The 56,405-nt window shown below is 73.3% G+C and carries 48 protein-coding genes (1 of these 48 running past the window's edge); 22 read left to right on the forward strand and 26 right to left on the reverse strand.

All coding sequences use genetic code 11. The features are described 5' to 3' along the window. The first annotated feature begins 563 nt into the window (after window positions 1–563). Together AB0K43_RS24345 and AB0K43_RS24350 are read left to right on the forward strand one after the other, a co-directional pair. Window positions 564–1,256, forward strand: coding sequence for a transglycosylase SLT domain-containing protein (locus AB0K43_RS24345; protein WP_363643152.1), 693 nt, complete (start codon window positions 564–566; stop codon window positions 1,254–1,256). A 422-nt stretch (window positions 1,257–1,678) separates the two neighbouring features. Continuing rightward, window positions 1,679–3,118 (forward strand): AI-2E family transporter, encoded by a 1,440-nt coding sequence (locus tag AB0K43_RS24350; RefSeq protein ID WP_363643154.1) that lies wholly within the window; start codon window positions 1,679–1,681, stop codon window positions 3,116–3,118. Between the two features lie 79 nt (window positions 3,119–3,197). Here the strand turns inward: AB0K43_RS24350 and AB0K43_RS24355 are convergent, their stop codons facing one another. Both AB0K43_RS24355 and AB0K43_RS24360 read right to left on the reverse strand, forming a co-directional pair. Next, window positions 3,198–3,734 carry an alkyl hydroperoxide reductase gene (locus AB0K43_RS24355; RefSeq protein WP_363643156.1) on the reverse strand — a complete coding sequence of 179 codons (537 nt, stop codon included), beginning with the start codon at window positions 3,732–3,734 and terminating at the stop codon, window positions 3,198–3,200. Between the two features lie 2 nt (window positions 3,735–3,736). Then, on the reverse strand, window positions 3,737–4,288 hold the full coding sequence (locus tag AB0K43_RS24360; RefSeq protein ID WP_363643158.1) for a peroxiredoxin: 552 nt from the start codon (window positions 4,286–4,288) through the stop codon (window positions 3,737–3,739). A gap of 199 nt (window positions 4,289–4,487) precedes the next feature. On the opposite strand from AB0K43_RS24360, the gene AB0K43_RS24365 reads away from it, so the two are divergent. The 3 genes from AB0K43_RS24365 to AB0K43_RS24375 are packed head-to-tail and all read left to right on the forward strand — an operon-like array spanning window position 4,488 to window position 7,268. Continuing rightward, window positions 4,488–5,438 (forward strand): LysR substrate-binding domain-containing protein, encoded by a 951-nt coding sequence (locus AB0K43_RS24365; RefSeq protein WP_363643160.1) that lies wholly within the window; start codon window positions 4,488–4,490, stop codon window positions 5,436–5,438. Window positions 5,439–5,484: 46 nt separating this feature from the next. After that, window positions 5,485–6,537: an AAA family ATPase gene (locus AB0K43_RS24370; protein ID WP_363643162.1), complete on the forward strand. Its 1,053-nt coding sequence runs from the start codon at window positions 5,485–5,487 to the stop codon at window positions 6,535–6,537. After that, window positions 6,534–7,268 (forward strand): HNH endonuclease, encoded by a 735-nt coding sequence (locus AB0K43_RS24375; RefSeq protein WP_363643164.1) that lies wholly within the window; start codon window positions 6,534–6,536, stop codon window positions 7,266–7,268. Before AB0K43_RS24370 ends, AB0K43_RS24375 begins: the two co-directional genes overlap by 4 nt. On the opposite strand, the gene AB0K43_RS24380 is transcribed toward AB0K43_RS24375, so the two are convergent. The 4 genes from AB0K43_RS24380 to AB0K43_RS24395 form a co-directional block, all read right to left on the reverse strand. After that, entirely contained in the window at window positions 7,251–7,769 is a 519-nt protein-coding gene (locus AB0K43_RS24380; protein WP_363643166.1) for a hypothetical protein, read from the reverse strand. The two genes, AB0K43_RS24375 and AB0K43_RS24380, sit on opposite strands and share 18 nt — an antisense overlap. 346 nt (window positions 7,770–8,115) lie before the next feature. Further along, window positions 8,116–9,930 carry an ATP-binding SpoIIE family protein phosphatase gene (locus AB0K43_RS24385; protein ID WP_363643168.1) on the reverse strand — a complete coding sequence of 605 codons (1,815 nt, stop codon included), beginning with the start codon at window positions 9,928–9,930 and terminating at the stop codon, window positions 8,116–8,118. Window positions 9,931–9,969: 39 nt separating this feature from the next. Further along, window positions 9,970–10,629 (reverse strand): class I SAM-dependent methyltransferase, encoded by a 660-nt coding sequence (locus AB0K43_RS24390; protein WP_363643246.1) that lies wholly within the window; start codon window positions 10,627–10,629, stop codon window positions 9,970–9,972. Window positions 10,630–11,172: 543 nt separating this feature from the next. Then, window positions 11,173–14,142, reverse strand: a complete 2,970-nt coding sequence (locus tag AB0K43_RS24395; protein ID WP_363643170.1) for a BTAD domain-containing putative transcriptional regulator — start codon at window positions 14,140–14,142, stop codon at window positions 11,173–11,175. A 218-nt stretch (window positions 14,143–14,360) separates the two neighbouring features. On the opposite strand from AB0K43_RS24395, the gene AB0K43_RS24400 reads away from it, so the two are divergent. Then, a complete protein-coding gene (locus AB0K43_RS24400; protein ID WP_363643172.1) occupies window positions 14,361–14,582 on the forward strand; it encodes a hypothetical protein in 222 nt (73 codons plus the stop codon). A gap of 127 nt (window positions 14,583–14,709) precedes the next feature. Here AB0K43_RS24400 and AB0K43_RS24405 read toward each other — a convergent pair whose 3' ends face one another. After that, window positions 14,710–16,377 carry a fumarate hydratase gene (locus AB0K43_RS24405; RefSeq protein ID WP_363643174.1) on the reverse strand — a complete coding sequence of 556 codons (1,668 nt, stop codon included), beginning with the start codon at window positions 16,375–16,377 and terminating at the stop codon, window positions 14,710–14,712. A 206-nt stretch (window positions 16,378–16,583) separates the two neighbouring features. Here AB0K43_RS24405 and AB0K43_RS24410 point away from each other — a divergent pair, with 206 nt between their 5' ends. Beyond that, window positions 16,584–17,264: a DUF1707 domain-containing protein gene (locus tag AB0K43_RS24410; RefSeq protein ID WP_363643248.1), complete on the forward strand. Its 681-nt coding sequence runs from the start codon at window positions 16,584–16,586 to the stop codon at window positions 17,262–17,264. 342 nt (window positions 17,265–17,606) lie between these two features. Continuing rightward, window positions 17,607–17,912 carry a WhiB family transcriptional regulator gene (locus AB0K43_RS24415; RefSeq protein WP_363643250.1) on the forward strand — a complete coding sequence of 102 codons (306 nt, stop codon included), beginning with the start codon at window positions 17,607–17,609 and terminating at the stop codon, window positions 17,910–17,912. A gap of 60 nt (window positions 17,913–17,972) precedes the next feature. Here the strand turns inward: AB0K43_RS24415 and glpX are convergent, their stop codons facing one another. Continuing rightward, window positions 17,973–19,013 (reverse strand): class II fructose-bisphosphatase, encoded by a 1,041-nt coding sequence (gene glpX / locus AB0K43_RS24420; protein WP_363643176.1) that lies wholly within the window; start codon window positions 19,011–19,013, stop codon window positions 17,973–17,975. Window positions 19,014–19,229: 216 nt separating this feature from the next. Between glpX and AB0K43_RS24425 the strand changes: the two genes are divergently transcribed. Further along, entirely contained in the window at window positions 19,230–19,751 is a 522-nt protein-coding gene (locus AB0K43_RS24425; RefSeq protein ID WP_363643178.1) for a DUF4245 domain-containing protein, read from the forward strand. A 91-nt stretch (window positions 19,752–19,842) separates the two neighbouring features. Here the strand turns inward: AB0K43_RS24425 and AB0K43_RS24430 are convergent, their stop codons facing one another. From AB0K43_RS24430 to xseA, 3 genes are all read right to left on the reverse strand, one after another. Then, window positions 19,843–20,436, reverse strand: a complete 594-nt coding sequence (locus tag AB0K43_RS24430) for a malonic semialdehyde reductase (protein ID WP_363643180.1) — start codon at window positions 20,434–20,436, stop codon at window positions 19,843–19,845. 157 nt (window positions 20,437–20,593) lie between these two features. Then, window positions 20,594–20,833 (reverse strand): exodeoxyribonuclease VII small subunit, encoded by a 240-nt coding sequence (locus AB0K43_RS24435; RefSeq protein ID WP_363643182.1) that lies wholly within the window; start codon window positions 20,831–20,833, stop codon window positions 20,594–20,596. Between the two features lie 77 nt (window positions 20,834–20,910). Next, the gene (gene xseA / locus AB0K43_RS24440; protein WP_363643184.1) at window positions 20,911–22,182 is read right to left on the reverse strand and encodes an exodeoxyribonuclease VII large subunit; all 1,272 of its coding nucleotides are present in this window, start codon (window positions 22,180–22,182) and stop codon (window positions 20,911–20,913) included. A 139-nt stretch (window positions 22,183–22,321) separates the two neighbouring features. Here xseA and AB0K43_RS24445 point away from each other — a divergent pair, with 139 nt between their 5' ends. Both AB0K43_RS24445 and ppgK read left to right on the forward strand, forming a co-directional pair. Continuing rightward, on the forward strand, window positions 22,322–23,296 hold the full coding sequence (locus AB0K43_RS24445; RefSeq protein WP_363643186.1) for a 4-hydroxy-3-methylbut-2-enyl diphosphate reductase: 975 nt from the start codon (window positions 22,322–22,324) through the stop codon (window positions 23,294–23,296). A gap of 134 nt (window positions 23,297–23,430) precedes the next feature. Beyond that, window positions 23,431–24,174, forward strand: a complete 744-nt coding sequence (gene ppgK / locus AB0K43_RS24450) for a polyphosphate--glucose phosphotransferase (protein ID WP_363643188.1) — start codon at window positions 23,431–23,433, stop codon at window positions 24,172–24,174. A 115-nt stretch (window positions 24,175–24,289) separates the two neighbouring features. Here ppgK and AB0K43_RS24455 read toward each other — a convergent pair whose 3' ends face one another. Further along, a complete protein-coding gene (locus AB0K43_RS24455) occupies window positions 24,290–24,850 on the reverse strand; it encodes a DUF6542 domain-containing protein (RefSeq protein ID WP_363643190.1) in 561 nt (186 codons plus the stop codon). 229 nt (window positions 24,851–25,079) lie between these two features. Between AB0K43_RS24455 and ychF the strand changes: the two genes are divergently transcribed. Continuing rightward, window positions 25,080–26,153 (forward strand): redox-regulated ATPase YchF, encoded by a 1,074-nt coding sequence (ychF, locus tag AB0K43_RS24460; protein WP_363643192.1) that lies wholly within the window; start codon window positions 25,080–25,082, stop codon window positions 26,151–26,153. 121 nt (window positions 26,154–26,274) lie between these two features. Here ychF and AB0K43_RS24465 read toward each other — a convergent pair whose 3' ends face one another. The 4 genes from AB0K43_RS24465 to AB0K43_RS24480 form a co-directional block, all read right to left on the reverse strand. Continuing rightward, on the reverse strand, window positions 26,275–27,603 hold the full coding sequence (locus AB0K43_RS24465) for a hypothetical protein (protein WP_363643194.1): 1,329 nt from the start codon (window positions 27,601–27,603) through the stop codon (window positions 26,275–26,277). Further along, window positions 27,600–29,225 carry a hypothetical protein gene (locus AB0K43_RS24470; protein ID WP_363643196.1) on the reverse strand — a complete coding sequence of 542 codons (1,626 nt, stop codon included), beginning with the start codon at window positions 29,223–29,225 and terminating at the stop codon, window positions 27,600–27,602. Before AB0K43_RS24470 ends, AB0K43_RS24465 begins: the two co-directional genes overlap by 4 nt. Window positions 29,226–29,570: 345 nt before the next feature. Next, window positions 29,571–30,365, reverse strand: coding sequence for a toll/interleukin-1 receptor domain-containing protein (locus tag AB0K43_RS24475; RefSeq protein ID WP_363643198.1), 795 nt, complete (start codon window positions 30,363–30,365; stop codon window positions 29,571–29,573). A 325-nt stretch (window positions 30,366–30,690) separates the two neighbouring features. Then, on the reverse strand, window positions 30,691–31,935 hold the full coding sequence (locus AB0K43_RS24480; protein ID WP_363643200.1) for a helix-turn-helix transcriptional regulator: 1,245 nt from the start codon (window positions 31,933–31,935) through the stop codon (window positions 30,691–30,693). Window positions 31,936–32,341: 406 nt separating this feature from the next. On the opposite strand from AB0K43_RS24480, the gene AB0K43_RS24485 reads away from it, so the two are divergent. After that, complete coding sequence (locus tag AB0K43_RS24485; protein ID WP_363643202.1) at window positions 32,342–33,760, forward strand: ATP-binding protein; 1,419 nt, start codon at window positions 32,342–32,344, stop codon at window positions 33,758–33,760. Between the two features lie 789 nt (window positions 33,761–34,549). Here AB0K43_RS24485 and AB0K43_RS24490 read toward each other — a convergent pair. The 4 genes from AB0K43_RS24490 to AB0K43_RS24505 all read right to left on the reverse strand — a co-directional run bounded on the left by AB0K43_RS24490 (window position 34,550) and on the right by AB0K43_RS24505 (window position 37,844). Continuing rightward, window positions 34,550–34,810, reverse strand: coding sequence for a Txe/YoeB family addiction module toxin (locus AB0K43_RS24490; RefSeq protein WP_363643204.1), 261 nt, complete (start codon window positions 34,808–34,810; stop codon window positions 34,550–34,552). Continuing rightward, window positions 34,807–35,064 (reverse strand): type II toxin-antitoxin system prevent-host-death family antitoxin, encoded by a 258-nt coding sequence (locus tag AB0K43_RS24495; protein ID WP_363643206.1) that lies wholly within the window; start codon window positions 35,062–35,064, stop codon window positions 34,807–34,809. The genes AB0K43_RS24490 and AB0K43_RS24495 overlap by 4 nt, the downstream gene beginning before the upstream one ends. A 66-nt stretch (window positions 35,065–35,130) precedes the next feature. Continuing rightward, on the reverse strand, window positions 35,131–37,659 hold the full coding sequence (gene lanL / locus AB0K43_RS24500; RefSeq protein WP_363643208.1) for a class IV lanthionine synthetase LanL: 2,529 nt from the start codon (window positions 37,657–37,659) through the stop codon (window positions 35,131–35,133). 2 nt (window positions 37,660–37,661) lie between these two features. Beyond that, window positions 37,662–37,844, reverse strand: a complete 183-nt coding sequence (locus AB0K43_RS24505) for an SflA family class IV lanthipeptide (RefSeq protein WP_363643210.1) — start codon at window positions 37,842–37,844, stop codon at window positions 37,662–37,664. 524 nt (window positions 37,845–38,368) lie between these two features. Here AB0K43_RS24505 and AB0K43_RS24510 point away from each other — a divergent pair. Then, entirely contained in the window at window positions 38,369–39,607 is a 1,239-nt protein-coding gene (locus AB0K43_RS24510; RefSeq protein ID WP_363643212.1) for an IS4 family transposase, read from the forward strand. 86 nt (window positions 39,608–39,693) lie between these two features. On the opposite strand, the gene AB0K43_RS24515 is transcribed toward AB0K43_RS24510, so the two are convergent. Next, entirely contained in the window at window positions 39,694–40,188 is a 495-nt protein-coding gene (locus tag AB0K43_RS24515) for a DUF4188 domain-containing protein (protein ID WP_363643214.1), read from the reverse strand. A gap of 83 nt (window positions 40,189–40,271) precedes the next feature. On the opposite strand from AB0K43_RS24515, the gene AB0K43_RS24520 reads away from it, so the two are divergent. Both AB0K43_RS24520 and AB0K43_RS24525 read left to right on the forward strand, forming a co-directional pair. Next, entirely contained in the window at window positions 40,272–40,931 is a 660-nt protein-coding gene (locus AB0K43_RS24520; RefSeq protein ID WP_363643252.1) for a MerR family transcriptional regulator, read from the forward strand. Window positions 40,932–41,081: 150 nt separating this feature from the next. After that, window positions 41,082–42,353, forward strand: a complete 1,272-nt coding sequence (locus AB0K43_RS24525; RefSeq protein WP_363643216.1) for a serine hydrolase domain-containing protein — start codon at window positions 41,082–41,084, stop codon at window positions 42,351–42,353. Window positions 42,354–42,381: 28 nt separating this feature from the next. Here the strand turns inward: AB0K43_RS24525 and AB0K43_RS24530 are convergent, their stop codons facing one another. The 3 genes from AB0K43_RS24530 to AB0K43_RS24540 are packed head-to-tail and all read right to left on the reverse strand — an operon-like array spanning window position 42,382 to window position 44,226. Further along, a complete protein-coding gene (locus AB0K43_RS24530; protein WP_363643218.1) occupies window positions 42,382–43,038 on the reverse strand; it encodes an HAD-IA family hydrolase in 657 nt (218 codons plus the stop codon). A 43-nt stretch (window positions 43,039–43,081) separates the two neighbouring features. Next, window positions 43,082–43,543 (reverse strand): dCMP deaminase, encoded by a 462-nt coding sequence (locus tag AB0K43_RS24535; protein ID WP_363643220.1) that lies wholly within the window; start codon window positions 43,541–43,543, stop codon window positions 43,082–43,084. After that, a complete protein-coding gene (locus tag AB0K43_RS24540; RefSeq protein WP_363643222.1) occupies window positions 43,540–44,226 on the reverse strand; it encodes a RibD family protein in 687 nt (228 codons plus the stop codon). Before AB0K43_RS24540 ends, AB0K43_RS24535 begins: the two co-directional genes overlap by 4 nt. Window positions 44,227–44,377: 151 nt before the next feature. Here AB0K43_RS24540 and AB0K43_RS24545 point away from each other — a divergent pair, with 151 nt between their 5' ends. Continuing rightward, window positions 44,378–45,754 carry a hypothetical protein gene (locus AB0K43_RS24545; RefSeq protein ID WP_363643224.1) on the forward strand — a complete coding sequence of 459 codons (1,377 nt, stop codon included), beginning with the start codon at window positions 44,378–44,380 and terminating at the stop codon, window positions 45,752–45,754. A 24-nt stretch (window positions 45,755–45,778) separates the two neighbouring features. On the opposite strand, the gene AB0K43_RS24550 is transcribed toward AB0K43_RS24545, so the two are convergent. Then, complete coding sequence (locus AB0K43_RS24550) at window positions 45,779–46,363, reverse strand: pyridoxamine 5'-phosphate oxidase family protein (protein ID WP_363643226.1); 585 nt, start codon at window positions 46,361–46,363, stop codon at window positions 45,779–45,781. A 291-nt stretch (window positions 46,364–46,654) separates the two neighbouring features. Here AB0K43_RS24550 and AB0K43_RS24555 point away from each other — a divergent pair, with 291 nt between their 5' ends. The 3 genes from AB0K43_RS24555 (at window position 46,655) to AB0K43_RS24565 (ending at window position 50,299) form a co-directional block, all read left to right on the forward strand. Then, a complete protein-coding gene (locus AB0K43_RS24555) occupies window positions 46,655–46,807 on the forward strand; it encodes a hypothetical protein (protein WP_363643256.1) in 153 nt (50 codons plus the stop codon). Between the two features lie 11 nt (window positions 46,808–46,818). Next, window positions 46,819–47,217: an NUDIX domain-containing protein gene (locus tag AB0K43_RS24560; protein WP_363643228.1), complete on the forward strand. Its 399-nt coding sequence runs from the start codon at window positions 46,819–46,821 to the stop codon at window positions 47,215–47,217. A 220-nt stretch (window positions 47,218–47,437) separates the two neighbouring features. Continuing rightward, a complete protein-coding gene (locus AB0K43_RS24565) occupies window positions 47,438–50,299 on the forward strand; it encodes a SpoIIE family protein phosphatase (RefSeq protein ID WP_363643230.1) in 2,862 nt (953 codons plus the stop codon). 21 nt (window positions 50,300–50,320) lie between these two features. On the opposite strand, the gene AB0K43_RS24570 is transcribed toward AB0K43_RS24565, so the two are convergent. Continuing rightward, window positions 50,321–53,086, reverse strand: a complete 2,766-nt coding sequence (locus AB0K43_RS24570; protein ID WP_363643232.1) for a PKD domain-containing protein — start codon at window positions 53,084–53,086, stop codon at window positions 50,321–50,323. A gap of 306 nt (window positions 53,087–53,392) precedes the next feature. On the opposite strand from AB0K43_RS24570, the gene AB0K43_RS24575 reads away from it, so the two are divergent. Continuing rightward, complete coding sequence (locus AB0K43_RS24575; protein ID WP_363643254.1) at window positions 53,393–55,879, forward strand: SpoIIE family protein phosphatase; 2,487 nt, start codon at window positions 53,393–53,395, stop codon at window positions 55,877–55,879. 119 nt (window positions 55,880–55,998) lie between these two features. Beyond that, a protein-coding gene (locus AB0K43_RS24580; protein ID WP_363643234.1) for an ABC transporter family substrate-binding protein crosses the window boundary here: on the forward strand, window positions 55,999–56,405 show its beginning. Its footprint extends 1,333 nt past the window's final position; the window shows 407 of its 1,740 coding nt (coding positions 1–407); its start codon is at window positions 55,999–56,001; its stop codon lies off the right edge, out of view.

Below are 56,405 nucleotides of genomic sequence, written 5' to 3' on the forward strand. Positions count from 1 at the left end.
GGAGAAGCTGAAGGGACACCCGCTGTTCGCCCACATCACGCTGACCCGCTCCGAGCGCTCCCCGATCGCCGCACTCGTCACCGAGATGCTGGAGGACGTCCAGCCCTGACCCTGCCGGGCGCCTCCGCGGGCGCCCCGCAGGCCGACAAATCGCCTGGATAAAATCGGACAATCCACCATCAAGGGGCCTGCCGCCGAGCGGCAGGCCCCTTCTGTGCCAACACATCTGACTGGCACTTGTCCATGGATCGGCCGAACTGGCTGCCCGCCAAGATTGTGAGATGCGCCACGCAGAGGGGAATTGCGTAGACACGGCCCGGTGCGGCATGGTGAGGGTTCTGTCAGGCCCCGCGTACGGCAGAACCGCGCTCGGCAACTCCGGTTGGCGGGCGGAAAACTGAACACCCGATGAGTCGTACGCCGCCCGATCTGTTCGCCGTTCCGAGTCTCTCGGGCCGGCGCCGGGCCAGCGCCTCCCGTGACCAGAGCAGGGGTGGAGGCCAGCGCCAAGGGGCAGATTGCGTCCGCACGGTCACGCGCGGGCGACGCTGGAAGGAAACCATGTGACTCGGATCTCGGTCCGGGGAGTCGCTGTGGCCTCTGCCACCGCGGTCACCGCTGTGGGTGCCGTCGTTGGTGCGGCTTCGGGTAGCGAGGGCAAGACCGTCTCGACGGTCGACGTCGCGAGCGCCACGCTGCTCGCCGACGTCCCCTCCGGTGACCAGGCGCAGACCGTCAGCGACAACTTCAGCCGCCAGGCGACCGCTCAGCAGGTGTCGGCCGACGCCGCGGCCAAGAAGGCCGCCGAGGAGGCCGCGCGCCAGAAGGCCGCTGCCGACGCACAGGCCAAGGCCGACGCGGAGAAGGCCGCCAAGGCCGCCGCCGAAGCCGCCGATGCGAAGCGCAAGGCGGACGAAGAGGCCGCCAACCGCGACAAGGCTCGCACCACGCTGGCCGCCGTCAGCCCGGGCTCCGTCCAGGAGATGGCGCTCCAGATCATCGGCGACGACGCCCAGTTCCAGTGCTTCAGCCAGATCGTGAAGCGCGAGAGCGGCTGGAACTACACGGCCACCAACGCCTCCTCCGGCGCGTACGGCCTGGTCCAGGCGCTGCCCGGGTCCAAGATGGCCTCGGCGGGTGCCGACTGGCGCACCAACCCCGCGACCCAGATCAAGTGGGGCCTGAACTACATGAACGACCGTTACGGCAGCCCTTGCGGTGCCTGGTCGTTCTGGCAGTCGCACCACTGGTACTAGGCGCTCCGCCGGCCCCTGCGGCCGGCCCGCAGCGCACCGAGAGCCCCCGACCGCCCGCGGTCGGGGGCTCTCGCCGTGCCGCGAGGCTGCGGCTGGAAGCGGGCCGCGCCGCCCGGGCGGCGCTGACCAGTGCGCTCGCGGGCGGTGCGGTCCTGGTGCGGACGCGGGGAGCACGGAGAGGGTCCTGGTGTCTCCGGCCCCGGCCGGTCCGCGGACAGTTGGTCGGTGGTACCGGTCTCCTCCCCACTCTCCTTGGTATGAAACCAGACAGTTCGTACCTGTTCGACCCGGTTTCGACGGGGCGCGCGGCCGGCGCGGAAGCCGGGCCCCGCTCACTGCGGGCGCCCCGGCCGGGTAGCGTCGTCCCGGACGATCGTGCGGGACGACGGCGCGGTGACCGAGCGGGGAGCAGGGGAGCTGGGATGGCGCGGGACTCGAAGGCGTGGAAGGCGTTGGCCAAGGCCGGTGCGGTGACCGCCGGCGTGCTAGCGGCGGTCGAGCGCCGCCGCCGGGCCGCCGCTGCGGAGGCCGCCGCGGAGGCCGCCCTGGTGGCGGCGGCCGCGCTCGGCGAACTGCGGACCCTGGAGGCGGTCCACCACCCGCTGCCGCTGGTCGAGCCGGCGGTGGACGGGGCGCGGGCCGAGCCGGCGGCGGAGGACAGCGGGCGGATCCCACCGCCCCGCCCGGCCGAGCACCGGCCCCGGGTCACGCAGGTCCGGGCCTCCCCGCCCGGGCGCCCGGCCAGCCCGGTGGAGGCGGTGCCGTGGGGGCTGCGGGTGGCGGCCGAGTCGACCTGGCGGCTGCTGCTGCTCGGGGTCGCGCTGTACGTGCTGTTCCGGGTGGTCGACATGCTCCGGCTGGTCGCCTTCGCGGTGCTCGCCGCCCTGCTGATCTCGGCGCTGCTGGAGCCCACGGTCTCCTGGCTGCGGCGGCTCGGGGTGCCGCGTTCGCTGGCGGCGGCGGGCACCTTCCTGAGCGGGCTGGCCGGCATCGGTCTGGTCGGCTGGTTCGTGGTCTGGCAGGTGAGCACCAACCTGGAGTCGGTCACCGGCAAGGTCCAGGCGGGCGTCAACCAGCTCCGGGACTGGCTGGTGGACGGGCCGCTGCACCTGACGCAGCAGCAGATCGAGGACTTCGCCCGGCAGATCTCGGCCGCCATCGGCACCAACTCGGAGCAGATCACCTCGGCCGGCTTCACCGGGGTGACGATCGCGGTCGAGGTGCTCACCGGGGTGGTGCTGGCGGCCTTCACCACCTTCTTCCTGCTCTACGACGGCGCCCGGATCTGGGGCTGGGCGCTGCGCGGCCTGCCCAGCCGCTCCCGGTACGCGATGGCGGGGGCCGGACCGAAGGCCTGGGCCACGCTGACCGCGTACGTCCGCGGCACCGTCTTCGTGGCCTTCATCGACGCGCTCTGCATCGGCATCGGCATCCAGCTGCTGGGTGTGCCGCTGGCGATGCCGCTGGCCGTGATCATCTTCCTGGGGGCCTTCGTGCCGCTGGTCGGCGCGCTGGTCACCGGGACGATCGCGGTGCTGATCGCGATGGTGACGGTGAACCCCTTCACCGCGCTGATGGTGCTGGTGGTGCTGGTCGCGGTGCAGCAGATCGAGGGGCACATCCTGCAGCCGCTGATCCTCGGCCGGGCGGTCCGGGTCCACCCGCTGGGTGTGGTGCTGGGGGTCGCGGCCGGCTCGATCGTCGGCGGGATCGCCGGGGCGATCGTGGCGGTGCCGCTGATCGCCGTCACCAACACGGTGGTCGGGCACCTGCGCCGGCGGAACGCGGCCGGCCTGGAGGTCTTCGTGGCACTGGAGGCCGCCCGTGAGGCGGCGGAGGCGGAGAGCGCCGCCACCGCCTGAGCCGGAATCCCGCTGCCCCGGCACGACGAGGGGCCCCGCCGTCGTCCGGCGGGGCCCCTCGGGTGTGACGGGGTGCGACTCAGAGCGCGGCCAGCACGGCCTCGGAGTCGAGGGTGGCGGCGACCGCCTGGAGCACGGCGGCGATCTTCATCGAGGCCTGGATGACCTCGCGCTCGACACCGGCCTTGCGCAGCACGGCCTCGTGCGAGTCGAGGCACTGGCCGCAGCCGTTGATCGCGGAGACCGCGAAGCACCACAGCTCGAAGTCGGCCTTCTCGACGCCCGGGGTGCCGATGATGTTCATCCGCAGGCCGGCCCGCATGCTGCTGTACTCCTTGTCGGAGAGCAGGTGCAGGGTCCGGTAGTAGACGTTGTTCATCCCCATGACGGCGGCGGCGCCCTTGGCGGCGTTGTACGCCTCCGGCTTGAGGTTCGCCTTGGCCTCGGGCTCCAGCTCGCGCAGCACGGCGGGGGAGCGGGTGGCCATCGCGCAGGCCAGCACGGTGCCCCAGAGCTGCTGGGCGGGGAGGTCGGAGTTGCCGATGACCGCGCTCAGGTTGAGCTTGAGGTCCTTGGCGTAGTCCGGGAGGGCGGCCTTCAGTTCGTCGAGGGCCATGGTCAGCCGGCCAGCAGGGCCTGGGCGTCGAGGGTGTCCTCGCCCTTGGTCCAGTTGCAGGGGCACAGCTCGTCGGTCTGCAGGGCGTCCAGCACCCGCAGGACCTCCTTGGGGTTACGGCCGACGGAGCCGGCGGTCACCATGACGAACTGGATCTCGTTGTTCGGGTCCACGATGAAGACGGCGCGCTGGGCGGTGCCGTCCTCGGCCTCGACGCCGCAGGCCTGCATCAGCTCGTGCTTGACGTCGGCCAGCATCGGGAAGGGCAGGTCGCGCAGGTCCTTGTGGTCCTTGCGCCAGGCGTGGTGGACGAACTCCGAGTCGCCGGAGACGCCGAGGATCTGGGCGTCACGGTCGGCGAACTCCTCGTTCAGCTTGCCGAACGCGGCGATCTCGGTCGGGCAGACGAAGGTGAAGTCCATCGGCCAGAAGAACACCACGCGCCACTTGCCCTCGTAGGACTTGTGGTTGAGGTCGGCGAAGGCGCTCGCGGGGTCGAGGTCGACGCAGGCCTTGAGGTCGAACTCGGGGAACTTGTCACCGATCGTGAGCACGTTCACTTCTCCTGGTGTGAGAAATCGAGGGAATTTCGTCCGATCTGCCTATGATTCGACGGGTTCGGACAGGGTCCAGGGTTACACAGCGGGCACTGATCAGGGAAATAGCTAGACTCGATGCATCTGATCGGAGAGAGCTATCAGTACTCATCACCCCGCCGGCCGCACGGACCGTTCCCGCAAACCTGATCCCGGTGTGTCGATCCCCACAGCGCGCCCGCCCCGCGCTCCCACCGTCGCCCAGCTGCGGTCCTTCCTGGCGGTGGCCGAGCACCGGCACTTCCGGGACGCCGCGGCGGCCATCGGCGCCAGCCAGCCGGCCCTGTCCGGCGCGGTGGCCGCGCTGGAGGAGGCTCTCGGGGCGCAGCTGGTGGAGCGTACGACACGGAGGGTCATCATCACTCCGCTGGGGGAGCGCGTTGCCGGGCATGCGCGCCTGGTGCTGTCCTCGTTGCACGCGCTGACCGAGGAGGTGGAGGCGGCCCGCCGACCGTTCACCGGGCCGCTGCAGCTCGGGGTGATCCCGACCGTCGCCCCGTACCTGCTGCCCGTGGTGCTCCGGCTGGTCCGCGACAGCTACCCCGATCTCGAACTGCACGTCCACGAGGAGCGCACCCCCTCGCTGCTCGAGGGGCTGGCCGGCGGCCGGCTGGATCTGCTGCTGCTGGCCCTGCCCGCCGGCGGCTCGGCGCCGACCCGGGACATCCCGCTCTTCGACGAGGACTTCGTCCTGGTCACCCCGCCCGACCACGAGCTGGCCGGGCAGGTGGACGTCCCCCGGGACGTGCTGCTGGACCTGGACGTGCTGCTGCTGGAGGAGGGCCACTGCCTGCGCGACCAGGCGCTGGACATCTGCCGGGAGATCGGCGCCGACCCGCGGGGCGGCTCCACCCGCGCCGCGGGGCTGTCCACCCTGGTCCAGCTGGTGGTCGGCGGCCTGGGCGTCACCCTGCTGCCGGCCACCGCGCTGGAGGTGGAGGCCGGCCGGACCGACCGGCTGGCCGCGGTCCGCTTCGCCGATCCGGCGCCCGGCCGGCGGATCGGCCTCGCCACCCGGGCGGGTTCGGCCCGCTCCGCCGAGTACGACCGCTTCGCCGACGAACTGCGACAGGTGCTGCGGGAGCTTCCGGTGCGCATCGTGGAGTGATCCACCGGGCATACCTGGAACGGTGGTTCGAGCCTGAGGGGGTGCCGTGGACGTCTCCCGGATCAAGGTGTCCGGCCTGAAGTGCTTCAGCGGTCCGCGTGAGGTCGACCTCGACCTGGCCCGGCCGGACGGCACGGCGGCCGGCTGGACGGTACTGGCCGGGCCCAACGGCTCCGGCAAGAGCACCTTGCTGCAGGCCGTCGCCCTGGCGCTCGGCGCCCACCCGGCGGTGCCGGTGGAGCGCTGGCTGGCCGTCGGCAGCCCGGCCGGCTCGGTGGAGCTCAACGGGGGAGCGGCCTGGCGGATCGTCGGGGCCGCCGGCGCCGCGCCCCGGGCCGAGCGGACCGGCCCGCCCTCGGCCCGGCACCGCTGGTTCGGCCCCGTCGCCCGCCCGGCCCCCGCCGGGATCCAGGGCGCCGCCGCCGCCCTGGTCGAGGACGGCCTGCTGCCGGACGGCTGGCGGCTCGCCGCCACGGGGCCGGACGGCCCCTGGGTGGAGCGCGCGGGCCTGGCCCTGCCGCTCGCCGAACTCGGCGACGGCGTCGCGCGGCTGGTCACCCTGGTCGCCGAGCTCTCCGCGATCACCCGCCGGACCAGGCCCGAGTACGTGGACGGCCGGCCCACCCTGCCGGTCCGCGCCACCGTGCTGATCGACGACGTCGACGCCCACCTGCACCCGGCCTGGCAGCAGCGGGTCGGTGGCTGGCTCACCGCGCACTTCCCCCAGGTTCAGTTCATCGTGGCCACCCACAGCCCGTACGTCTGCCAGGCCGCCGACCCGGGCGCGCTGATCCGGCTGGCCGGGCCCGAGGAGGAGCCCGCCCCGCCGCGGCTGCTGGGCGAGGACCTGCACCAGCGGATCCTCTACGGCAGCGGCGACGACACCGCGCTCTCCGAGCTGTTCGGCCTCGCCAGCGCCTACTCGGCGAACGCGGAGGCCGAGCGCCGGCTGCTGGTGCGCCTGGAGCGCAAGCTCTACGCCGGCGACGCCTCCGCCGCCGAGCTGGCCGAGTACCGCGAGCTCGGCGCCAAGCTGAACAGCTCGCTCACCGCGCGGGCCGACGAGGCCACCGCCCGGCTGCTCGGCCGGGACCGGTGATCCCGCTCCAGCGGCCGCCGCTTCGGCCCGCGCTGCTGGCCGAACTCACCCGCCGCACCGAGGCGATCCGCTCGACCGGGCCGAACACCGCGGTCGGCCGGGCGGCCTGGCGCGGCGCCCGCCAGCCCAAGGCCCAGCTGCGGCTGCTGCTCCGCCAGATGGCCCCCGGCCTGGAGCGGTGCATGTACTGCGGGGACAACCTCGGCACCGACATCGACCACTTCGAGCCGATCGCCCGGGCCCCGCTGCGCACCTTCGACTGGCAGAACCACCTGCTCGCCTGCGCCCACTGCAACAGCAACCACAAGCGCGACCGCTTCCCCTGCGACCCGGTCACCGGTGCCCACCTGCTGGTCGACCCGTCCCGCGAGGACCCGGCCGACCACCTGCTGCTCTACCTGGAGTCCGGCGCGTACGACCCGCTCACCGCCAAGGGCGAGGCGACCATCGACGTGTTCGCGCTCAACGCCAGGGCGGAGCTGGTGCGCGGGCGGCGGATGATGTTCACCGTGGTGAAGGCGGTGCTCCAGGCCTGGCACCGCAGCCACCTGGAGGGGGCCCCGGCCCGGGCCGGTGAGTACCTGGACGCGCTCCGGCTGCTCCACCACGCCGATGTGCTCCGCGCGGTGCTGCGGCTGCGGGGCCGGCCCGAGCTGGCCGAGGCCGTGCTCGGGCCCGAGGTGCTCCTCGCCCTGGAGCAGCTGGCCAAGGTGTCACGGGAGTTCGGCTGAGTCGTGGCCGGGCACCGGCGCGACCGCGGTGTCCTCCAGCGGGGCGGGCGGCATCGGGACCGTCCCGGCCGCCCGCAGGGTGTTGCGGGTGAGCAGCCAGGCGGCGCCCAGCCCGGCCGCCCCGGCGAGCAGGCAGAGGTAGTCCGGGGCGCCCGCCCAGACGGCGGCCGCCGCCATCCCCACCCCGAGGCACAGGTGCGCGAGGCTGACCACCAGGACGGCGAAGGCCGCCGGCAGCAGCGGCCCGCTCGGTGCGGCTGTGTGCATCTCGGCCTCGATGCTCAGGCCGGTGGTGAGGCCGAGGTGGACGGCGACCTTCGCCGCGTCGGCGTCGGCCCGCTCCGGGTGGTCGGGGTGATCGGTGTGGTCCGGGTGACCCGAGTGACCCGGATGACCCGGGTGACCGGAGTGACCCAAGTGACCCGGGTGACCGTAGTGGCAGGGGTGCTCCGCGTGCTCCGCGTGCGCCGTGGGTCGGGCGTGCTCGGCCTGCTCGGGCACGGGGTGGTGCTCCGGGCACGGCCGGTGGGGGCAGGGGGCGTCCGGCTCGCCGGATCCGGCCCCGTCGGCTGCGTCGGCTGCTCGGCTCACGCTGGCTCCAGTCCTCGGCGCTCCACGTTCCCGTCGGTACGGCAGGGTGGACCGTCATGCCGGCGTCGGTTCGTACCGGATCGTTGCCTGGTGGATACCCCTCGGAGGGCGAATCGTGCACCGCGCCGGGCAGGAAACGCGCGCCGTCGGGCGCCGGATCGCGAGGGGCCGCCGACACACCGCCGGTGTGACGCCTCGTCAGGCCGGCGCACTCCGGCGCGCGACCGGCCTTGCGCGCCCCCGCACGCCCCGGCCGCTACGGCAGCCGCTGCTCGAACCAGACGACCTTGCCCGCGCCCAGCCGGGTCGCACCCCAGCGGTCCGCGCACCGGGCCACGATCTGCAGCCCGCGCCCGCGCTCGTCCTGCGGGCCGGCCCGGCGCGGACGCGGCAGGGCCGCGTTGTCGTCGCCGACCTCGCAGCGCAGCAGCGAGGTGCGCACCAGCCGGAGCGTCACCGGCCGGGTGGCGTGCTGGATCGCATTGGTCACCAGCTCGCTGACCATCAGTTCGGTGCTCTCCGCCAGCCCCTCCAGCCCCCAGCGCCGCAGCGCGTGCGAGGCCAGCCGGCGGGCCCGGCTGGGCGTCTCGTGCCGTGGCTGGAGGAACCAGTAGGCCACGTCCTCGGCCGGGATGCCGTCGAAGGCGGCGGCCAGCAGCGCGATGTCGTCGCCGCGGTCGCCCGCCGGCAGGATCCGCAGCGCCTCCTGGCACAGGTGCTCGGGGGAGTGCCGGTGGGCGCCGGCCAGCCGGCTGCGCAGCAGCTCCAGCCCGGTGCTCAACGGGCGCCGCCGGGTCTCCACCAGGCCGTCGGTGAACAGCAGCAGGGCCGAGCCGGGCGGGGCCGGCAGCTCCACCGAGGAGAAGTCCACCCCGCCGACGCCGATCGGCGCCCCCGGCGGCAGGTCCAGCAGTTCGCTGCGGCCGTCCGGCTGGACCAGCACCGGCGGCACGTGGCCGGCGTTGGCCAGCACCACCCGGTTGGCGATCGGGTCGTAGACCGCGTACACGCAGGTGGCCAGGTGCTGCTCCTGGCCGAGCCGTTGGGCCTGCTCGTCCAGGTGGTACAGCACCTCGTGCGGCGGCAGGTCGAGGCCGGCCAGGGTCTGGGCGCTGGTGCGCAGCTGGCCCATGATCGCCGCGGAGGTGAGCGAGTGGCCCATCACGTCACCGACGATCAGCGCCACCCGGTTGCCGGGCAGCGGGATCGAGTCGTACCAGTCACCGCCGACCTGCGCGCCGCTCTCGCCGGGCAGGTAGCGGTGCGCCAGCCGGACCCCGTGCGGCTGGGGCAGGTGGGTGGGCAGCATCGAGCGCTGCAGCTCGTCGGCGATCTCCCACTCCCGGGAGTACCGCAGCGCGGTGTCCACCGCCAGCCCGCCCTGGGTGGCCAGGTGGCTCGCGGTGGCGGTGTCGGCGGCGTCGTAATCGGCCGGCAGGTCCTGCGCAGGGCGGCGGATCAGCAGCAGCATGCCGAGGACGGCCTGACGGCCCCGCAGCGGCAGCGCCAGCAGCGCCGTCCCGGGGCGCAGCCGCCCCAGCGCGCGGGCGCCCAGCAGCTCGGCCAGCAGCGGGTGCTGACGGGTGGCGTCCGGGGCGCCCAGCACCACCGGGCCGGCCGTCGCGGGGCGGGCCAGCGCCTGCGCGAGCGGGCCCTGCGGGCCGACCGGGCGCGGCCCGCCGCCGCGGCCGAGCCGGGTGCCCGAGGTGTGGTGGACCAGCAGCGCGGCCGGCACCCCGGGGTCGCGCTCCACGTCGGGCAGCGGATCGCGCAGCAGCACCACGGCGGCGTCCGCCAGCGCGGGCACCAGCACCCGGCCGAGGTCGCGCAGGGTGGCGGGCAGGTCGAGCGAGCTGTTGATCCGGCGGGCGGCGCCGTCCAGGTAGGCGAGCCGCTCGGCCAGCCGGAGGCGGTCGGCCGGGCCCTGCGGAGGTTCGGGCGGAGCCTGCGGAGGTTCGGGCGGGCCGTCCGGGTGCCCGGGTGGGCCGTCGGGATGGCCGGGTGGCGGTGGGTGCCGCTGGACGGGAACGGCCGGCGGCTGCGCCGCCCTGGGGGTGAGATGGTCGCGCACGGGCCGCCCGTTCTTGAGGTGTCGAGGAGGAGGGACTGGTCAGCTGACTCGCCGGCAGCGCAGGAACAGCTGCTCCTCGGGAGGCAGGGTGGTGCTGGCCGGCGCGTACGGATGGCCGGAACCGGACTCCACCGAGAAGCCGGCCCCGGCGAGGGTGCGGGCGAGGTCCTCCCGCAGGTAGCCGCTGATCCTCAACTCGTGCCCGAGGAAGGGGAGCGGGGCGTTGTCCAGGTCCGCCTCCACCATGCCGAGCGCCAGCAGCCCGCCGGGGCGGAGCAGGTCGCGGATCCGGCCGAGCACCACCGGTATCTCGTCCTGCGGGAGCAGGATCAGCGAGAAGAACGCGGTGGCCGCGGCGAAGCTCCTGGCCGCGGCGGGGCCGAGCTCCGGCACGCCCCAGGCCCGGACGGCCTGCGGGGTGGCCAGATCGTACATGTCGACCTGGTGGAACCGGGCCTGCGGGACGGCCTGCCGGGCCAGGGCCAGCATCCCGTCGGAGAGGTCGGCGGCGGTCATGCTCAGCCCGCCGTCGGCCAGTTGGCGCAGGGTCGGCTCTCCGGTGCCGCAGCCGATGTCCAGCACCCGGGCGCCCGGCTCGAGTTCGCCCAGCAGCCACTCGCCGCACGCCAGCTGGCCGGACCTGGCCGGGAAGGCCTCGTTGTAGCGGGCGCCGATGGCGTCGAAGGCCAGGGCCTGCAGGGCGCGCTCGGCGCGGCGCCGGCAGAGCCGTGCGTGCGCACGGGCCTCGGGGGTCGTGGAGGAGGGGCCGCGGCCCTGGGCGGGGTCGGATATCTGTCCGGTCGTCACGATTCGCAAGGCACCTTTCCACCCTGGCCGCCGACCGGCCGACTGCCCTGCCCGCGGCGGCCGTCACGCTCCCCGTGTCCACTGCTTCGTACCGGTCCGCGCGGACCGGCGGTGTGTGCACCGGCCTTCGAGAATATGCGTGATCACTGCGCCATGGGGTCCCTTTTTGGCCAACTCGTGGCCGGTGGGGCGAATTCGCCCCGGTACCGGAAGCATTCGGGTGCGGGCGGGGTGGTGCGGCCACCGGCCGCACGCCGCATGGCGCGCGCTCCTACCACCCGTGACCTGCGAGGACGTCGGAATGGCCGGACGTTTATCGAATGTCAATCGAGCCCTGGCAGAGTTCGGTGCAGCGCCGGGGAAGCGCCGAGCGTTCCCGCAGCCGGGGGGCTGCGGGAACGCGGACGCTGGGGGGACGACCCGCCGGGGGACGGGTCACGGCGCGGGGGGTGGGAAGGGCTCGGTGTGCTGTTGCGCGTCGATGAGGCTCTGCACGGGGAGAGCCTCTGGCACACCGAGCCGGGTGAAGACCGAGTGCGCCTCCTGGAGACACGCCAGCCCACGCGCGGGCTGACCGAGCTTCAGGAGCGCCTCGCCCAGGGCGGCGTTGGCCAGGCCCTGGCAGTAGGAGGCGTCGATCTCCTGCGCGATGGACAGTGACTCCTCGGCCGCCTCGGCCGCCTCCGGGTACTGCGAGTCGCCGATCAGGCAGGCCGCCAGCCGGGAGAGCGAGTAGCCCTCCCAGAGCCGGTGCTGCTGCGACTGGTAGAGCTGGTGCGCCTCGCGCAGGTGCCCGGCGGCCTCGCCGGGGGCTCCGGTGGTCCGCAGCACCACACCGAGCTGGTACAGGGTGTCCGCGAGGCAGGGGATGTTCCCCGAGGCCCGGGCCGCGGTCACGGCGGCCGCCGCGGACTCGGCCGCCGCGTCGTGCTGCCCGAGGTCGAGATGGGCCCGGGCGATGTTGCCGAGCAGCCGCGCCTCGTCGATGGTGGCACCGAGACTGCGGCTGATCGCGTGCGCCTGCTGGAAGAACGGCAGCGCCTCGGCCGAGCGGTGGGCGATGTTCAGCACGATGGCGAGCATGTTGGCGACCGACACCCGGAGCTGGGTGATGTCCGCGGCGCCCTGGAGCTCCAGGCTCCGGCGGAACGAGGCCTCCGCCGCCTGGAACTCGCCGGCCAGGTAGTGCAGGAAGCCGAGCGCGAACTGGATCCGGGCCACCGCCGCGGCGTCCCGGTGCGACTTGGCGTTCGCCTCGGCGGCCTCCAGCGCCACCCGGATCCGCTGGCCGTGCGTCGGGTCCTCGACGATCGTCCGCAGCACGATGAACAGGTCGACGGCGGGCCGCAGGAGTTCCAGCGGCTGCTGGACGGCCGCCTCCACGCTGCTCAGCACCAGGGCGAGCTCGGCACGCAGCCACGCCTGCGCGGCCGTGCTGTCCACCAGCCGCAGACCGGTCGAGGTGGCGCAGTGCAGCGGCTCCGGCAGCTCGTCGTCGGGCTCGATCACCCGCGCCGCGTTCTGCATGGTGGCGAGCAACAGGTCCAGCAGCCGCAGCAGGGCCGCCTGCTGCTCCTCGGTGTCCTCGGCCTTCTCGTTCTGCCGCTGGGCGAACAGCCGCAGCAGGTCGTGGTAGCGGTAGCGGCCCGGGGTGAAGCACTCCAGCATGTTCGCCTCGACCAGCGCCTCCGCGAGCGCCTCGGCCCGGGGCTCGTCCACGCCGAGCAGCGCCGCGACGGCGGACAGCGGCAGATCGGGCGAGTCGACCACCGACAGGAGCCGGAAGGTGCGGGCCTCCTCGGGCCGCAGCTGGGCGTAGCCGAGGCCGATGGTGGTCTCCACGGCCAGGTTGCCGAGCTGCAGCTCCTGCAGCCGGTGCCGCTGGTCCGCTAACCGACGGGCCAGGTCGGAGACGCTCCAGCGGGGCCGGCCGGCCAGCCGGGCGGCGGCGATGCGGACCGCGAGCGGCAGGAAGCCGCAGGCGGTGACGACCGCGAGGGCGGCCTCGGGCTCGGCCGAGACCCGCTGGTCGCCGACGATGCTGGAGAACAGCGCGAGCGCCTCGTCCGGCGTCAGCTCCTCGACGTCCACCAGGTGGGCACCGGGGATCTCGGCGAGCCGGGAGCGGCTGGTGACCAGCACGGCGCTGCCGGACACGCCGGGGATCAGCGGGGTCAGTTGGCGGGCGTCCTTGGCGTTGTCGAGCAGGATCAGCATCCGCCGCTCGGCCAGCAGCGAGCGGTACAGGGCGGCCCGCTGGTCGAGGGTGTCCGGGGTCTCCAGCACGCCCAGCGCGTAGAGGAAGTCGCCGAGCACCACGGCCGGGTCGGCCGGGGAGGCGCTGGCGCCGCGCAGGTCCACGTACAGCTGCCCGTCCGGGAACGCGGGCCGGACCCCGTGGGCCACGTGGACCGCGAGCGTGGTCTTGCCGACCCCGCCGATGCCGGCCAGCGAGGTGACCACCACGGCTTGGCCCGAGCCGCTGCGCAGCACGTCCCGCAGCTCGCTGACCAGCTTGCTGCGGCCGCTGAAGTCGGAGACGTCGGCCGGGAGCTGAGCGGGCGGCAGGAAGCCGGCGGCCTCCGGGTCGGGGGCCGCGCTGGCCGGGCTCGGCAGCAGCGCGGGGTCGGCGGCCAGGATGCGCGAGTGCATGGTCGCCAGGCCGGCGCCGGGCTCGACCCCGAGCTCGTCGATCAGCAGCCGGCGGGTGTCCGCGTACACGCCCAGGGACTCGGCCTGGCGGCCGCAGCGGTAGAGCGCGAGCATCAGCAGCTCGCGCAGCCGCTCGCGCAGCGGGTGCTCGGCGGCGAGCGAGCTCAACTCCGCGATGACCTCGGCGTGGTGGCCGATCTCGATGGCCGTGGCGCAGCGCTCCTCCTCGGCGTTGATCTGCCGCTCGGAGAGGCGGTTGCGCTGGCTCTCGGCGTACGGCCCGGGCAGGCCGGCCAGCGGGCGGCCGCTCCACAGCGACAGCGCGGAGACCAGCAGCCGATGGGACTCGCGGGGATCGCCCGCCGTCTTTGCCGCGCCCGCCTCGGCAAAGGCGTGGTCGAATACCTCCAGATCGAGTGATTTCGGCGCAATCCGCAACGCATAGCCGTCGCTGACCGAAACCAGAACCTCTGCGGGTTTGCGGACTTCTCGACCGGGCTCGATCACCGTGCGAAGTCGGGACACATATGTCCGGAGCGCGGCCACCGCCTGGGGCGGCGGACGGTCCCCCCAGAGCCCGTCGACCAGCTCCTGGGTGGTCACCGGGCGGCCGTGGTTGAGCAGCAGTGCGGCCAGTACGGCCTGCTGCTGCGGCGACCCGAGCGCGAGCGGGCGGTCACCGCGCCAGGCGTGCAAGGGGCCGAGCACCCGGAAGCGCAGCGCGTCGGCGTGCGGCTTCTCCTGAAGCTCCATGAGATCCCCCGTTGGTTTTGGTGATGTTCCCCGAGCGAGATGCTCGTCGATCCGCAGAGAGGCGACAGCTTAAGGTGCGGCGCGCAAACGTTGGAGAAGAGGACAAGGCGCGTGGTGTTTATAAGACATTTAGCGGCCTCTACGATACTGTCCGGGCGCCCCGGCCGTGCCGGTCGGGCCGGGCTGAGATCTGATGAAGCGAAAGGCGGCCCAACCTCATGGCCGAGAACGAGACCACGACCACGGCTCCCGTCGTTGCCGAGAACGCGCCGGTCGAGCACGCCCTGAACACCGTGGACCCGCAGCCGCTGCTGGAGGTCCTCGACGGGCTGGCCGAGGACGAGCCCGCCCCCGTGGCCGAGGAGCAGGCTCCGCAGACCGCCGGGCGCAAGCCGGGCGAGATCTTCGAGCCGATGGGGAACGTCTCCAACCACCCGTAGTCGCAGGGCTGCTGACGAACTGCCCCGCTCGCACGTGCGAGCGGGGCAGTTCCTGTGTGCGGGGCGACCGTTGCTTGTTACTCCGGGGAGCGACCGTGTCTGTTGCTCCGCGGAGCGTCTGTGCCTGTTACTCCGCGGAGCGGACGCGCAGGCTGGTGATCAGCGGCCCGTCGGTGACCTCGGCGAAGAAGTCGTTGCCCTTGTCGTCGACGACGACGAAGGCCGGGAAGTCCTCGACCTCGATCCGCCAGACCGCCTCCATGCCCAGCTCGGGGTACTCCAGCACCTCGACCTTCTTGATGCAGTCCTGGGCGAGCCGGGCCGCCGGGCCGCCGATCGAGCCGAGGTAGAAGCCGCCGTGCTCGGCGCAGGCCTTGGTGACCTGCTTGGAGCGGTTGCCCTTGGCGAGCATGACCATCGAGCCGCCGGCCGCCTGGAACTGGTCGACGTAGGAGTCCATCCGCCCGGCCGTGGTGGGGCCGAAGGAGCCGGAGGCGAAGCCCTCGGGGGTCTTGGCGGGGCCGGCGTAGTAGACCGGGTGGTCCTTCAGGTACTGGGGCATGCCCTCGCCGCGGTCGAGCCGCTCCTTGATCTTGGCGTGCGCGATGTCGCGGGCCACCACCAGGGTGCCGCTGAGCGAGAGCCGGGTCTTGACCGGGTACTTGGACAGCTGCGCCCGGATGTCGGACATCGGCTGGTTCAGGTCCACCCGGACCACCTCGTCGTCGAGGTGCTCGTCGGTGGTGTCCGGCAGGTACTTGGCCGGGTCGGTCTCCAGCTGCTCCAGGAAGACGCCCTCGGCGGTGATCTTGCCCAGCGCCTGGCGGTCGGCCGAGCAGGAGACGGCCATCGCGACCGGCAGCGAGGCGCCGTGCCGCGGCAGCCGGATCACCCGCACGTCGTGGCAGAAGTACTTGCCGCCGAACTGCGCGCCGATGCCGATCTTCTGGGTTAGCTCGGTGACCTTGGCCTCCAGCTCCAGGTCACGGAAGCCGTGCCCGGTGGCGGCGTCACCGGAGGTGGGCAGCTCGTCCAGGTAGTGCGCCGAGGCGTACTTGGCGGTCTTCAGGGCGAACTCGGCGCTGGTGCCGCCGACCACGATCGCCAGGTGGTACGGCGGGCAGGCCGCGGTGCCCAGCGAGCGGATCTTCTGCTCCAGGAAGGCCAGCATCGAGTCCTCGTTGAGGATCGCCTTGGTCTCCTGGTACAGGTACGACTTGTTGGCGCTGCCGCCGCCCTTGGCCATGAAGAGGAACTTGTACGCGCCGCCGTCGGTGGCGTACAGCTCGATCTGCGCCGGCAGGTTGTTGCCGGTGTTCTTCTCGTCCCACATGGTGACCGGGGCCATCTGCGAGTACCGCAGGTTGAGCTGGGTGTACGCGTCGAAGACGCCGCGCGCGATGGCGGCCTCGTCGCCGCCCTCGGTCAGCACGTTCTGGCCGCGCTTGCCCATCACGATCGCGGTGCCGGTGTCCTGGCACATCGGCAGGATGCCGCCGGCCGAGATGTTGACGTTCTTCAGCAGGTCCAGCGCCACGAAGCGGTCGTTCGGGCTGGCCTCCGGGTCGTCCAGGATGCGGCGCAGCTGGGCCAGGTGGGCCGGGCGCAGGTAGTGCGAGATGTCGTGCATCGCTTCGGCGGTCAGCCGCCGCAGGGCCTCCGGCTCGACCTGGAGGAAGGTGCGCCCGTTCGCCTCGAAGGTGGAGACGCCCTCCGAGGTGATCTTGCGGTACGGCGTGGGGTCGGCACCGATCGGGAGCAGGTCACGGTAGGCGAACTCTGGCGTGGCGGCCATGGGGAGGTCCTCAAGTCTTTCGGCTGCGTCGACGAAGCACCCTCCAGGGTAGGCGCAGCACCCCGGCGGCCCGCGCGAAGGTCAGCCTGCGTGACGGGAGTCACGCGGACCGAATGAAACTCTCGTTCGGGGGCGGCCGCAATGGCTAGTCTTTCCCCGTGGACAACTCGCCGTCGCAGGACGCCCAGGGGCACGAGCCCGTACCCATGACGAAGGCCGGGGCCACGCCCTCGGCCCGCCCCGAGGCGGCCCCGGTCGCCGAGGCCGAGCTGCGCGCCTCGGACGCCGACCGCGAGCAGGTCGCCGAGCTGCTGCGGGACGCCTACGCGGAGGGCCGGCTCTCGGTGGAGGAGCACTCCGAGCGGATCGAGGCGGCGTACAACGCCAAGACCTTCGGCGAGCTGACCCCGCTGACCAGGGACTTGCCGGCGCACGGGCGGATCTCGATGGAGAAGGCCCCGATCGGGGTCCCGCAGCCGGCCCGCGCCCCCCAGGCCCCGGCCCGGACGGAGTCGCCCTCGATGGTGGCGGTCTTCGGCGGGGCCAGCCGCAAGGGCCGCTGGCGGGTGGGGTCGCAGCTGCGCGCGATCGCCGTGTTCGGCGGGGTGGAGATCGACCTGACCGACGCGGTCTTCGAGTCGCCGGAGGTGGTGATCGAGGTCACCGCGATCTTCGGCGGGGTGGAGATCAAGGTGCCGGAGAACGTCAGCCTGCACGGCGGCGGGGTCGGCATCTTCGGCGGTTTCGACGTCAAGGAGCAGACCTCGGCCGACCCGTACGCCCCGGTGGTGCGGGTGAAGGGCGCGGCGGTGTTCGGCGGCTGCGAGGCGCGGCCGCGCCGGGGCAAGAAGCTCAAGGAGTGGGTGCGCAAGCAGCTGGACGGCTGACGGCGCCCGTCCGTGGGCCGCGCTCGGCGCCAACTGGCCGGTTGGCACCGGGCGTTGCGTCGAGTGCAGTCCGTGGTCGGTTGCGTGCGGTGTGCATGAATCGGGCGGTGGCGGGGTAGTTCCTCACGCACATCGTTCCTGTAAGGCTGTGATCCCGGGCGTCGGCGTGCCGATGCCGCGGCGGGGTGAGCGCGGGGCAGCCGGGCAGGGATGCGAGCCTTCCCCCCGAGTCTTGAGCCTGGTCAGGAGTACGCCGTGCTGCATCCGATCGAGTCCAGTGCCCCCGGTGCCGTCGCCGCCCGCCGCAGTCCGTCGGGTGCGGCGCCGCAGCAGCCCGGCCACCTGGACGACAATCCCTGGCACACCGGTGCGGCCTGCCGCAGCGACGAGGCGGGGCTGTTCTTCGCGCCCTCCAAGGAGCCGACGGCCGCCCGGCTGGCCCGGGAGGAGCACGCGAAGCGGGTCTGTGCCCGCTGCCCGGTGCTGCTGGAGTGCCGGGAGCACGCGCTGGCCCAGCCGGAGCCGTACGGCGTGTGGGGCGGGCTGACGGCGGCCGAGCGCCGGGTCGTGCTGAGCCGGCGCCGGCGCCGGGACGGCGAGCTGCGCGAGGTGCGCCGGGTCGGGGTGGAGCGCCGGATAGCCGGCTGAACGTGCCTGCGGCGGCCGCCCGGTGCACCGGGGGCCGCCGCAACTGTGCGCCGGGAGCCGTCAGTTGGCCCGGTCGAAGTCGATCGCGCTGTACGCCCGCAGCTTGGAGAGCTTGTGGGTGGAGTCGATCTGGCGGATCGTGCCGCTCTTGGAGCGCATCACCAGCGAGCTGGTGGTGGCGGTCTCCTGGCGGTAGTGGACGCCGCGCAGCAGCTCGCCGTCGGTGATGCCGGTGGCGACGAAGAACACGTTCTCGCCGCTGACCAGGTCGTCGGTGCTGAGCACCCGGTCCAGGTCGTGGCCGGCGTCCAGGGCCTTGCGCTTCTCGGCCTCGTCCTTGGGCCACAGCCGGCCCTGGATGACGCCGCCCATGCACTTCATGGCACAGGCCGCGATGATGCCCTCGGGGGTGCCGCCGATGCCCATCAGCAGGTCGACGCCGGTGCCCTCGCGGGCGGCCATGATGGCGCCGGCCACGTCGCCGTCGGAGATGAACTTGATCCGGGCGCCGGCCTCGCGGATCTCCTTGACCAGGCCGTCGTGGCGCGGGCGGTCCAGGACCACCACGGTGACGTCCTCGACGGCGCTGCCCTTGGCCTTGGCGACCCGGCGGATGTTCACCGCCGCGGGGGCGGTGATGTCGACGAAGTCGGCGGCCTCGGGCCCGGCCACCAGCTTGTCCATGTAGAAGACCGCGCTGGGGTCGAACATGGTGCCGCGGTCGGCGACCGCGAGCACGGCCACCGCGTTGCCCATGCCCTTGGCGGTCAGCGTGGTGCCGTCCACCGGGTCCACGGCGACGTCGCACTCGGCGCCGGTGCCGTCGCCGACCCGCTCGCCGTTGTAGAGCATCGGGGCCTCGTCCTTCTCGCCTTCCCCGATGACGACGACGCCGTTCATCGAGACGGTCGAGACGAGGGTGCGCATGGCCTTGACTGCCGCGCCGTCGGCACCGTTCTTGTCGCCCCGGCCGACCCAGCGGCCGGCCGCCATGGCGGCGGCCTCGGTGACCCGGACGAGCTCCAGCGCGAGGTTCCGGTCGGGAGCCTCGGGGGCCACCTCCAGGGCGCTGGGCAGGTTGTGCGAGAACTGCGTGGTCATCGTCGTTACCTCTCTGTACGCGACGGCCAGTGAGCGCTCGACTACTGCCTGCGTCGAACGCCGTGGTGAGGGTGGTGCGATCGTATCTGCCCCCCGGACGGGTGTCTGTGGCGCACCTCCCGCCCACCTGCGGCTACGGACGGTTTCGGGCCGTGCGGGCCGCTCACGGGCACCCCGGGTGCCGGTGACGCGCCCGCGATGGGTCACCATGTGGGGGTGGCAGGCAAGAGCAGCATGAGAAGCCGGCAGTCGGTGCGGGACATGGTCCTGTCGATGCTGGCCGTCGGTGGCGTGGTGACCGTGGGGTACCTCTTCGTACCGCACTCGGCGGGCGACGGGGTGCACGTGGTGGACTACCACACGGCGCTGGCCTCGGCGAAGCGCGCGGCCCCGTACCCGGTGCTCGGCCCGCAGGGGCTGCCGGAGCGCTGGCGGGCCACCTCGGTCGACTACCGCAAGGACAAGAACGGCCACAACGTCTGGCACCTGGGCTTCGTCACCCCCACCGGCGAGTACGCGGCGGTCGAGCAGAGCAACGCGACCAAGGCCGACGTGCTGGCGGCCGCGGTGCCGGGCGGCGCGGCGGACGGCAGCGCCCCGGTGGCCGGCCAGGACTGGGAGCGGTACCAGGGTGAGCGCTACCGCGGGCTGACCCGGCAGGACGGCGCCGCCACCACCGTGGTGGCCGGCAGCGCCTCGTACGAGGAGCTCGCGCAGCTGGCGCAGGCGCTCCGCTAGGCCGCCGCCCGGCGGCCCGGCTGCGTCCGGCGCCGCATGCGCGGAAGGGCCCCCGGAAGCCGGAGGCCCTTCTCGCGCTTCGGTGCCGCACTCAGACCGTGGTGACGACCTCGTCGTAGGCCAGGCGCGGGGAGCGCGGGTACCAGGCGTCCTCGCCCGGCTTGCCGATGTTGATCACGGTGACGACCGAGTGGTCGCCGTCCGCGAAGAACTCCTTGTTGATGCCCGCGGCGTCGTAGCCGAGCATCGGGCCGGCGGCCAGGCCGGCGGCGCGGACGCCGATGATGAAGTAGGCCGCCTGCAGGGTGGCGTTCATCGCGGCCGAGGCCTCACGGGCCGGGCGCTCGGCGAAGACGACGTCCTTGGCCTGCGGGAAGTGCGGGAACAGGGTGGGGAGCTCGTGGTGGAACTCGTTGTCCTGGGCCAGGATGGCGACCAGCGGGGCCGCGGCGGTCTTGGCCTTGTTGCCGTCCGACATCAGGTTCACCAGGCGCTCGCGGGCCTCGGGGCTGCGCACCAGCGTGATCCGCAGCGGCTGCTGGTTCATCGCGGTCGGGGCGTACTTGACCAGGTCGTAGATGGCCTGGATCTGCTCGTCGCTCACCGGCTCGTCGGTGAAGGTGTTGGCGGTGCGGGCCTCACGGAAGAGCAGGTCCTGGGCGGCGGCGTCGAGAGCCAGAGTCATGGCGGGTCACCTTGTCACGGGGGGAGTTCGGGGGAAGCGTCACGGCGCGGGGTGCCGATCGGTAGTCCACAACAGTCTGTGAATGTTAAACAATTCCTCCGCCGCGATGTGATCCGGGTCACTGCTCCGGTTCACCGGTCCGGTGCACCGATCCGGGTCACTCCGGATCGGCCGGGCCCTCCTCCACCGCCAGCGCCGCGTCCAGCCTCGCCCGGGCGCCGTCCAGCCAGCGCTGGCAGACCTTGGCCAGCTCCTCGCCGCGCTCCCACAGGGCCAGCGACTCCTCCAGCGGGATGCCGCCGCCCTCCAGCCGGCGCACCACCTCCAGCAGCGCGTCCCGCGCCTGCTCGTAGCCCAGGCTGTCGTCGGCGCCGACCGTGCTCTGCTGATCTGCCATGGCGCCAGCGTAGGGCCTGCCGCCGACAGACCCCGGGCGCCACCTCCCCGGCCGCCACCTCCCCGGCCGCCCGCCGGTCAGTCCTGCCCGTCGGCGTCCTGCCCGCGGGTGGCCTGCTCGTCGCCGACCCGCCCGCCGGCGTCCTGCGCGCGGGTGACCTCGAAGGCGCCCGCGGCCACCCGGGCGTGCAGCCGCTCGCCCGCCGCCACCCCGGCCGGATCCGTCACCACCATGCCGTCCGCCCGCTGCAGCACCGCGTAGCCGCGCTCCAGGGTGGCCAGCGGCGACAGCGCCACCACCCGCGCGAGGGTGTGCCCGAGATCCGTCTGGGCGTGGTCCAGCCGGTGCCCCAGCACCCGTCGCGAGCGCTCCAGCAGCGCCCTCACCTCCGCCGCCGGGCCCTCCACCAGCCGGTGCGGCGCGGCCAGCACCGGGCGGCTGCGCACCCCCTCCAGGCCGGCCTGCTCCCGCTCGACCCGGCCGGTGATGTGCCGCCGGGCCCGGTCGCGCAGCTGGTGCACCCGGGCCAGCTCCTCGCCGACGTCCGGCACCACCCGCTTGGCCGCATCGGTCGGGGTGGCGGCCCGCAGGTCGGCGACGAAGTCCAGCAGCGGCTGGTCCGGCTCGTGGCCGATCGCGCTGACCACCGGGGTGCGGGCGGCCGCCACGGTACGGATCAGCTCCTCGTCCGAGAACGGCAGCAGGTCCTCGACGCTGCCGCCGCCCCGGGCGACGACGATCACGTCCACCTCCGCCAGCGCGTCCAGCTCGCGGACGGCCGCGGCCACCTGCCCGGCCGCGCTGGGGCCCTGCACCAGCACGTTGCGCACCTCGAAGCGGACCGCCGGCCAGCGCCGCCGGGCCACCTCCAGCACATCCCGCTCGGCGGCCGAACCGCGGCCGGTGACCAGCCCGATCCGGTGCGGCAGGAAGGGCAGCGGGCGCTTGCGGTCGGCCGCGAACAGCCCCTCGCCGGCCAGTCGCTTCTTCAGCTGTTCCAGCCGGGCCAGCAGCTCGCCCAGCCCGATCGGCCGGATCTCGGCGGCCCGCAGCGACAGCGACCCGCGCGCCGTGTACCACTCGGCCTTGGCGTGCACCAGTACCCGGGAGCCCTCCTGCACCACCTCGGCGACCTGGTCGAAGACCGACCGGAAGCAGGTGACGGTCAGTGAGACGTCCCGGTCCGGGTCACGCAGCGTCAGGAACACCATCCCGGCCCCCGGTCGCCGGTTGAGCTGCGCGATCTGCCCCTCGACCCACACCTCCCCCAGCCGGTCGATCCAGCCGCCGATCAGCGCGGAGACCTTGCCGACCGGGATCGGCGCTTCGGGGGAGCTGGAATTGGCCATACCCACGAGGCTAGCGCCGCCCACCCACACCGCCGGGCGGCCCTCACCGGCCGGCCGGGGCCACCCCCTGCGCGACCCGCTCCACGCCCGACGGGCCACGCGCGTGGGGCCGGCACCGCATCGCCCGTACGATGGAGCCATGTCCACCACTGCTCAGCGCCGTGTCCTGCTCGCCGCCCCCCGGGGCTACTGCGCGGGCGTCGACCGCGCCGTGATCGCCGTGGAGAAGGCCCTGGAGCAGTACGGGGCACCGATCTACGTCCGCAAGCAGATCGTCCACAACAAGTACGTCGTGCAGACCCTGGAGAAGCAGGGCGCGATCTTCGTCGACGAGACGGAGGAGGTGCCCGAGGGCGCGATCGTGGTCTTCTCGGCCCACGGCGTCGCGCCGTCCGTGCACGACGAGGCCAAGGCCGGCAAGCTCGCCACCATCGACGCCACCTGCCCGCTGGTGACCAAGGTGCACAAGGAAGCCGTCCGCTTCGCCGACGAGGACTACGACATCCTGCTGGTCGGCCACGAGGGCCACGAAGAGGTCGTCGGCACCATGGGCGAGGCCCCGGACCGGATCCACCTGGTCGACGGCGCCGAGGACGTGGCCAACGTCGTGGTCCGGGACGAGTCCAAGGTCGTCTGGCTCTCCCAGACCACTCTTTCGGTGGACGAGACCATGGCCACCGTCGGCGAGCTGAAGAAGCGCTTCCCGCTGCTGGTCAGCCCGCCCAGCGACGACATCTGCTACGCCACCCAGAACCGCCAGGTGGTGGTCAAGCAGATCGCCCCCGAGACCGACCTGCTGATCGTCGTCGGCTCCAAGAACTCCTCCAACTCGGTCCGCCTGGTCGAGGTCGGTCTGGAGTACGGCGCCAAGGCCGCCCACCTGGTCGACTTCGCCGACGAGATCGACGAGGCCTGGCTGGAGGGCGTCACCACGGTCGGCCTGACCAGCGGCGCCTCGGTGCCCGAGATCCTGGTCGAGGGCGTGCTCGGCTACCTGGCCGAGCGCGGCTACGCCGATGTGCAGACCGTCAAGACCGCCGAGGAGCACCTGCAGTTCTCGCTGCCCAAGGAGCTCCGCCGCGACCTGCGCGCCGAGGCCGCCGGCAAGCTCTGACCCCGCTCGTCGACGCCCGGGGCCCGCTACGGGTCCCGGGCGTCGTGCTGCCCGGGCCGGGGTATCAGCAGGCGGGGGCGGTCCTGCGCCCGTACGTTTGTGCACAGGCTGTGGATGACGGAGGTCGGCGGCAGATGACGACGGTATTCGGCGTGGACATCGGTGGCTCGGGCATCAAGGGCGCGCCGGTCGACCTGGAGCGCGGGGCGCTCGCCCAGGAGCGGCACAAGGTGCTCACCCCGCACCCCGCGTCACCGGAGTCGGTGGTGGCCGCCGTCCAGGAGGTGGTCAGACACTTCGACCATCAGGGCCCGGTCGGCCTCACCTTCCCCGGCGTGGTGGTCGACGGCCACACCCGTACCGCCGCCAATGTGGACAAGGGCTGGATCGGGATGGACGCCGCGGGCCTCTTCCAGGACGCCCTGGGGCTGCCCGCCACCGTGCTCAACGACGCCGACGCCGCCGGGCTGGCCGAGCTCACCCACGGCGCCGGGCAGGCGCACGGGGGAGTGGTCATGGTGCTCACCTTCGGCACCGGGATCGGCAGCGCGCTCTTCGTGGACGGCACCCTGGTGCCCAACACCGAGCTCGGCCACCTGGAGCTGCGCGGCAAGGACGCCGAGCACCGGGCCTCCTCGGCCGTCCGGGAGCGGCACGACCTGAGCTGGTCCGCGTGGGCGGAGCGGGTGGACGAGTACCTGGGCCTGGTGGAGCGGCTCTTCTCGCCGCAGCTGATCATCATCGGCGGCGGGGTCAGCCGCAAGCACGAGAAGTTCCTGCCGCTGCTGACCGAGCGCGGGGCCGAGGTGGTGCCGGCCCGGCTGCGCAACGACGCGGGCATCGTCGGGGCCGCGATGGCGGCCGCCAAGGCGGGCTGAGCCGCGCGGACGTCCGACCCGGGGAGGCGGCGGTCGCGGTGGTCGTGGCCGGCGGGCCGGTCAGCAGCCTCGGTCAGCCGGCCCGGAGCCTCGGCCAGCGGGCCCGGAGCCTCGGTCAGCGGGCCCGGCGGATCCGGCGCTGGGCGAGGAACCGGGCCGCCACGATCAGGACCGCCAGCCCCGTCCCGGCGAACAGCCAGCCGGCCCGCAGCGCCAGCCCGCTGGCCAGCGCCACCACCTGGCCGGTGATCCCGTGCACGTCGGCCGGCTGGCAGAGCACCAGCGCCGCCGCGAAGGCGATCGGCCCGCTGATCGGGGCGGCCGGCAGGTCCGACAGCCGGACCCGGATCGCGAGCTGGAAGCAGACCGCCAGGTAGCCGAGGCCGAACAGCAGCCCCAGATCGCCGAACAGCACCCGGTCCACCGCCGCCACCAGCAGCGTGGCCAGCACCGCGACCACGCCCGTCCCGATCGCGGTCAGCCGGGTCGGCCGCCCGCCCCGGCGGCGGTCGGCGGGCAGCCGAAGGCGCAGCCTGGGGGCGGCCCGGGCACCGGAGGCCGGCCGGAGCCGGGTGTCGGGGGGCACGGCCGGCCCCGGTACGGCGGCCTCGGCGGCGGCACCTGTCGGCGGCCGCCGCCTCGGCCCTGGCGGCTGGGTACGGATGCTCTGCTCCACCCACCCAACGTACGGTCCGATCATCGCCACACTGTGTAATGCCCGCGGATTGCTTCCTCCGTGTCCGGGCCGGGAGCAGGGTCGGGCCGCGATCGACGGGGCCGGACATGGGTGACCCGTTCGGAGTTCCTGGAGCCCGAGCGGCTCCCCAGGGCGCGCCCCGTAGACTGGGGGATCGGCCCGGACCGGTGCCGATCCACCTCCCTCCAAGCCCACGGGACATCGCTACATGTCGCTCACGATCGGAATCGTCGGTCTGCCGAATGTCGGCAAGTCGACCCTGTTCAACGCCCTGACCAAGAACGACGTGCTGGCGGCCAACTACCCGTTCGCCACCATCGAGCCCAACGTCGGCGTGGTCGGTGTCCCGGACGCCCGGCTGGCCAAGCTCGCCGAGATCTTCGGCTCGCAGCGGATCCTGCCGGCGACGGTGGACTTCGTGGACATCGCGGGCATCGTCCGCGGCGCCAGCGTCGGTGAGGGCCTGGGCAACAAGTTCCTCGCCAACATCCGCGAGTCCGACGCGATCTGCCAGGTCATCCGCGCCTTCGTGGACCCGGACGTGGTGCACGTGGACGGCAAGGTCTCGCCGAAGGACGACATCGAGACCATCAACACCGAGCTGATCCTCGCCGACCTCCAGTCGATCGAGAAGGTGCTGCCCCGCCTCCAGAAGGAGGCCCGCCTGAAGAAGGAGTCCGCGGCCACCCTGGCGGCGGCCGAGGCGGCCCAGAAGGTCCTGGAGTCCGGCAAGACCCTGTTCGAGGTCGGCTTCGACGCCTCCTCCGTACGGGAGTTGCACCTGCTCACCACCAAGCCGTTCCTCTACGTCTTCAACGTCGACGAGGACGAGCTGACCGACGAGGCCTTCAAGGACGAGCAGCGCGCGCTGGTCGCCCCGGCCGAGGCGATCTTCCTCAACGCCAAGATCGAGTCCGAGCTGATCGGCATGGACGAGGACGAGGCGCTCGAACTCCTCCAGTCCATGGGCCAGGAGGAGACCGGCATGGCCACCCTCGGCCGCGTCGGCTACGAGACCCTCGGCCTGCAGAGCTACCTCACCGCCGGCCCCAAGGAGACCCGGGCCTGGACCATCAAGAAGGGCGCCACCGCCCCCGAGGCCGCCGGAGTCATCCACACCGACTTCCAGAAGGGCTTCATCAAGGCGGAGGTCATCTCCTTCGACGACCTGGTCGAGACCGGCTCCATCGCCGAGGCCCGGGCCAAGGGCAAGGCCCGCATCGAGGGCAAGGAATACATCATGCAGGACGGCGACGTGGTGGAGTTCCGCTTCAACGTCTAGCGGGTGAAATCCCACCGCGTCGCTGATCTGGCAACTATGAAGGTCAGCAGGGGTCCGGCCGTTCGAGGCCGGACCCCTGGTTCGTTGAAGCGGGGCCTCGGAGAGTCGAGTGCCTGACGGTTCAGCTCTCGTCCTCGCCCTGTGCACGAGGTGCAGCGGGACGCTGCGAGTTGTCCGCGGTGTCCCAGAAGTACGGCAGTGTCATGTCGTCGTCCTCGCTCGTCTCTCGCCAGCCGTGGCTCCAATCGCCCGCGCCGCTCGCCGCCGCCCCCGGCGTGAAGGTGCCCGCAGCCGCGCCGGTGAACGGAGAGCCTTCGGGAGCCGGGAAACCCGGCGCCCAGGGCCCGGTGGCGTCCGCCTCGCCAGAAGGCCCACCCTCCGGCCCTTCGCCTCCGCCTTCCTCGGGCGTCGAGAGAAGGGTCCGCCTGATCTCCTCGGCGGCATCGTCCAGCCCCGCCGCTTGCAGGCTTCGCACCACACGGTGCACGAACACCGTGTACCCGTCCATGTCCGGCTTCAGACCCAGTGCCGCCAGCAACAGGAGCAGCCGATCCGAGACCCCTACTTCCTCCTCACGGTCGAACATCTCTTCTCCCTGGCCGTCGCCGGCCCAGAGCGGGCCCCCGACGGTCGCTTCGCTCCGCGCGCCCACGGGAGGGACGAGCAGGTGGCGGAAGAGCTCGGGCATCTCCTCGTCGTTGGCCGCCGCTGCGATCTGGGCGAGCGGGCCGATCATGTCGACCGCCTTCTCGATCTCGTTCTCGTGGCGGGCGAGCCACCACACCACCGCGCTGCCCGCGCTCTTGAGTACGTCGTCACCGAGGTAGCGCCGTTTGTTGCGCTCGTGCTGACGCTCGTACTCCCAGATCTCCTCGTCCTTGCGAAGGTCGTTCAGCTTTCGCAGTCGCTCGCGATCGGAGGGGGCGAGGGTCAGCGTCACATCGGTCGCGTGGGCCGTCACCCGTCCGCTCCGATCCAAAATCGGAACACCCAGTTCCGCTGCCAGGTGGTACCGCGCGAAGCTCGCCCGGCCGGGCTCCTCGCGGTGGACGACATCCAGGGCCCGGCCGACGACCGAGGACACGGCGAGGTCCGGGGAGGCACTGCCGGATCGGTCGGGGTGGTCGGGAACCGGCCTCCACCACACGGTGGCGGAGAAGAAGAAGTCGTATCCGCCTGCCGCGCTCGGCAGCGCCGCGTCGACCACCCGCGTTTGCTGGTACGGCTGCTCCGTCGGCGCCGAAGGCGGCTCGGCTTCCCTGGGCTCGTGCGGATCGGCCGACGCGCGGCCACCGCTGAAGATCGTCAGCACGAGCAGCAGCGAGCCCGAGGCCGTGACCATGGACATGAAGCCCCACAGCCATACCGACCGGTGCAGGAGGTTTCCGATGACAGCCGGTGCGAGGCCGCAGAGAGCGACGAACAGCAGGCTGGGAAAGCGATGTTTCATCGAGCCTCTTCCGTGGTCCGTGGTCCGGCGCCCGCCCGCCCCGTACTCTCCGTGCGGGCATACTGCGCGTGGTCGATGTGCTGCCAGAAGCGGTCGGCGACGGGTGCCCGGGACGGGTGGCGCGGGGGCCCTGCCCAGCCGCAGGCGATGGCGTAGAGGCGGTGCAGAGTGGCCGTGCGGCCGTGCGTCGCTCCTACCATCACGCCAAGTGCCATCTCCAGCGTCCGGTCGCGCGCCACGGCGTTCAACCAGCTACTCACCAGGGGGTTCCAGAGGTCCGTCGGCGGCTGGGAGAAGACCGTCTCCCAGCCAAGGAACAGGTCCGGCCACGGCGGCGGGTCCGGTGCCCGGTCACTCCGTAACAACTCCGTGAGCAGCCGGAGCTGGGACTCCGCCCCGCGCGGCTCCCGGCGCGTCCGGTCCCGTAGGCGGTCGATCAGCAACCGGTAGAGCCGCCGGTCGCGACCGGCGAGGTCGAGAAGTGCCTCCCGGGCCTCGTGCGCCGCCTCCTCTTTCCGTACGGCGAGGTAGTGGAGCCGCACCATCGCCTGATCCGGGTGCGTCGAGCCGAGGCTCTGAAGGCAGGCGGTGGTCAAGACGCGGGCGAGACCGTCCGACAAGGTGCCGGACCTCACGCAGTCGTACATCCGCCTGCGGAACCATCCCCCGAACCTCTCGTGACTGAGCCCGAGTTCAAGGGCTGCTACGGCTTGCGGGTCGCACGTCGTCCCGCCCGCACGGTTGGCCCACTGCACCACGAGGTCGAAGAGATGGTCGGGCCGCCCGATGGCCAATGACCGTTCGCCGAAGCGGACGACGATGTCCACCCGGTCGTCGGTGGTCAGACCGCGGAGCCCGGCGGCATGGCCGATCCAGTCCCTGAGGTCGTCGCGCAGGCCGGGGAAGTTCGCCCAGAAGTACGTCCGTACAGCGCCGGCGTAGGCCAGCCGCCCGAAGCGGAGCCGTCCGTCCGGGCCTCGTTCGATCCCGAGCGCCGCCAACCGCTCCCCGAAGTCCGTCCGCGCGAGCTCGGTCGTCGCCTCCTCCTTGTGCTTCACCGTGGCCATCAGGCCGTGCCATGCCTCGTAGACGATGTCGGCGCCGGTCTCCTCGAACACCGCCGTCGCGAGCAGCAGGGCCCGATCGGGCGCGGCGCGGACCGTGGCCATCTGTCGGCCCACTTCGTCGGCACGGTCGGTCACCGCGTGCATCGCTTGGTCGAGCCACCCCGCGAAGTCGGTGCCGAACCGGCCGCTGTCGCGAGCGGTTCTCACCAGTCCTGCGAGCCGCGCCAGTTCTCGCACGGGAGAGCGGTCGCACAGGCGCTGGAGGTCGGGGCTCCCCAGGTCTGCGGGGCGGAAGGTCATTCGGTCCATGCGGAGGTGCCGGGTGACTACGGCTACACCCCGGGGGCGCCCCAGCGTCACCGTGTGCTGTTCGAGGTCCGGCGGGTGGGCGTGCTCCATGCCCGACGGCAGGACGACGACCATGTGGGCCCCCGCCTCCTGGACCTGTGACCGGCGTACGGCCAGGCGGCGCTGGGCCTTGGCGTACGCCTCCTCGTCGGCTGTCCCGGAGAGGTCGAGGAGGAAACGGTCGCCCTCGCCGGGGGCGAGGGGCATCTCGTCCTTGTCCGTGGCAGGAAGCTCCTCGAACCGGACTCCCTCCTCGTCGGCGCCCGAGCCCGTGCAGCAGCATGATCGCCGCGGCCCGGCGGCCGCTGCCGGGGGGAGCCTCCAGCAGCACCACCGATCCTGGCTTTTCCAGGCGTTCGGCGGCGACGCGGTAACCCACCGGCGGAACGAACCGGTCGGCGAGGCGCACCCGGTCCTCCCGGGCGATCCGGAGGGACTCGACCCCTTTGCGGATCATCCAGTCCGCGCCGACGCCGTAGTAGACGTACTGGTGCCCATCGCCGTTGTTCACGGGGCCACGTGGATCATTGACGGTGACGCGGTCCTGCTCGGTCATCGTCCGTCGCCCGAGGGCCGGCGCTCGCGCTCCAGGCGCTGGTGGACCGTGCCGCTGTTGTCGCCCGCGGTGAAGTTGACCCCGGTGTTGTCGCCCTGGAAGTGGGGCGCGTTGTACTGGCTTCCCCGACCGGTGTTCACGGGCCCCTGCGGCTCGTTGACGAAGGTGCCGGACAGGTCTCCGTTGAGGTTTCCGATGCCGCCGCGCACACGCTGCTCGACGTCGCGCGTCCGCATCCTGGTGTGCCCGGCATCCTGGGCCGACGTCCTACGGGACTTCGCTTCCGCCCGCTCCCGCGCTGCCCGGGCGTCGCGGTCCGCGGCGCCCAGCTCGGGCAGCAGCCGGGCGAGGGCATCACCGAGCGCTGTCAGGTCCGACTCGGCGTTGCGGTGGTCGAAACGCCTGTACTGGCAGTCCGCCAGCTCCCGCAGATCGTCCGGGAGGACGGCGCGGTCGATCCGCGTGGCCTTTCCGACGAGTACCGGGATCACCAGGATCCCGCGGTCGAGCGCGGTCTGGATCTCACGGCGGGTCCAGTCCTGCTCTGATTCGAGGACGGGGCGGCCGGAGGGCCCCCGCACCTCGGCCCAGTGCGGGCCGATCACGGCGAGGAGCGCCTCGCACTCCTCCACCGCCTTGACCAGTTCTGCCGGGAAGCGGTGTCCGAGCTCGATCGAGCTGCTGGCGAAGAAGATCCGCTCGCCGCCGAACCGCCGGGCGAGCTCCCGGGCGATCATGGTCGCAGCGGATTCCTCGTCACCCGTGCGGTAGTTGACGAAGACGTCGGGCATGGAAGTTCCCTTCGTGAGAAGAAGACGGAAGGCAGAGGTGAGCAGGTACGGGCGCGGGCCTCGCGGACCAGACCTCCGAGGCTCCGGTCAGCCCGGGCCATGAGGTTCCGACCGCGTGACGGCATGGCGCTACCACGGAAAGGCGTACGGATGGAGGTGCGCTGATCGGTGCGCCACCAGGTCGCGGGCAGCCCGGAGAAGCCGGGGGCGCGGTTCGATGCGTCAGGCGGAAGTCAGAAGTCCCGCCGGGGATCGTGGGATCCGGAGGGGCTGGTTGGTCCGGCGAGCCTGAGGGCTCCAGCCGGGGCCGGTCGTGGAGCCGGTGTCAGTCCTGCGTGGGGGCGAGCACCCGTGCCAGCGCCGGCTGCAGATCGAGTACGGCTCGGCTGCTCCGGAACCGGGAGAGTTCTCGCGCGAGACGCCGGACGTCGCTGTTCACCGTTGCCGAGGGCACGGCAGGCATCACTCCCAGGAGTTCTCCTGCGATCGCGCATGCGTGCTCGACCTCTCCGGAGGCGGCGTGGGCCAAGGACCTACGAAAGCCGTACCGGGCGCGGGTTCGCAGCGCGTGCGGCGGGATCCGGCGGCACTCGCGGTCGAGGATCTCGGCGGCGGCCTTGGGACGACCGAGGTCGTGCAGGCACCAGCCGGTCGTCATCGCGGCCGGATCGCTCACGTGGGTGGTGCCGATCACAGGCTCGGCACCACTGCGGGTGTCGTCGCCGTCGAGTAGCTCCCTCGCCCTGTCGAGGCTGCGGAGGCAGGCGCGTTCGTCGCCGACGAGTGCGTGTCCCTGGGCCTCCCGCTGGGCCGCGAGTCCCCGGATGCGCGGCGGGAGCGCTTCGCTCTGAGCCCGGCGGGCCAAGGCGACGGTGCCCGCGGCGTCCCCGCCGTAGAGCGTGACCAAGGCGCGGCGCACGAGCGCGTAGGAACCGAGGTGCGGATCGCCCCCGGCGCGCGCCAGTTCGGCGGCCTCACCGGTCCAGCCGAGCGCCGTGCCACTGTCCCCGGCCTCCTGCGCCATCCAGCCGGTGAATTCCGCGAACCGTGACGCTAGCAGGAGTGCGGAAGCTCGAGCGGCGGAGGGGGCGTCGGAGGCCAGCCCGGCGACCATGCGCGTCTGCGTCTCCAGGAGGGGAAGCAGGATTTTCGGCGCGGTGGACTGGCCTAGATTTCGTAGCTGGTCGAACTGTGCGCGGAAGGAGGGAAGGAGGGGGTCGATGGTGGAGGACGGCTGACTGCGGAGCTTCAGGCCGAGGTCGATCAGCGCCCCAGTACCCGCCGCGAGGACCTCCCGGCGCCCGACGAGCCAGAGGCTCGGGACAGCGGAGGTTTCGCTGGTGTCCGAGTCGGTCTCGGGACGGAGGGCCAGGCTCTGCAGCTCGCCGTTCGCGCCGAGGAAGGCGTCGCACCGACGGGCCAGTTCGGGGGACGCGGAACGCTCCCCTCGCTCGACCTTGCTGAGGTGCCCCTTGTCGTAGTTGAGCGCCACGGAGAACTCGGTCAGGGTAAGCCCTGCTTCCTGTCGTAAACGGCGAAGTTCCGGACCAAAGCGGGGATGTGTACTCATGCTGGACCTTCCCTTGGGTTGCGGGTGAGAGCTGTGGGCCCTCCGGGCAACTCTCGTTCGGCGTACACCGGGCGACACGAAAACCCACGGCGAACACCCGTCGTGACGGTTCCGTCGCGCTTCGCATCCGAGAACGAGTTTGGCACGAGGCGCGCCCCAAGAATCGGGGTTCGGCGGGGTTGCCCGTTGCCTCTTCTGCTCTCTGTTGTTCTCTGCGTGCTCCGTCGTGCGATCGGAGTCGACCGCGCTGGGGGCAAAGTGATCAATGGCGGCAAGGGGGTGTCCGACGGGGCGCGAGCGTATGGATGGTGACTGCGAGTGACAGGATGTGTCTCTGGGGTGATATTGCTGCTAACGTCGATGTTGCTAACGTAGGTGTTAGTTACATGCGTGGAGGTTGGCGGGCATGGTGGACTTCGTGGGCCGTCGCCAGGAGCTGGCGACGTTGGAACGGGAGTGGCAGAAGGTTGCGGCAGGGGCCGGCGGGGAGCGGCCCGGGCGGTGCCTGATGCTGCGCGGGCGGCGCCGGGTGGGCAAGTCGCGGCTGGTCGAGCGGTTTGCGGAGCGCTCCGGAGCCCCGTTCTTGTTCTACGCGGCGACCGGCGCGTCCCCTAGAGATGATCTGGCACGGCTGGCCCGGGACGCCCAGGCATCGACGCTGCCGCTGGCACAGTTGGTGGCAGCTGCTCGACCGGAGAGCTGGGATGCCGCGTTCGATGTGCTGGCTGCGGCACTGCCTGCCGACCGGGCGAGCGTGCTGGTCATCGACGAGGTGCCGTACTTGATGGACGCTGATGGCGCCTTCGAGGGGATGCTGCAACGGGCCTGGGACCGGGTGCTGGAGACCAAGCCGGTGCTGTTGGTCCTGATCGGCTCCGATCTGTCGATGATGGAGGCTCTGAACAGCTATGGACGCCCTTTCCATCAGCGCGGCCGGGAGATGGTGCTAGGACCACTGAATCCCGCCGAGGTGGGGCAGATGCTCGGGCTGGAACCGGCGGAAGCCTTCGATGCCGCGCTGGTCACCGGCGGGCTGCCGCTGATCTGCGCGGAGTGGGAGCGAGGTGCAGGGCTGTGGGACTTCCTCGATGAGGCGCTGAGCGACCCGGTTTCGGCCCTGCTGGTGTCGGCCGAGCGTTCGCTGGCTGCCGAATTTCCCCCGCAGGCTCAGGCGCGTACGGTGCTGGCGGCTATCGGCAGTGGCGAGCGGACCTTCACCAACATCGCCCGTGCAGCCGGCGGGATCGGGGGTACGCCACTCCAGCGAGCGTTGGAGCTGCTGACGGACAAGCGGATCGTCGCTGCAGAACTGCCCGTGTCGCGGCGTCCGTCAAAGGACCGCCGCTACCGGGTGGCTGATCCCTACCTGCGGTTTTGGCTGCACCTGCTCGGACCATCCATGGAGGAGATCGAGCGAGGGCGGGGCGATCTGACGTCGGCGCGGATCCGGGAGAGCTGGACCAGTTGGCGCGGCCGAGCGATCGAGCCACTCGTCCGCGAGGCGCTCGCCCGGATACTGCCCGACGACCGGCTGCCAGCGGCCCCCGCAGTGGGCGGCTACTGGACCCGTACCAACGACGTCGAGATCGATATCGTCGGGGCGGACCGCGCCCCCATTGCCAAGGATCTGCTCTTCGTCGGTTCCATCAAGTGGCTGGAGAGGTCGCCCTTCGATCGGCACGACCTGGCCGCTCTCCATCGGCATCGGGCCGCCCTCACCGACGATCCTGTCCCGGTTGTGGTGGTCTCGCGCAGCGGAGTCGGTTGTCCTGGTCCCGACGCCGCCTACGGTCCCGAGGATTTGCTGACCGCCTGGCCGCTGTGAGCGGTGGATGGCGGGCGAGAAGCGGGGGCAGGTGAGTGCGATCAGGCCGTAGATGTCGGGGGCTCGTCGTAGTCCTCGACGTGGGCCCGGGCGGCTTCGGGGAGCGGTCGGTGGCCGCGGGCACGTCTTCGATGACACCGGGCCAGACCTGCTCGTCGTCCGTCCCGTACGGACTCATCTCCGACTCGTGGTCGAAGCCGCGGACGAGCACGCCCGCCGGGGTGAAGTGGACGGAGAAGTCGTCCCCCGAGCCGTTGGCCATCAGGGCCGTCTCCTCGCCGGGGCCCCAGGTGGTGTCGAAGGTGTACCGGCAGAACCGCGGATCATCGCTGATCGCCGCGTCCAGAGCGGCCAGTGCGCGCAGATGGGCGCGGAGTTGGGCGGTGTCGGGGAGAAGGGTGTCGGTCTCGCGCGCGGTGCTCATGGCACCATCGAAGCAGCCGCCGGTGACGATCTGGCGCGGCCGCCCGGACAGCGGTGCCGCCACCTCCGGCGAGTTGGCCGGCCTGGCCAGGCTGCACGGTGCCTTGGGGACGGGGTGTCCGGATGATTCAGGGGTGGAGGTCCGCGCGATCCAGGCGGGCAGGGAGAAAGCGTTCTCGCCGGCGGGCGCGTCGGTCGCCCCGAGCAGGGACCATGCGCGGGCCTCGCGTGGGGGATCAACTGGCCGTGGTCGGCGAAGTCGTTGATGACCTCGGCGAAGTGGGCGACCGGCCGGCCGGGGCTGTCCGGTCGGTGTGTCACGGAGTTCTGCGGGCTCTGGCCGCCCGGCGCTTCCCTGCCGTCGGGTCAGCTCTCGTAGTGGTAGCGGCACTGGGCGATCAGGACCGAGCTGTCGGTGGCCTTGTAGATCAACCGGTGCTCGTCGTTGATCCGCCGTGACCAGTAGCCCTGGAAGCCGTGCTTGAGCGGTTCCGGCTTGCCGATTCCTTCGTTCGCGTTGCGTGCGATGTCGGCGATGAGCGTGTTGATCCGCTTGAGGATCCTGCGGTCCTGGACCTGCCACCACAGGTAGTCGTCCCAGGCCTGCGAGGCAAAGGTGATCTTCACTCGGGGTCCGCCAGCTCGCGCACCGTCCCGCCGCCGTTCTCCAACTCCTCGATCGAGGCGAGGAGGCGGCGCGCGTTGGCGGGGCTGCGGAGCAGGTAGGCGGTCTCCTTGAGAGATTGGTAGTCCTCCAGGGAGACGATGACCACCGGCTCGCGTCCCGCGCGAGTGATCACTATTTCCTCGCGGTCGTCCGTGACCGCATTGAGCACCTCGGCGTAGCGGGCACGGGACTCGGAGTAGGTCATCGTCTTCATGGTCGACCCCTTTCAGGTACAAGAAATTGTACGTCTGCAGCGAGGTGTCGACAAGCACCCGTGTCGTCAGTCGATCAGGCCGAGGCGGGGGCCGCCGTGGGTGTGGAGGCGGCGGAGGAAGGCGAGGACGCCGGCGGAGCCGCCGGCCCAGGTGGGGCTGGGTCGGGTGAGGTCGGGGTCGGGGAAGGTGGGGCGGGAGGTGGGGCCGCCGCTGCGGCTCAGGATGATCAGTGCGACGGTCGTGGCGGCGGCCCAGAACTCCTCGGAGTCCGAGGCCTGCGCGACGTCCACCAGCAGGTCGCCGACGCCGGCCAGCCCGCAGCACTGCGTGACCAGCGGCATCCGCGGCGCCAGCGCCACGCAGGTGCGGGCGGCCTGTTGGGCGAGGCGCAGGTGCTCGGGCTCGCCGAGGCGGTCGGCGGAGCGGACCAGGACGGCTCCGATGCCGGCCAGGCCGCGGCACCAGGAGCCGTAACGGCGGCTCGCGCTCGGCCGGTCGGCCGCCGCGATGATGTCCGGGGTGACGGCGGCGAGGTGCGCGCAGGCTGTCCGCGACCGGTGGACGGCCGCCGGGTCGCCGGTCGCGTGGCCGTGTTCGAGCAGGAAGTACGCGACGCCCGCCGTGCCGTGGGCGAGGCCTTCGCGCAGTGCGGCGCTGCCCGGTGTGTCGGCGCCGGTGGGGGCCGGGCGGGCGGCGCCGGAGGCCAGCATCCGCTCGCACTCGGCGGCGATCGCGAGGTGGCGGTCGGCGAGTTCGCGGCGCCCGGCCCCGAGGGCGTGCCGGGCCAGCAGCAGCCGGCCGAGGCCGATGCCGGCGACACCCTCGATCAGGTCGGCCTCCGGTGGCCCGCCGTCGGGTGACGAGACCGGTAGCGGATGCTCCGGCGGCCCGTCCGGTGCTCCCGCCGCGGCTTGCGCGAGGAAGAGCTCGACGCCGGTGCGACCCGAGTAGAAGCCCGGCGACAGGCTCCGGGTCTGCTCCGCGGTCCACCGCGCCAGCGCGTCGATGCTCTCGCGCACCCCGGGCCGGTGCCGGTGGTGGAGGAGTTCCAGCCCGAGCCCCGAGCTTCCGCCGTAGACGTCGATCGCGGTGGGGATGTTCAGGCGGGCGGCGAGCGCCGGGTCCACGATCCGGCGTGCCTGGTCGGCGCAGTACCCGGCGGTGTGCTCGATGATCTCCTGCAGCAGGTCGCCGTCGAGGCGCGGCTGCGACGGCTGCCGGGAGGTGCCGCCCGGCGTCCCGCTGCGGAGCCGGTCGGCGGCGGCGGTGCGCTCGGCCGGATCGAAGCTCAGCAGGCCGCCGATCGCCGACCGGATCTCCCGGTGTCCGGGGCCGGGCAGCGCCCACCGCAGGCCGGCGAGGGTGCGGTCCCGGTTGACCACGGCGTCCGCGTCGACGATCACCGGGTCCAGGCCGGTGGCGGCGAAGAACAGGGTCGCGCCCAGCGCGTAGTAGTCGTCGGCGGGCTCGGCCGGACCGGTGCCGCGCAGGACCGGCTCGCTGTAGCCGGGGGTCGCCCCGCCCGGGCCGACGCCGTCCAGCTCGCTGATCCCGAAGTCGATCACGTGGCACCGGCCGGCGCCGTCCAGTACGAGGTTGTTGGGCCCCAGGTCGCGGACGACCACGCCGCTGCCGTGGATGGCGTCCAGGACGCGCAGGAGTTGGGCGGCGAGGGCGGCGGGGGAGCGCCACGGTCGGGCGTCGCCGTCGCGGTAGGGGCCGTTGTCCTGGACGTCCCGCCGCAGGTCGCGATCCCCGCAACTGGTCATCACCAGGTAGTCGTCCGCGTCGTGCCGGAAGTGGTCCAGCGCGCGGGGCACGCCCGCGACGGAGCCGAGTGCGGCCAGGATCGCGCGTTCGTTGCGCAGCCGGTCACGCGGGTCCCGGCCGGCCTCGTCCTCGGCCACGAAGGCCCGGGCCTGCTTGACCACGACCGGCCGCCCGGTGCTGCGGTCCACCGCGCGGTAGACGTTGCCCTGCGGTTTGCGCACGATGCCGACGGTGACCCGGTAGCGGCCACCGCCGAATCCGGGCGCGGCGGCCCGCTGGGCCCGGCCGGGTTCGCCCGCGAAGGGGTCCTCGGCCCAGGGCGGGCACCGGTAGGAACCACCGGCCATGCCGTCGAAGATCCGACCGTCCGGCCCGACCATGACGGACTCGATCCGTCCGCTCCGGCCGGTCCGGTAGTCGCCGGTGAAGGGCCCGTAGCGGTAGTAGACGGGCGCGCGCGGATCGACCCGCCGGTCGCTGACCACCTGCGGTCCCTCCCGGTCGCGCAGCACGGCGACGAGCTCCCGGGCGATCCCGGTGATGGCGCCGGCCGCCGGATAGACCGTGATCGCCTTCCCGACGGCGCCCGGGCTCGGCAGCCCGGAGTTGATGGCGCGCAGGGTCGGAGCGTCCTTGGCGAACTTCGCGTGGCAGACGTGCCGCAGCAGCACCGGCAGGACGAGGCCGGTCACGGTGTCGAGGTCACCGGGGCGGGCCGAGACGTGCAGTTTCCAACCGTGCTCCATCGCCGGCATCCGCGGATCGTTCAGGTACGACCAGGTGTCGTCGGACCATCCGCTGCGGCCGGCGATGGACCCGGCCACCGCTAGGAGTTCTTCTCGCAGGCGAAGCGCGTGGTGGCGGTCACCCAGGGATCGGCGAGGCAGGCCGTGTGCTCGCGGTCGCTGCGGTCGTCGTCCTCGAACACGATGACCTCGTCGTCGAGCTCCAGTGGCCCCGCGTCGCGGAATTCGTCGACCTTCGGGAGTTCCATCATGGCTATGGGCATGTGACGCCTCCATGTTCTGTCGTGCATTCGGTGACGGCGCGGGTCGCGGCCGGTACGGACCGGGCAGCCTGCTGGGCCGAGGTCCTGATCCACGAAGGTAGGGAGAAGCGATCTGGCTGACAAGGGGTCAGAACCGCTAACTTTGGCCGCCGGCCCGGGCGGTGTCGATCCACGGAATTGCCGGGCGGCCGCGCCCGCCGAATCCGGATACTCCGCGAGTTCCCCGTGAGGTCTCCACGACCTGCGCTCCGACAGGTTCCATCGAACACACAATCGTGGTTGCATATGCCAGCAGTGGCGGGTGATCCGCAGTCCTGGCTGCCCATTTCCGGAATTCCGGCGCGACCGGATGTGCTCGACCGACTTGTGCCGCCGTACCGCCGTGCCGTACCGCCGTGCCGTACCGCCGTACCGCCGTTGGCGGGAATGTGTCGAAGTGGCCGGGGAATGGCGGCCATTCGCCGCGGCAGTTCATCGACCGGACCGCTGGGACAGCGGCTGCTTCAGGCTGGGGGCTCGAAATCATGGCACGAACCGGGCAGTTCTCGCCCGCGGCGGGGGAGCGATTAGCAGATCTGCTCGGCGTCTGCGCCCTGACCTGGGCGCTGCCGAGCGCCTTGGTGGACGGCGCCGTCGAGGCCGCGGGGCGGACCGAGCAGCGCTGCCGGGCGCTGCCGGCGCGGACGGTCCTGTACTTCACCCTGGCGATGTGGCTCCATCCCTCCTACGGGTACGGGGAGGTCATGCGGCTGCTGTCGGCCGGCCTGGCGCGCAAGCACCGGTGGGCGCCGCCGCTGCCGGTGCCGTCCACGGCGGCGATCGCCAAGGCGCGGCAGCGGCTGGGCCCGGACCCGCTGCGGCTGCTGTTCGAGCAGGTGGCCGGCCCGACGGCCGGGCCCGGTGCGGTGGGCGCGTTCCACCGGCAGTGGCGCCTGATGTCGCTCGACGCGGCCGTGCTGGACGTGCAGGAGTCGCCCGGCAACCGCGCGGCGTACGGCGGCCCTGGCGCCGGACCCGGCCCCGCCCCTGGCTCTGGCCGCCGCGACGGCTCCGGCGGCCGGGCACTGCCGCAGGTGAAGGTGCTGGCCCTCGCGGAGAGTGCGACCCACGCGGTCTGCGCCGCGGCTCTCGGCGCCCGCGGCCCCGGCGGCGCCGACCTGGTGCGCGAGGTGCTCACCGCGCTGCAGCCGGGGCAGCTCGTGGTCGCGGACCACGGCGCCCTGTCCTACGACCTGTGGACCCGGGCCCGGGGGCGCGGCGCCGAACTGCTCTGGCGCGCGAGACCCGGCTTGGACCTGCCGGTGCTGCGGGTCCTCGACGACGGCTCGTACCTGTCCCGGCTGGCCGGCCCCGCGGCCGGTGACGGGTCCGTCGTGGTGCGGGTGGTCGAGTGCCCGCTCCCCGCCGCCGCCGACCGGTCCGGCCGGGCCCCGGGCGGGCAGATCGGGCGGCTGCTCTGCTCGATCCTGGAGCCGGCCGGGGCCGGCGCCGCGGAGCTGGCCCGGCTGTACGGGGAGCGCTGGCGCCTCGACACGCTGATCGACGAGCTGGGCGCCCGGCCGGGCCGGGCCCGCCCGGTGCTCCGGTCGAAATCCCCGGCCATGGTCGAGCAGGAGGTCTGGGCGATGTTCCTGGCCCACCACGCGATCCGGCCGCTCCTCGCGGGCGGCACCGGGCCGGCGGGTGCGTCCGCGGATCCCGTGGGTGCGCGCGCCCGGGCGGCGGGTACGCCCGCCGGGCCGACGCGTGAGCGGGCTCGGTAGCGGACGGGGAGCCGCCGCGGGTAGGTGCCGTCACGCGCGGCAGCAGCCGGTCGACGATCACCTCGGGCGGCCAGGATGCCCGGCGGTCAGGACGCCCGGCGCCGCCCCAGGCGCTCGGCGGCGCTCTCGCCGCGGTGGGCGACCGGCACGGGTGCGGTGGCGGCGGCGAGCCCGTGCAGGGGCATGTCGACGTAGACGGTCTCGTACGAGCCCGCCGGCACCACGTAGGTCTCGTGCCAGATGCCGACCTCGCCCCGGCTCTCACGGACCAGGCGGTTGAACGCGGCCCAGGCCGGGCGGTGCAGCCCGTCCCGGTCCGCGGCGTAGGCGAGCAGCTTCTGGGGCGACTCCCAGTACTGGACGAGCTCGACCGTCCGGGGCGGCCCGAGCCGCATCCGGTGGCCGAGCAGGCCGCTGTCCCGGTCCGCGGCGAGCTCGGCGAGCATCCGCGGCATCGCGGTGCTGACCGGCCACCACCGGCGGACCGAACGCAGGCGGTTGATCCGTATGCCGATCAGGAAGACGACCACGTCCTGCTCGGCGGCGGCGGTGATCCGGCCGCGGATCGGCTTGGCTCCCATCGGGGCACCCTCTCTCCGGAAGTGTTGGACAGTGCCACTATCCTTGTAAGATAGTGGCACTGTCCAATGGAAGGCGCAAGCACATGCGGCTGGCGGAGCTGAGCGAACGCAGCGGTGTCCCTGCCGCGACCATCAAGTACTACCTGCGCGAGCAACTGCTCCAGCCGGGCCGGCGGGTGACCGCCACCCAGGCCGAGTACGGCGAGGAGCACCTGCGCCGGCTGCGCCTGGTGCGGGCGCTGATCCAGATCGGCCGGGTGCCGGTGGCCACCGCCCGCGAGGTGCTGGCGGCGGTGCAGGACGAGACGCTCGACCTGGACGCCCGGCTGGGCACCGCGATGCAGGCGCTCCCGGCCGGACCGCGGCCGGATCAGGAGGACCCGGCCGCCGAGGCCGCCGAGCGCGAGGTGGCGAAGCTGCTGGCGGAGCTCGACTGGCGGTGCGACCCCCGCGCGACGCCCTACCGGACCCTGGTCGCCGCCGTCGCCGCACTCACCCGGCTCGACTACCCGGCCGGCCTCGCCCACCTGGCGCCGTACGCCCGGGCGGCCGCGCAACTGGCCGTCGACGACCTGGACATGGTGCAGGAGTTCGAGGGTCCGATGGCGCAGGTGGAGGCGGCCGTCGCGCTCACCGTGCTCTACGAGCCGGTGCTGCTGAGCCTGCGCAGGCTGGCCCAGGCGCAGGAGTCCGGCCGCCGGTTCGCCGCCGCCGAGGACGGCGCGCCGCGCAACTGCCCCTGACCGGCTCCGGTGACGGCTCAGGGGTCGGTCCGGGGCGGGCCGGGGTTTGTTCGGGGGCGAACCCGGATGGCGGGCCGGGCCCGCCCCGGCAGGCTGGTCGAGGGATCGGGGAGGCCGGTCCGCAGTCGATCAATCGGGGGTATCCGGAGCATGAACACCACGGTGAAGCACGCGCGTTGGAGCAGGATGGCCGCCACCGGCGCGCTGGTGGTCGCGCTGGCGGCCACCCTCGCCACCCCGGCGCTGGCGGCCGCCCCGGCCCCGGAGGCGGCCCGATCGGCCGCCCCCGTGCCACAGTCCGCCCGATCGGCCGCCGGTCAGCTGCCGCCGCTGGACCGGGAGGCGATCCGCCGGGCGCTGCCCGCGCTGCCCGACGCCGACCTGACCGGCGCCCTGCTCCGGGTCACCGGCAGTGCGGGCCGCTACGAGACCTCCTGGGGCACGGGGGATCTGACCACCGGTCGGCCGGTGGACGTCGACGGCCGGTTCCGGATCGGCTCGATCTCCAAGGTGTTCACGGCCGCGGTGGTGCTCCAACTCGCCGCGGAGCACCGGATCGACGTGGACGCCCCGGTGCAGCGCTACCTGCCGGGCGTCCTGCCGGCCGGCTGGCCCCCGATCACCATCGGCCAGCTGCTGAACCACACCAGCGGGCTGCCGGGCGGCAACGGTGACGCGTGGGGCGACGGCACCAACGCCTGGTTCGTCGAGCACCGGACGCAGAGCATCACCCCGCAGGAGGTGGTCGCGGGCACGGCCGGCCAGCAGTTGCGCTTCGCGCCGGGCAGCGCGCAGCAGTACAACGGGATGAACACCTTCGTGCTGGGCCTGCTGGTCGAGCAGGTCACCGGCCACAGCTACGCGCACGAGGTGCAGCAGCGGATCATCCGCCCGCTCGGCCTGCGCGACACCGCCGTGCCGGCCGCCACCGACAGCGGCCTGGCCCGCCCGGCCGCCCGGGTGTACCTCACCGTGCCCACCGCGGACGGCGGTTCGCGGCCGGTGGACGTCACCGAGCAGAGCCCCTGGCCGTGGGCCGAGGGCGGGCTGATCTCCAGCGCCCCCGATCTGGACCGCTTCTTCACGGCGCTGTTCGAGGGCCGGCTGCTGCCCGGGGCCCAGCAGCGGCTGCTGTTCACCGTCCCCGACGTGCCGAACCGGGAGAACAGCCACTGCGCCACCACGCCGGACGGCAACGGCGGCCGGGCCTGCATGAGCGCGGGGCTGGAGCACGTGCAGATCAACGGCGTCGACCTGTGGGGCAAGACCGGCTCCCGCCCGGGGTGGACCAGCGGGGTGTTCGCCACCCGCGACCTCGGCCGGAAGATCGTCTACTCGCTCAACCCGACCGATGTCCGCGGCGCGAACCTCTCGTACGTGCTCGGGTTGGCCGATGCGGTGTTCCCGGCCGCGAAGCCGTGACCGCAGCCGTACCCGCGCTGGGTCGGTCTCAGCTGATCCACAGCCGGATCGCGCCGTCGGCCTGAGGCTCGACCAGGACCCGGGTGAGGTCCGCCACCTGGACGGTCGGCCCGTGGGCGGCGGCCCGCGGGCCGACCCCGACCACCTGCATGCCGGCGGCCCGGCCGGCCGCTATGCCGGCCTCGGAGTCCTCGAAGACCACGCAGTCCTCCGGGGCGAAGCCCAGCGCCGCGGCGGCCTTCAGGAATCCCTCCGGGTCGGGCTTGCTGGCGCCGACCGACTCGGCGGTCACCAGCAGCTCCGGCAGCGGCAGCCCGGCCGCGCCCATCCGGACCCGGGCGAGCGCCTCGTCGGCGGAGGTCACCAGCGCCCGCGGCAGCCGCTCGGCCGCGGCCAGCAGGGCGGCCGCCCCGGGGACGGCCACCACGCCCTCGACGTCGGCGGTCTCCTCCGCGAGCATCTGCCGGTTCTCCGCGAGGTTCTGCTCCATCGGGCGGTCGGGCAGCAGGATGGCCATGCTCAGGTGCCCCTGGCGCCCGTGCACCACCTTCATCGCCTCGTCCGGGTCCAGCCCGTTGCGCTCGGCCCAGCCGCGCCAGCACCGCTCGACCACGGCGTCGGAGTTGACCAGGGTGCCGTCCATGTCGAACAGCAGGGCGCGGGCGGACAGGATGACGGCGGGCATGCGGGACCTCCTGGAAGCTGGTTTGTTTTCACAGCTTACAAAATCACCGCTCCAGCAGGTGCGCGTTGACCTCCCGGGCCGCCGCGGCCAGCTCCGGCAGCTCGACCACCTCCACCCCGGCGGCCGCCAGCAGCGCCGTCCCCTGGCAGGCCGTGACGAACAGGTCCGGCTCACGCCAGGCCACCACCACCCGCGGCACCCCGGCCGCGATGATCAGCTGGGCGCAGGTGAGCGGCCGGGAGGCACGCTGCCCGCACGGTTCCAGCGAGCTGTAGACGGTCGCGCCGCGCAGCCGCGGATCGCCGGCCGGCAGCTTGGCGAGCGCGGCCTCCTCGGCGTGGTTGTGCGGGTCGAGCTCCCGGCTCCAGCCCTCGCTGATCGGGCGCCCCTGCGCGTCGACGATCACCGCGCCGACCGAGAAGGCGGTCCCGGAGCGCGGGCAGTTGCGGGACAGCTCGACGGCGCGGGCCAGCCAGCGCAGATCGGCGGTCGCGGGGCTGGTCACGGGGCGGACTCCTTCGGGGCGTACCTGAGCAGGACGACATCGCCCACCGTACGTGCCTCCAGCAGCCGCATCCGCCGCCCGGGCCCGCCCGGGAAGTCGGCCACGCCGAGGAAGCGCGGCGCGTCCACCTGCCCGACCAGCAGCGGGGCGAGCGCCAGCTGGAGCTCGTCGGCCAGGCCCTGGGCCAGGAACTGGGTGTGCACGCTGCCGCCGCCCTCGACCATCAGCCGCCCGACCCCGCGCCCGCCGAGGTCGTCCAGCACCGCCCCGAGCCCGACCTGCGGGCCCACCCCCACCACCTCCGCCAGCCCGGCCAGCTCCGCGCGCAGCCGGGGCGCCGCGGCGTCGGTGGTGTACGCGACCTTGTCCCCGCCGGTGTGCCAGAAGTTCAGCCCGGCCGGCAGCTCGCCGCTCGCGCTGAGCGTCACCTTCAGCGGGTACGCCGGCCGGCCGGCCGCCAGCCGCGCCGCCCGGCGGTGGGCGGAGTTGACCAGCAGCCTCGGGTTGTCGCGGCGCAGGGTGTTCCCGCCGACCAGCACCGCGTCGCTGCCGGCCCGCTCCTCGTCCACCCGGTCGAAGTCCTCGGCGTTGGAGAGCAGCAGCCGTTCGGGGCCGGCGTCGTCGAGCCGGCCGTCGATCGACACGGCGGCGCTCAGCAGCACGTAGGGGCGGGGCGCGGGCATGGGTGGCTGGTCCAATCTGTCGGTTCCGCCCCACGCTACGGGGCGCGGTGAGCTGTTCGCCGAACCACCGGACGATGTATCTCTGCCGTTCGCCCGGCAGCTCCACCCTGGTGCGGACCTCGCAACCCCCCGTCCGTCGAAGGGCCATCAGGTGTCCCGTCCCAGCTCGCTCGGTCTCGCCGCGGCAGCGCTGCTGCTCGCCGCCGTCCCCGCGCTCGCCGCTCCCGCCTCGGCGGCGAGCTACGGCACCCCCGTCATCTCGCTCTCGGCGAGCTACCTGTCCGGCGCGGTCGGCGCCACCGGCGACCCGACCGTCACCGTGACGGTGTCCCAGAGCGGGGCGGACGTCTCGGCCCTGACCGTGGCCGCCTCCGCGACCAGCAAGAGCTCGGTGGCGAAGACCACCGACGTCACGGTCGCCGGCACCACCGGCACCCGCACCCTGACGGTGGCCGCCCGCGGTGTCGGCTACACCGACCTGACCGTCAAGGTCACCGGCCTCGGCGGCAAGACCGCCACCAAGACCCTGCACTACGCGGCCTCGGCCGCGGTGCAGCACGCCGTCGACGCCCGCTACCTGACCGGCTCCAGCGACGCCTCGGCGGCCGTGGACGCCGGCGGCGGCTACGCCGTGGTCGCCGACGACGAGTCCAACGTGCTGCGGCTGTACGACCGCAGCCGCTCCGGCGCGCCGGTGCGCACCTGGGACTTCTCCTCCTCGCTCGGGGTGTCCAAGGAGATCGACATCGAGGCCGCCGGCCGGGTCGGCAACACGATCTACTGGCTGGGCTCGCTGGGCAACAACAAGGACGGCGAGGTCAAGGCCGACCGGGCGACGCTGTTCACCACCACGATCACCGGCTCGGGCGCCACCACCCAGCTCACCCTGGGCGGTTCGTACAAGGGCCTGCGCGCCGACCTGATCGCCTGGGACAAGGCGAACGGCAACCGCTACGGCTTCGCGGCCGGCGCCGCCGCGGGTGAGATCCCCAAGCAGATCGACGGCTTCAACGTGGAGGGCCTGGAGTTCGCGCCGGGTTCCACCACCACCGCGTACGTGGGCTTCCGGGCCCCGCTGGTGCCGCCCGCGAACGGCGGCAAGGCGCTGCTGGTGCCGGTGACCAACTTCGACCAGCTGGCGGGCGGTTCGGTGCACGCCACCTTCGGCACCCCGATCACGCTGGACCTCGGCGGCCTGTCGATCCGCGACATCCGCAAGAACGCGGCCGACCAGTACCTGATCGTGGCCGGCTCCTGGGCGGCCGACGACAACTCCGACCCGTACGCGCTCTACCGCTGGACCGGTCGGCCCGCCGACGCCCCGGTCAAGGTGCTGGACCTGCCGACCAGCGACGCCGGCGGCTGGGAGGCCGTGGTGGACGTGCCGGACCTGACCGTGCCGGGCGCCCGCGCGCAGCTGATCACCGACGACGGTTCCGCCGACCTGTACGGCGACGGCACCGAGGCCAAGGACCTGACCCACGCCGAGTGGAAGAAGTCCCGCACCACCTGGTTCACCGTCGGCTGACCCGACCCCTGCGCCCCGGCCGGCTCAGCCCGGCCGGGGCGGCAGCGGCAACGGCAGCGCGGGCAGGCCGTCCAGGCTGGTGCCGACGTGGCTCTTGCCCTCGCAGTACGCGCCGAACTCCTCGTCCGACTTGCGGCCGAAGTGCTGGGCGTGCAGCTCCCGGTCGGCGCGGTAGTCCATGAACGGCACGGCGAAGCCGCAGGAGTCGCTGATCCGCTCGGCCGCCACCAGCACCACGGCCCGCAGCCCCGCACCGTCCGCCTCCGGCGGGAAGTGCCCGATCAGCCCGGCGAAGCGCGGATCGTCCCGGAAGACCGGCTCGCCGCGGCCGTGCACCCGCACCACCGTGGGCGGGCCCTCGAAGGCGCACCACATCAGCGTGACCCGGCCGTTCTCCCGCAGGTGGGCGATGGTCTCCGCGGTGCTCCCGCCGAAGTCCAGGTAGGCCAGGGTCAGTTCGTCCAGCACCGCGAGGGTACCGGAGCGGCCCTTGGGGGAGACGTTGACGTGTCCGTGTGCCGCCAGTGGCGCGGTGGCGACGAAGAAGACCGGCTGCTGCTCGATGAACTCCCGCAGGCGGCCGTCGATGCGCTCGTAGGTCTTGCCCATGCGCACGATTCTCCCCGCCGCCCGGTCGGCGGGTCGAGTGGATTCGCGCGCCGTACCAAGGGGTGGGACGGCCCGGCGCCCCTAGTTTGCCGGGGGTTGGCCGACGGTATGTCCCTCACCGGTGCGGTCCGGTAGTCTCGCGCCGCCCTGCCGCCGGCCGCGCCGGCGCGGGGCCGGCTTACCTGCTGTTAACCACCTCCGTACCCGGCGGTAGCAGTCCGCCCCTACGGTCGGAGTTCTGCTCCGGGCCCGGCCTGTCCCCCACCGGGCCGGGCCCGGTACCGTCGCGCCGTGGAGACCTTTCGGGTGATGCGCCAGGACGACAACGGCAACCGCTACCGGGTGGCCGGCGGCCTGACCCGCGCCGCGGCCGAGGCGCTGGCCGCCGAGTACGAGGCCCGCGGCCACAAGCAGCTGTACTGGGTGGAGCGCGAGTCGGCGTAGGGTCGGCGCCCATGGAGACGCGGATCGTGGTCGGTGGGGCTCTCATCCACCGGGGCCGGGTACTGGCGGCGCGGCGCAGCGCCCCGCCCGAGGTGGCCGGCTTCTGGGAGTTCCCGGGCGGCAAGGCCGAGCCGGGCGAGACCCAGCAGCAGGCCCTGGAGCGGGAGCTGCTGGAGGAGTTGGGCGTACGGGCCCGGGCCCTGCGGGAGCTGCCGGGCCGGTGGCCGGTGCGGCCCGGGCTGGAGCTGCGGATCTGGGCGGCCGAACTGGTCTCCGGCGAGCCCCGGCCGCTGGCGGACCACAGCGAACTGCGCTGGCTCGGCCCCGGCGAACTGCACGACGTCGACTGGCTGGAGCACGACCGCGAGGTCCTGCCGCACGTCGCCGAGCTGCTCGCCGGCCCGGCCTGAACCGGCCCCGCGCCGCGGTCGGTCCGGGATCCCGTTGGTCCAGGTAGGTCAATCGGTAAAGACGACCCGTATGCCGGGATAGTGCCGGGTTCTGCTGGGTATGTCACTGTTCGGCAGCATTCGTCACCATCGGTGAGCCAACCGGCCGCCGGGTGGTGAGCGCCCGCACCCCGGCGTCCCGCCGCGGTGCGCCGCCCGGAAGCCGGAGGCCCGGTAGGTGGTGAGCACGGGAAGCGGCGAGGGAGAGCGGGCCCAGGGCCTTCCCGGGCATGGGTCGCGGCGTGCTCCCCGGTTCGGCCTGCGCGCCGGTGGCGCCCGCGGCGGCGCCGCCGCCCGGGCCCGCCTGCGCGGACCGGCCCGCCCGCCCCGCGGCGAGTCGGGGGAGGACGCGCGCAGCGCCGACCGCCCTCCCGACCGGTCCGACCGCCCTCCCGACCGGTCCGTCCGCGGCCCGGCCGGCCCGCCCCCCGCGCTCACCCCGCTGCGCGGGCGCCCGACCCTCGGCTACCCGGGCCGGGCCGCCCCGGGCACCGCCCCGCCGCCGGGCGGGGCGCCGGTCGACCGGGCCAGGGGCAGCCTGTTCGATGTGGTGAAGCTCGCGGTCGCGATCCTGGACACGGCCGGCCGCGTGGTGCTGTGGAGCCCGGCGGCCGAGGAGATGCTCGGCTGGCCGAGCGAGGTGCTGGTCGGCCGGCTGATCGACGAGCTGATGGGCGACCCGGAGCTGGTCGCGCAGGCCCGGGCGGCGGTCCGGGAGACCCTGAGCCAGGGCCGCTGGCACGGCCTCACCGAGCTGACCGACCGGGACGGCACCCGGGTCGCGGTGGAGGCCCGGATCTCGCTGCTGGTGGACGGCGACGGCACGCCGTTCCTGCAGGTCGCGATGGCCGACGCGGCCACCCTGCGGGCCGTCGAGCACGACCTGGCGGTCCGGGACGCGCTGTTCGAGCAGTCGCCGCTCGGGATCGCGATCCTGGACACCGACCTGCGCTACACCGCCGTCAACCAGACCCTGGCCGAGATGAACGGCGTGCTGCCCGAGGACCACGTCGGCCGGACCACCGGCGAGACCCTGCCCGAGCGGGCCGCCGACGAGATCACCGCGATCCAGCGCCAGGTGCTGGCCACCGGCGAGCCGGTCATCGACGTCACGCTGGCCTCGCCGCTCACCGCCCGCTCCGGCTTCCGCTCGATCTCCTACAGCCGGATGACCGACCGCTCCGGGCGGGTGCTGGGCATCTCCGGCACGGTGATGGACGTGACGGAGCGCTACCGCGCGGTCGCCAAGGTCGAGCACGCCCGGCGCCGGCTCTCGCTGCTCAACGAGTTCGGCTCGCGCGTCGGCGACCTGCTGGACGCCTCCCGGATCGCGCAGGAGCTGGCCGGCGCCGTGGTGCCCCGGCTGGCCGACTACGCCGGGGTCATCCTGCTCCAGGCGGTCGCGCACGGCGACGACCTGCCGCGGCACGGCCACGACCGGCGGACCTCGCTGCTCCAGCTGGGCGTCGCCTCCGTGCAGGACGGCCCCGAGGTCGAGGCGATGCTCCGCAGGGGGGCCAGGATCACCTTCTCCGAGGACTCCGCCTTCGGCCGGGTGCTGCGCAGCGGCGTGCCCGAACTGCTATCCGGCAGTGACGAGTTGAGTGACATCAGCTACCCAGGCGATCCCAAGGTGCAGGCCGCCCACGACCTCGGGGTGCACTCCCGGCTGGTGGTCCCGCTGCGCGCCCGGGGGATCGTGATCGGCCTGCTGGTGGTCAGCCGGGCCGGGTACCGGGAGGGCTTCGACCGGGACGACCTGGCCTTCACCGTCGAGCTCGCCGACCGGGCCGGCTCCTCGCTGGACAACGCCCGGCTCTACGCCCGCGAGCGCACCGCCGCGCTCACCCTCCAGCGCACCCTGCTGCCGCAGCAGGTGCCGCAGCCGGCCGGGGTCGAGGTGGCCTACCGCTACGTACCGGGCAGCAGCGGCACCGAGGTGGGCGGCGACTGGTTCGACGTGATCCCGCTGCCCGGCGACCGCACCGCGCTGGTGGTCGGCGACGTGATGGGCCACGGCCTGCGGGCCGCCGCCACGATGGGCCGGCTGCGGACGGCCGTGCGCACCCTGGCCGGGCTTGACCTGGCCCCGGAGCTGCTGCTGCGGCATGTCCACGAGCTGGCCGACGACCTGGCCCAGGGCCCGGACGAGGCGCTCCTGGCGACCTGCGTCTACGCCGTCTTCGACCCCGCGACCGGGCGCCTGGTGGCGACCAAGGCGGGCCACATCCCACCGGTGCTGATCGTGCCGAAGGACGACGGGACCAACCCCCCGCCGCAGGCCGGCGGCCCGCTGCCCGGCGGCGTCGGGCAGGTGCTCGACCTGCCCTCGGGGGCGCCGCTCGGGGTCGGTGGCGTCCCGTTCGAATCGATCGAGCTGGAGATCCCGGAGGGGAGCCTGCTGGCGATGTGCACCGACGGACTGGTGGAGTCGCGGGACAAGGACCTGGATGTCGGCCTCGGCCGGCTGCTCAGCGTGCTGGAGCAGCCGTACGCCTCGATCCAGCAGGCCTGCGAGGCGGTGCTGGACACCATGGAGCAGGGCCGCGAGCCGGACGACGTGGCCCTGCTGCTGGCCCGGCTCGGCCGGGGGAAGGCGGGGGTGCCGACGGCCGGCTGGACGCTGCCGGCCGAGCCCACCGCCGTCTCCCGGGCCCGCCGGCTGGTGCGCGGCGCGCTCGCCGAGTGGGCCATGGAGCACCTGACCGACACCGCCGAGCTGCTGGTCAGCGAGCTGGTGACCAACTCCGTCCGGTACGCCAGCGCCCCGATCGGGGTCCGCCTCACGCTCGGCGAGACCCTGCTGGTGGAGATCTCCGACCCGCTGCCCGACCCGCCCCGGGAGCGGCACGCGGCCGAGGGGGACGAGGGCGGCCGCGGTCTGGAGCTCGTCCGCCGCCTCGCGCTGCACTGGGGCGCCCGGGCGGAGGGGATGGGCAAGGTGGTCTGGTTCGAGCTGCTGCCCGCCGGCGAGGGCGAGGGCGGCGAGGGCGACGGCGCCGAGGCCGGGGGCGGCGAGGGTGCCGGGGCCGCGGAGTACTGAGGTCCGCGGCCCCGGGGCGGCTCAGGGGATGTAGCCCTGGAGGTCGACCAGGAGGTCGACGCTGCCGCTGTTGTTGGAGACCTCGATGGAGCCGTCGGAGCCCACCGGCACCATCGCCAGGTTCGCCGTCGTGGCGCCCGGGGCGACGTTGAGGTCGGACGCCACCGGCACGGACGAGCCGCTCGGGTAGGCGCCGAGCCAGCTGTCGGCCGAGGCGCCGACGGCGGTGAGGTTGACGATCACGGCGGCCACCCCCTCCGGGAGACCGCCTCGGCCGGCCACCTTGACCTTGACGGTGCCGCCGGCGCCCAGGCGCCCGCCGTCGGTCCTGGTGTCCAGCAGCCGGGTGGGCGCGACCGTCAGGATCGGGTAGCCGCCGCCGGAGCGCTCGACGTACAGGCCCTGGATGTCGGCGATCAGGTGCACGCTGCCGTTGTGGTTGCGCAGCGCCACCGTGCCGTCGTCCGCGATCGGGACGGTGACCTGGTTGGAGACCGTCCGGCCGGCGCCGAAGTTCAGGCTGGAGGCGGACTGCGGCGCGCCGGTGGTGCTCGCCGTGACGTGGCTGTCCGCGCTGCCCTCGGTCGCCGTGACGTTCAGCACGGCGACCTTGGCGTAGGAGGGCAGCAGGCCCGGGCCGCGGACCTTGACCCGGACCACGGAGTCCGGCCCCACCTGGCCCCTCGCGCCGCCGAGCCCGGAGCGGGTGTCCAGCGCCCGCAGCGGCATGGTCAGGCCCGCCTGCAGGGCCGGCCCGGAGGCGTCCGTCGTGTAGTAGCCCTGGACGTCGGCGATCAGCTGCACCTGGCCGTTGTGGTTGGACAGCGCCACGGTGCCGTCCGCGGCCACCGGCACCAGCACCGCGTTGGCCACGTCCTGGCCGGCCCGGACGTTGAGGTTGGAGGCGGTCGGCGCGGTGCTGCCGGGGAAGGCGGTGACGTGGGTGTCCGCGCTCGCCTGGGTGGCCGTGAGGTTGAGCAGCACGGCGGTCACCCGGCCCCCGGCCGGGACGCCGCCGCGCCCGGTGACCTGGAACCTCAGCACCCCGTCCGGACCGAGCGGCCCGGGCGCGCCCAGCGCGGAGCGGGTGTCCAGGATCCGCGCCGCCGCCACCGGCACGAAGACGCTGCCCACGGTGACCGGGTGGCTGGTGGTGGCCGAGCGGCCGTGGTCGTCCAGGACCGTCTCGGTGACGGTGTACGTGCCCGCGGCGGCGTACTCGTGGGTGTTCCAGCCGGGGACACCGGCCTGCTCCACCGCCGCCGTGCCGTCGCCGAAGTCGAAGGTGTACCGGGCCACCGGCCACGGGCTCACGGTGTCCGCCGCGCTCACCGCCACCCGCAGCGACCGGTCGTCGGGCCCGGTGCCCGCGGTGCCGCGGACCACCTGGAGCACCGGCCGGATCTCGGCCGGCGCGTCGACCGCGGCGGTCCGCGTGTACGAGGCCGTGCGGCCGGCCGTGTCGGTCACCTTCGCGGTGACCCGGTACCTGCCCTGGCGGGGGAAGGTGTGGGTGGTCGGGAGCACCGCGGGGGACAGCACGGGGCTGCCGTCGCCGAAGTCCAGCGAGCTGCTGGCCACCGGGTACCAGGGGGAGGTGATCTGCCCGGTCAGGACCACGTCGAGCGGCTTGCCGGGCTCGGTGCTCGCCGCCGCGAGGACGACCGCCGAGAGCGGGTCCTGCCGCTCGACGGCGCCGCGGTCGACCGGGCCCGGGCCGGTGCCCGAGTCGGCGACCAGCGGGTCGTCGACCCGGGGGTTGCCCAGCCGGTCGGTGTCCAGCATGCCGGGCGCGAGCGCGTCGGCCGAGTCGATCAGCGGGGAGCCCTCCGGCGTGTTCTCCCAGCCGCCGGTCCACGCCAGGTCGTGCCCGCCCTGGCCGGTGCCCGCGCGCAAGGACCCCGGATCGGGGTACGGCCGGCCGGCCCACAGGTACGCCGGGGCGGTGGAGCCGCCGACCACGTTGTAGTCCGCCGTGGTGCCCGGCACCGAGGCGGCCGACACCGACACGGCGACCCGGCCGGGGGCCGCGCAGACGGGCCCGGGCCGGGTCAGCAGGACGTTGTTCTCCACCGTCGAGCCGGCGGAGCCCCCCGCCAGCTCGACGGCCAGGCCGCAGGACTGCTGCACGGTGTTCGCGGTGACCACCGTCCCCGGTGCGTCGGTCACCGCGACCCCGCGCGGCGCCCCGCCGCTGATCTCGTTGGTGGTGAGCACCGTCCGCACCACTCCCGGGTCCACCACCACCGCGCCGGCGGCGGAGCCGGCGCCGGTCAGGAAGCTGCGGCTGACCGTGACGTCGGAGCTGCGGCCGGTCACCCGCAGCCCGCTGTCCAGCTCGATCCGGTCGAGCGTGATGCCGGTGGAGTCCGTCACCAGTACGGACTCCCGCGCGGTCGTCCGGGCCACCAGTGAGGTCAGCCGGACGTCGTGGACCCCGGTCAGCGTGAAGGCGTGCGGCTGGCTGCCGCCGACCCCCACCTCCTGCGGGGCGGTGGCGGTGAAGGTGATCGGCGCGGCCGGGGTGCCGGAGACGGTCAGCTCGACCTGCTCCGGGTACTCACCCGGGGCGATCCGGACGGTCTGCCCCGGCCGCACCGCCCGCGCGGCGGCCGAGACCGTGCAGTACGGGACGGCCTGGCTCCCGGCGCCCGCGTCGGAGCACCGCGGATTCTTACCGTCCACGTACAGGTTCTCGGCCTCGGCCTGCGCGGAGCCGGCCACCGGAAGGATGCCGGTGACCGAGAGTACGAGTGCGGCTACCGCCGCGGTGCGTGCTGATCGCACGTCTGTTCCCCCCTGGGACAAGCGATTTCGAGTTCTCGAAGCGCTGAGATCCTGCCAGAGCGGCAGGGAACCCGGCAGCTGCTTATACCGTCGGGACACAGGGTTCAGCTGCCCGATTCGATGTTGTGATGTCAGGGACGTGTGCGGGTGCGCCCTGATGATGAATACTCGGACTTCGAATATTCGGTCTTCTCGACATCCGGATGGGCACGGGTTGGAGGGGTCGGTCCGTTGAACAGTCTCCCGGCGCGGAACGCGACGAGTGGCAGCGGTCATGCCGCCGTGCCCGGTCAGCCGGGTGCCCCGATCGGGGCACGACGCCCGGTACCGGCACCCCAGCCGGCCGGCTGGGGCCGGGGCCCGGCCGGATCCATCTACGACTTCATCCGGGTCGCCACCTTCGCGATCGGCCCCGACGGCCGGATCAGCCAGTGGAGCGACCGCGCCGCGGAGTTCTTCGGCTTCCCCGCCGCCGACGCGGTCGGCGCCGACCCGATCACCACCTTCGTCCCCCGCGAGCTGTGGCAACGCGGCCGGGCCCGGCTGGAGCGGATCCTGTCCGGCGAGGAGTGGGTGGGCACCGCCCCGTACCGGGACATGGCCGGCGGCGAAGGCCTCGCCGAGCTCTACCTGATGCCCGCCAGCGCCGGCATCGAGGCCGCCGGCGCCACCTGCCTCGCGGTCGACCTCGGCCGGCTGCGCACCATCGAGACCGAGCTGGCCGCCTCCGAGGCCGTCTTCGGGCAGACCCCGACCGGCTTCTTCCTGTTCGACCCCCAGCTCGTCCTGCAGCGCGTCAACGACGCCTTCGCCGCCGTCGTCGGCCTGGCCCCGCCGGACCTCCAGGGGCTCGGCCCGGCCGACCTCTTCCCGGCCGGGGACGCCGACCGGCTCGCGGTCGCCCTGCGCAAGGTCCTCGACAGCGGCGTGCCCATCCTCGACCTGCGCTTCAGCGGCGCGGTGCCGGTCAACCGGGCCGCCGAGGGCGGCGAGCTCACCCGCCGGGACGAGAACCGCGCCTGGTCGATCTCGCTCTACCGGCTGAACGGCGCCGCCGGCCACCCGATGGGCGTCGCCGGCCAGGTCCAGGACGTCACCGGCCGGCACGTCGCCGAGCGCGAGGCCGCCGGCGTGCGCCGCAACCTCGCCCTGCTGAACGAGGCGAGCAGCCACATCGGCTCCACCCTCGACCTGGAGACCACCGCCAACGAACTGCTCGACGTGATCGTCCCGCAGTTCTGCGACGTGGCCAACGTCGACCTGTACACCGCCCTGCTCACCGGCGACGCCGGCCCGCTGACCGGCCGCCCCGGCGTCCTGGACGGCTGCGGCGAACTGCGCCGGGTCGCCGTGCGCAGCAGCGTCGGCAACGCCTCCTCGGTGTTCGGCGCCCAGGGCGGCACCGTCCAGGTCGCCGAGGCCGGCGGCACGCTCTGTTACCCGCCCCGCTCCCCGCACGCCCGCGCCCTGCGCACCGGACGCTCCACCGTCCCGCAGCCCGGCCCCGACCCGCTGCTGCGCTCGACCCTGGTGGTCCCGCTGGTGGCCCGCAACCAGGTGCTCGGCCTGGTGCAGCTGTCCCGCGCGATCGGCAGCGAGCCGTTCGACGCCCGTGACGTGGCGATCGCCGAGGAACTGGTCGCCCGCGCCGCCGTCTGCGTCGACAACGCCCGGCTCTACCGCCGCGAGCACGAGCGGGCGCTGATCCTGCAGCGCAGCCTGCTGCCCCCCGGCAAGCCGGCCGCCAGCGGTCTGGAGATCGCCCGCCGCTACCTGCCCAGCAACAACAACACCGAGGTCGGCGGCGACTGGTTCGACGTCATCCCGCTGCCCGGCAGCCGCACCGCCCTGGTGATCGGCGACGTGATGGGCCGCGGCCTGCGCGCCGCCGTCGCGATGGGCCAGCTGCGGACGGCCGTGCGCACCCTGGCCATGCTCGACCTGGACCCGGCCGAGGTGCTCTCCGCCCTGGACGAGATCGCCCGGGGCCTGGGCGACGACACCCAGTCGGGCGAGGAGATCTCCGAGGTCTACCTCGCCACCTGCGTGTACGCCGTCTACGACGCGGTCAAGCAGCGCTGCGTGTTCGCCAACGCCGGCCACCTGCCGCCGGCCCTGCTCGCCCCCGGCGAGCCGGCCCGGATGATCGAGGTACCGCCCGGTCTGCCGCTCGGCGTCGGCGGCGAGCCCTTCGAGGAGGTCGAGGTGACCCTCGGTGAGGGCACCGTGCTCGGCCTCTACACCGACGGCCTGGTGGAGTCCCGCAAGCACCAGCTGGACGAGGGCCTGCGGGCCTTCCGGGAGGCGCTCGACAACGGCTCCCGCGAGCTGGAACAGCTCTGCGACGAGGTGCTGGACGAGCTCAATCCGCACCACGGCGAGGACGACATCGCCCTGCTGATGGCCAAGGTGGTGCCGCTGGCGGAGGACTCGGTCGGCGACTGGAAGCTGCCCCCGCACCTCACCTCGGTCGCCAAGGCCCGCGAGCTGGCCTGCGGCTGGCTGCTGGTGCGCGGTCTGGACGAGCTGGTGGACACCACCGAGCTGCTGGTCAGCGAGCTGGTCACGAACGCGCTGCGGCACGGCCGGGGCGACATCCGGCTGCGGCTGCTGCGCGACCGCACCATGGTCTGCGAGGTCTGGGACGACGGCTACGCCCAGCCCCGCCAGCGCCGGGCCCAGGAGACCGACGAGGGCGGTCGCGGCCTCCAGCTGGTCAGTCTGCTCGCCGAGCGGTGGGGCAGCCGGCGCACCCCCAAGGGCAAGATCGTCTGGTTCGAGCTCGCGCTGTAGCCCGGCCGGGTGCTTTGTGCGCACCTCCCCGCCGTGTCGCCGCGGCGGGCGCCCCCGGCCGTCCTTCAGTGGTCTCCACCCGTGTCTTCGGGTCGGCTGACTATCCGACGGAGGAGCGCATGCGCGCCAACCAGGTCGTCGCGGCGGCCCTCGCCCTGCTCATGGCCGCCACCGCGGCCGGCTGCTCGGACGACCCCGCGCCCGCACCCGCCGCCGCCGACCTCGGCGGCACCGACCGCTCGACGGTCCGCGACGGCGGCACCCTGCGGTGGGCGGTGGACGCCGTGCCGGCCACCTTGAACGTCCACCAGAACGAGGCCACCGCGGACTCCGCCCTGCTGGCCCACGCCCTGCTGCCCAGCCTGTTCCGGCTGGACGCGCACGCCCGGGCCGGCGCCGACCGGGACTACCTGGAGTCCGCCTCCTCGACCCCGGCCGGGCAGCAGCCGCAGACCATCACCTACCACCTCAACCCGAAGGCGGTCTGGAGCGACGGCAGCCCGCTGTCCGCCGCCGACTTCACCGC

Origin of the sequence: Kitasatospora sp. NPDC049258, from assembly GCF_040678895.1 — a bacterium.
Taxonomy (GTDB): Bacteria; Actinomycetota; Actinomycetes; order Streptomycetales; family Streptomycetaceae; genus Kitasatospora.

What these genes read in the sequence shown, in the direction of transcription:
- AB0K43_RS24405 (WP_363643174.1), bottom strand. Translation starts at nt 16,377, where the DNA reads ATGGCCGCCACGCCAGAGTTCGCCTACCGTGACCTGCTCCCGATCGGT.
- AB0K43_RS24475 (WP_363643198.1), bottom strand. Translation starts at nt 30,365, where the DNA reads ATGCCCGACGTCTTCGTCAACTACCGCACGGGTGACGAGGAATCCGCT.
- AB0K43_RS24540 (WP_363643222.1), bottom strand. Translation starts at nt 44,226, where the DNA reads ATGCCCGCGCCCCGCCCCTACGTGCTGCTGAGCGCCGCCGTGTCGATC.
- AB0K43_RS24480 (WP_363643200.1), bottom strand. Translation starts at nt 31,935, where the DNA reads ATGAGTACACATCCCCGCTTTGGTCCGGAACTTCGCCGTTTACGACAG.
- AB0K43_RS24445 (WP_363643186.1), top strand. Translation starts at nt 22,322, where the DNA reads ATGTCCACCACTGCTCAGCGCCGTGTCCTGCTCGCCGCCCCCCGGGGC.
- AB0K43_RS24395 (WP_363643170.1), bottom strand. Translation starts at nt 14,142, where the DNA reads ATGGAGCTTCAGGAGAAGCCGCACGCCGACGCGCTGCGCTTCCGGGTG.
- AB0K43_RS24410 (WP_363643248.1), top strand. Translation starts at nt 16,584, where the DNA reads ATGACGAAGGCCGGGGCCACGCCCTCGGCCCGCCCCGAGGCGGCCCCG.
- AB0K43_RS24525 (WP_363643216.1), top strand. Translation starts at nt 41,082, where the DNA reads ATGAACACCACGGTGAAGCACGCGCGTTGGAGCAGGATGGCCGCCACC.
- AB0K43_RS24495 (WP_363643206.1), bottom strand. Translation starts at nt 35,064, where the DNA reads ATGAAGACGATGACCTACTCCGAGTCCCGTGCCCGCTACGCCGAGGTG.
- AB0K43_RS24550 (WP_363643226.1), bottom strand. Translation starts at nt 46,363, where the DNA reads ATGGGCAAGACCTACGAGCGCATCGACGGCCGCCTGCGGGAGTTCATC.
- AB0K43_RS24515 (WP_363643214.1), bottom strand. Translation starts at nt 40,188, where the DNA reads ATGGGAGCCAAGCCGATCCGCGGCCGGATCACCGCCGCCGCCGAGCAG.
- AB0K43_RS24510 (WP_363643212.1), top strand. Translation starts at nt 38,369, where the DNA reads ATGGCACGAACCGGGCAGTTCTCGCCCGCGGCGGGGGAGCGATTAGCA.
- AB0K43_RS24505 (WP_363643210.1), bottom strand. Translation starts at nt 37,844, where the DNA reads ATGCCCATAGCCATGATGGAACTCCCGAAGGTCGACGAATTCCGCGAC.
- ychF (WP_363643192.1), top strand. Translation starts at nt 25,080, where the DNA reads ATGTCGCTCACGATCGGAATCGTCGGTCTGCCGAATGTCGGCAAGTCG.
- AB0K43_RS24560 (WP_363643228.1), top strand. Translation starts at nt 46,819, where the DNA reads ATGGAGACGCGGATCGTGGTCGGTGGGGCTCTCATCCACCGGGGCCGG.
- AB0K43_RS24530 (WP_363643218.1), bottom strand. Translation starts at nt 43,038, where the DNA reads ATGCCCGCCGTCATCCTGTCCGCCCGCGCCCTGCTGTTCGACATGGAC.
- AB0K43_RS24485 (WP_363643202.1), top strand. Translation starts at nt 32,342, where the DNA reads ATGGTGGACTTCGTGGGCCGTCGCCAGGAGCTGGCGACGTTGGAACGG.
- AB0K43_RS24350 (WP_363643154.1), top strand. Translation starts at nt 1,679, where the DNA reads ATGGCGCGGGACTCGAAGGCGTGGAAGGCGTTGGCCAAGGCCGGTGCG.
- glpX (WP_363643176.1), bottom strand. Translation starts at nt 19,013, where the DNA reads ATGACCACGCAGTTCTCGCACAACCTGCCCAGCGCCCTGGAGGTGGCC.
- AB0K43_RS24470 (WP_363643196.1), bottom strand. Translation starts at nt 29,225, where the DNA reads ATGCCCCTCGCCCCCGGCGAGGGCGACCGTTTCCTCCTCGACCTCTCC.
- xseA (WP_363643184.1), bottom strand. Translation starts at nt 22,182, where the DNA reads ATGGCCAATTCCAGCTCCCCCGAAGCGCCGATCCCGGTCGGCAAGGTC.
- AB0K43_RS24430 (WP_363643180.1), bottom strand. Translation starts at nt 20,436, where the DNA reads ATGACTCTGGCTCTCGACGCCGCCGCCCAGGACCTGCTCTTCCGTGAG.
- AB0K43_RS24465 (WP_363643194.1), bottom strand. Translation starts at nt 27,603, where the DNA reads ATGAAACATCGCTTTCCCAGCCTGCTGTTCGTCGCTCTCTGCGGCCTC.
- AB0K43_RS24435 (WP_363643182.1), bottom strand. Translation starts at nt 20,833, where the DNA reads ATGGCAGATCAGCAGAGCACGGTCGGCGCCGACGACAGCCTGGGCTAC.
- ppgK (WP_363643188.1), top strand. Translation starts at nt 23,431, where the DNA reads ATGACGACGGTATTCGGCGTGGACATCGGTGGCTCGGGCATCAAGGGC.
- AB0K43_RS24355 (WP_363643156.1), bottom strand. Translation starts at nt 3,734, where the DNA reads ATGGCCCTCGACGAACTGAAGGCCGCCCTCCCGGACTACGCCAAGGAC.
- AB0K43_RS24520 (WP_363643252.1), top strand. Translation starts at nt 40,272, where the DNA reads ATGCGGCTGGCGGAGCTGAGCGAACGCAGCGGTGTCCCTGCCGCGACC.
- AB0K43_RS24400 (WP_363643172.1), top strand. Translation starts at nt 14,361, where the DNA reads ATGGCCGAGAACGAGACCACGACCACGGCTCCCGTCGTTGCCGAGAAC.